This window comes from Actinomycetospora cinnamomea (assembly GCF_003096675.1).
Taxonomy (GTDB): Bacteria; Actinomycetota; Actinomycetes; order Mycobacteriales; family Pseudonocardiaceae; genus Actinomycetospora; species Actinomycetospora cinnamomea.
On sequence record NZ_QEKW01000007.1, the window covers coordinates 56,899 to 114,569 of the forward strand.

Annotated in this window: 49 protein-coding genes and 4 pseudogenes (2 of these 53 only partly in view); 9 read left to right on the top strand and 44 right to left on the bottom strand. The window is 75.3% G+C overall.

Translation table 11 applies throughout. The annotated features are described in order from the left end of the window. From C8D89_RS14800 to C8D89_RS14810, 4 genes and pseudogenes are all read right to left on the bottom strand, one after another. Nucleotides 1-1,104, bottom strand: partial view of an 8-amino-7-oxononanoate synthase gene (locus C8D89_RS14800; protein WP_207787250.1) — the 5' portion only. The gene continues 48 nt to the left of window position 1, outside the view; the window shows 1,104 of its 1,152 coding nt (coding positions 1-1,104); it begins with the start codon at nt 1,102-1,104; its stop codon lies off the left edge, out of view. Between the two features lie 47 nt (nt 1,105-1,151). Further along, nucleotides 1,152-2,216, bottom strand: coding sequence for a carbonic anhydrase (locus tag C8D89_RS30975; RefSeq protein ID WP_341477322.1), 1,065 nt, complete (start codon nt 2,214-2,216; stop codon nt 1,152-1,154). A 161-nt stretch (nt 2,217-2,377) separates the two neighbouring features. Further along, nucleotides 2,378-3,463: pseudogene (locus tag C8D89_RS30265) on the bottom strand (SulP family inorganic anion transporter); the annotation flags it as partial. A gap of 432 nt (nt 3,464-3,895) precedes the next feature. Beyond that, nucleotides 3,896-5,182 carry an adenosylmethionine--8-amino-7-oxononanoate transaminase gene (locus C8D89_RS14810; protein WP_116708902.1) on the bottom strand — a complete coding sequence of 429 codons (1,287 nt, stop codon included), beginning with the start codon at nt 5,180-5,182 and terminating at the stop codon, nt 3,896-3,898. 93 nt (nt 5,183-5,275) lie between these two features. On the opposite strand from C8D89_RS14810, the gene C8D89_RS14815 reads away from it, so the two are divergent. Next, nucleotides 5,276-6,124, top strand: a complete 849-nt coding sequence (locus C8D89_RS14815) for a PaaX family transcriptional regulator (RefSeq protein ID WP_116708903.1) — start codon at nt 5,276-5,278, stop codon at nt 6,122-6,124. 10 nt (nt 6,125-6,134) lie between these two features. Here C8D89_RS14815 and C8D89_RS14820 read toward each other — a convergent pair whose 3' ends face one another. From C8D89_RS14820 to C8D89_RS14995, 34 genes and pseudogenes are all read right to left on the bottom strand, one after another. Continuing rightward, nucleotides 6,135-7,550 (bottom strand): NAD-dependent succinate-semialdehyde dehydrogenase, encoded by a 1,416-nt coding sequence (locus C8D89_RS14820; protein WP_116708904.1) that lies wholly within the window; start codon nt 7,548-7,550, stop codon nt 6,135-6,137. Nucleotides 7,551-7,589: 39 nt separating this feature from the next. Beyond that, a complete protein-coding gene (locus C8D89_RS14825) occupies nt 7,590-8,444 on the bottom strand; it encodes an amidohydrolase family protein (protein WP_116708905.1) in 855 nt (284 codons plus the stop codon). Nucleotides 8,445-8,462: 18 nt separating this feature from the next. Further along, on the bottom strand, nt 8,463-9,323 hold the full coding sequence (locus C8D89_RS14830; protein WP_423717038.1) for a class II aldolase/adducin family protein: 861 nt from the start codon (nt 9,321-9,323) through the stop codon (nt 8,463-8,465). Nucleotides 9,324-9,396: 73 nt separating this feature from the next. After that, nucleotides 9,397-9,783 (bottom strand): VOC family protein, encoded by a 387-nt coding sequence (locus tag C8D89_RS14835; protein ID WP_116708906.1) that lies wholly within the window; start codon nt 9,781-9,783, stop codon nt 9,397-9,399. Between the two features lie 19 nt (nt 9,784-9,802). Then, nucleotides 9,803-13,333 carry a DNA polymerase III subunit alpha gene (dnaE, locus tag C8D89_RS14840; RefSeq protein ID WP_116708907.1) on the bottom strand — a complete coding sequence of 1,177 codons (3,531 nt, stop codon included), beginning with the start codon at nt 13,331-13,333 and terminating at the stop codon, nt 9,803-9,805. A 449-nt stretch (nt 13,334-13,782) separates the two neighbouring features. Continuing rightward, complete coding sequence (locus C8D89_RS14845; protein WP_133251917.1) at nt 13,783-14,502, bottom strand: hypothetical protein; 720 nt, start codon at nt 14,500-14,502, stop codon at nt 13,783-13,785. 58 nt (nt 14,503-14,560) lie between these two features. After that, complete coding sequence (gene dapA / locus C8D89_RS14850) at nt 14,561-15,403, bottom strand: 4-hydroxy-tetrahydrodipicolinate synthase (RefSeq protein WP_116708909.1); 843 nt, start codon at nt 15,401-15,403, stop codon at nt 14,561-14,563. Between the two features lie 33 nt (nt 15,404-15,436). Then, nucleotides 15,437-15,817: a cupin domain-containing protein gene (locus tag C8D89_RS14855; RefSeq protein ID WP_207787230.1), complete on the bottom strand. Its 381-nt coding sequence runs from the start codon at nt 15,815-15,817 to the stop codon at nt 15,437-15,439. A gap of 61 nt (nt 15,818-15,878) precedes the next feature. Beyond that, nucleotides 15,879-16,859 (bottom strand): malate dehydrogenase, encoded by a 981-nt coding sequence (locus tag C8D89_RS14860; protein ID WP_116708910.1) that lies wholly within the window; start codon nt 16,857-16,859, stop codon nt 15,879-15,881. A gap of 71 nt (nt 16,860-16,930) precedes the next feature. Continuing rightward, nucleotides 16,931-18,241, bottom strand: a complete 1,311-nt coding sequence (locus tag C8D89_RS14865; protein ID WP_116708911.1) for an NAD(P)/FAD-dependent oxidoreductase — start codon at nt 18,239-18,241, stop codon at nt 16,931-16,933. A gap of 166 nt (nt 18,242-18,407) precedes the next feature. Then, nucleotides 18,408-19,103: a hypothetical protein gene (locus tag C8D89_RS14870; protein ID WP_116708912.1), complete on the bottom strand. Its 696-nt coding sequence runs from the start codon at nt 19,101-19,103 to the stop codon at nt 18,408-18,410. A gap of 59 nt (nt 19,104-19,162) precedes the next feature. Next, nucleotides 19,163-20,098 carry an RluA family pseudouridine synthase gene (locus C8D89_RS14875; protein ID WP_243418114.1) on the bottom strand — a complete coding sequence of 312 codons (936 nt, stop codon included), beginning with the start codon at nt 20,096-20,098 and terminating at the stop codon, nt 19,163-19,165. Beyond that, on the bottom strand, nt 20,095-20,667 hold the full coding sequence (lspA, locus tag C8D89_RS14880) for a signal peptidase II (RefSeq protein WP_116708913.1): 573 nt from the start codon (nt 20,665-20,667) through the stop codon (nt 20,095-20,097). The genes C8D89_RS14875 and lspA overlap by 4 nt, the downstream gene beginning before the upstream one ends. Nucleotides 20,668-20,897: 230 nt before the next feature. Next, nucleotides 20,898-22,370 (bottom strand): annotated as a pseudogene (locus C8D89_RS14885) (potassium/proton antiporter); the annotation flags it as partial. Between the two features lie 97 nt (nt 22,371-22,467). Then, the gene (locus tag C8D89_RS30770; protein ID WP_165825714.1) at nt 22,468-23,823 is read right to left on the bottom strand and encodes a hypothetical protein; all 1,356 of its coding nucleotides are present in this window, start codon (nt 23,821-23,823) and stop codon (nt 22,468-22,470) included. 74 nt (nt 23,824-23,897) lie between these two features. Continuing rightward, nucleotides 23,898-24,848, bottom strand: coding sequence for a DivIVA-like cell division protein Wag31 (gene wag31 / locus C8D89_RS14900; RefSeq protein WP_116708916.1), 951 nt, complete (start codon nt 24,846-24,848; stop codon nt 23,898-23,900). A 456-nt stretch (nt 24,849-25,304) separates the two neighbouring features. Next, nucleotides 25,305-25,580 (bottom strand): annotated as a pseudogene (locus tag C8D89_RS31305) (cell division protein SepF); the annotation flags it as partial. A gap of 689 nt (nt 25,581-26,269) precedes the next feature. Next, nucleotides 26,270-26,995 (bottom strand): YggS family pyridoxal phosphate-dependent enzyme, encoded by a 726-nt coding sequence (locus C8D89_RS14915; RefSeq protein WP_207787231.1) that lies wholly within the window; start codon nt 26,993-26,995, stop codon nt 26,270-26,272. Further along, nucleotides 26,992-27,696, bottom strand: coding sequence for a peptidoglycan editing factor PgeF (gene pgeF / locus C8D89_RS14920; protein WP_116709100.1), 705 nt, complete (start codon nt 27,694-27,696; stop codon nt 26,992-26,994). Before pgeF ends, C8D89_RS14915 begins: the two co-directional genes overlap by 4 nt. A 122-nt stretch (nt 27,697-27,818) precedes the next feature. Beyond that, nucleotides 27,819-29,150, bottom strand: coding sequence for a cell division protein FtsZ (gene ftsZ, locus C8D89_RS14925; protein ID WP_116708918.1), 1,332 nt, complete (start codon nt 29,148-29,150; stop codon nt 27,819-27,821). A gap of 238 nt (nt 29,151-29,388) precedes the next feature. Beyond that, nucleotides 29,389-30,276: a cell division protein FtsQ/DivIB gene (locus C8D89_RS14930; protein WP_116708919.1), complete on the bottom strand. Its 888-nt coding sequence runs from the start codon at nt 30,274-30,276 to the stop codon at nt 29,389-29,391. 62 nt (nt 30,277-30,338) lie between these two features. Next, nucleotides 30,339-31,844 (bottom strand): annotated as a pseudogene (gene murC, locus C8D89_RS14935) (UDP-N-acetylmuramate--L-alanine ligase); the annotation flags it as partial. Further along, a complete protein-coding gene (gene murG, locus C8D89_RS14940; protein WP_116708921.1) occupies nt 31,841-32,989 on the bottom strand; it encodes an undecaprenyldiphospho-muramoylpentapeptide beta-N-acetylglucosaminyltransferase in 1,149 nt (382 codons plus the stop codon). The gene murG and the pseudogene murC, both read right to left, overlap by 4 nt. Before the next feature lie 19 nt (nt 32,990-33,008). Beyond that, complete coding sequence (gene ftsW / locus C8D89_RS14945; protein ID WP_116708922.1) at nt 33,009-34,316, bottom strand: putative lipid II flippase FtsW; 1,308 nt, start codon at nt 34,314-34,316, stop codon at nt 33,009-33,011. After that, on the bottom strand, nt 34,313-35,800 hold the full coding sequence (murD, locus tag C8D89_RS14950) for a UDP-N-acetylmuramoyl-L-alanine--D-glutamate ligase (protein WP_116708923.1): 1,488 nt from the start codon (nt 35,798-35,800) through the stop codon (nt 34,313-34,315). The genes ftsW and murD overlap by 4 nt, the downstream gene beginning before the upstream one ends. Beyond that, nucleotides 35,793-36,860: a phospho-N-acetylmuramoyl-pentapeptide-transferase gene (mraY, locus tag C8D89_RS14955; protein ID WP_116708924.1), complete on the bottom strand. Its 1,068-nt coding sequence runs from the start codon at nt 36,858-36,860 to the stop codon at nt 35,793-35,795. The genes murD and mraY overlap by 8 nt, the downstream gene beginning before the upstream one ends. Continuing rightward, nucleotides 36,857-38,332 (bottom strand): UDP-N-acetylmuramoyl-tripeptide--D-alanyl-D-alanine ligase, encoded by a 1,476-nt coding sequence (locus C8D89_RS14960; RefSeq protein ID WP_116708925.1) that lies wholly within the window; start codon nt 38,330-38,332, stop codon nt 36,857-36,859. The genes mraY and C8D89_RS14960 overlap by 4 nt, the downstream gene beginning before the upstream one ends. Then, nucleotides 38,329-39,852 carry a UDP-N-acetylmuramoyl-L-alanyl-D-glutamate--2,6-diaminopimelate ligase gene (locus tag C8D89_RS14965; RefSeq protein WP_116709101.1) on the bottom strand — a complete coding sequence of 508 codons (1,524 nt, stop codon included), beginning with the start codon at nt 39,850-39,852 and terminating at the stop codon, nt 38,329-38,331. The genes C8D89_RS14960 and C8D89_RS14965 overlap by 4 nt, the downstream gene beginning before the upstream one ends. Before the next feature lie 215 nt (nt 39,853-40,067). Beyond that, entirely contained in the window at nt 40,068-41,819 is a 1,752-nt protein-coding gene (locus tag C8D89_RS14970; protein ID WP_243418115.1) for a peptidoglycan D,D-transpeptidase FtsI family protein, read from the bottom strand. 161 nt (nt 41,820-41,980) lie between these two features. Next, nucleotides 41,981-42,748 (bottom strand): cell division protein FtsL, encoded by a 768-nt coding sequence (gene ftsL, locus C8D89_RS14975; protein WP_116708927.1) that lies wholly within the window; start codon nt 42,746-42,748, stop codon nt 41,981-41,983. Beyond that, complete coding sequence (gene rsmH / locus C8D89_RS14980; RefSeq protein WP_116708928.1) at nt 42,745-43,734, bottom strand: 16S rRNA (cytosine(1402)-N(4))-methyltransferase RsmH; 990 nt, start codon at nt 43,732-43,734, stop codon at nt 42,745-42,747. Before rsmH ends, ftsL begins: the two co-directional genes overlap by 4 nt. A 207-nt stretch (nt 43,735-43,941) precedes the next feature. Further along, on the bottom strand, nt 43,942-44,373 hold the full coding sequence (gene mraZ / locus C8D89_RS14985; RefSeq protein WP_116708929.1) for a division/cell wall cluster transcriptional repressor MraZ: 432 nt from the start codon (nt 44,371-44,373) through the stop codon (nt 43,942-43,944). A gap of 587 nt (nt 44,374-44,960) precedes the next feature. Then, the gene (locus C8D89_RS14990; RefSeq protein WP_116708930.1) at nt 44,961-45,356 is read right to left on the bottom strand and encodes a DUF3040 domain-containing protein; all 396 of its coding nucleotides are present in this window, start codon (nt 45,354-45,356) and stop codon (nt 44,961-44,963) included. 627 nt (nt 45,357-45,983) lie between these two features. Then, on the bottom strand, nt 45,984-46,736 hold the full coding sequence (locus tag C8D89_RS14995; RefSeq protein WP_243418116.1) for a class I SAM-dependent methyltransferase: 753 nt from the start codon (nt 46,734-46,736) through the stop codon (nt 45,984-45,986). A gap of 100 nt (nt 46,737-46,836) precedes the next feature. Between C8D89_RS14995 and C8D89_RS15000 the strand changes: the two genes are divergently transcribed. Continuing rightward, on the top strand, nt 46,837-47,676 hold the full coding sequence (locus C8D89_RS15000; protein ID WP_116708931.1) for a ParA family protein: 840 nt from the start codon (nt 46,837-46,839) through the stop codon (nt 47,674-47,676). Nucleotides 47,677-47,698: 22 nt separating this feature from the next. Here the strand turns inward: C8D89_RS15000 and C8D89_RS15005 are convergent, their stop codons facing one another. Together C8D89_RS15005 and C8D89_RS15010 are read right to left on the bottom strand one after the other, a co-directional pair. Then, entirely contained in the window at nt 47,699-48,250 is a 552-nt protein-coding gene (locus C8D89_RS15005; protein WP_243418117.1) for an SAV_6107 family HEPN domain-containing protein, read from the bottom strand. A 34-nt stretch (nt 48,251-48,284) separates the two neighbouring features. Continuing rightward, entirely contained in the window at nt 48,285-48,578 is a 294-nt protein-coding gene (locus tag C8D89_RS15010) for a hypothetical protein (RefSeq protein WP_243418118.1), read from the bottom strand. 282 nt (nt 48,579-48,860) lie between these two features. Here C8D89_RS15010 and C8D89_RS15015 point away from each other — a divergent pair, with 282 nt between their 5' ends. Next, nucleotides 48,861-49,496, top strand: coding sequence for a GNAT family N-acetyltransferase (locus C8D89_RS15015; RefSeq protein ID WP_207787232.1), 636 nt, complete (start codon nt 48,861-48,863; stop codon nt 49,494-49,496). Between the two features lie 46 nt (nt 49,497-49,542). Then, a complete protein-coding gene (locus C8D89_RS15020) occupies nt 49,543-50,280 on the top strand; it encodes an LppM family (lipo)protein (RefSeq protein ID WP_243418119.1) in 738 nt (245 codons plus the stop codon). 29 nt (nt 50,281-50,309) lie between these two features. Here the strand turns inward: C8D89_RS15020 and metF are convergent, their stop codons facing one another. After that, nucleotides 50,310-51,197: a methylenetetrahydrofolate reductase [NAD(P)H] gene (metF, locus tag C8D89_RS15025; RefSeq protein ID WP_116708933.1), complete on the bottom strand. Its 888-nt coding sequence runs from the start codon at nt 51,195-51,197 to the stop codon at nt 50,310-50,312. A gap of 132 nt (nt 51,198-51,329) precedes the next feature. Here metF and C8D89_RS15030 point away from each other — a divergent pair, with 132 nt between their 5' ends. From C8D89_RS15030 to C8D89_RS15045, 4 genes are read left to right on the top strand one after another with little or no spacing between them, the layout of a single operon-like run. After that, entirely contained in the window at nt 51,330-52,508 is a 1,179-nt protein-coding gene (locus C8D89_RS15030; RefSeq protein WP_116708934.1) for a polyprenyl synthetase family protein, read from the top strand. Nucleotides 52,509-52,533: 25 nt separating this feature from the next. Then, nucleotides 52,534-54,033, top strand: coding sequence for a phytoene desaturase family protein (gene crtI, locus C8D89_RS15035; RefSeq protein ID WP_116708935.1), 1,500 nt, complete (start codon nt 52,534-52,536; stop codon nt 54,031-54,033). A gap of 4 nt (nt 54,034-54,037) precedes the next feature. Then, the gene (locus C8D89_RS15040; RefSeq protein ID WP_116708936.1) at nt 54,038-54,994 is read left to right on the top strand and encodes a phytoene/squalene synthase family protein; all 957 of its coding nucleotides are present in this window, start codon (nt 54,038-54,040) and stop codon (nt 54,992-54,994) included. After that, on the top strand, nt 54,991-55,368 hold the full coding sequence (locus C8D89_RS15045; protein ID WP_133251919.1) for a hypothetical protein: 378 nt from the start codon (nt 54,991-54,993) through the stop codon (nt 55,366-55,368). The genes C8D89_RS15040 and C8D89_RS15045 overlap by 4 nt, the downstream gene beginning before the upstream one ends. On the opposite strand, the gene C8D89_RS15050 is transcribed toward C8D89_RS15045, so the two are convergent. From C8D89_RS15050 to C8D89_RS15055, 3 genes are read right to left on the bottom strand one after another with little or no spacing between them, the layout of a single operon-like run. Beyond that, the gene (locus C8D89_RS15050; RefSeq protein ID WP_116709106.1) at nt 55,337-55,696 is read right to left on the bottom strand and encodes an Rv2175c family DNA-binding protein; all 360 of its coding nucleotides are present in this window, start codon (nt 55,694-55,696) and stop codon (nt 55,337-55,339) included. The two genes, C8D89_RS15045 and C8D89_RS15050, sit on opposite strands and share 32 nt — an antisense overlap. Before the next feature lie 5 nt (nt 55,697-55,701). Continuing rightward, on the bottom strand, nt 55,702-55,890 hold the full coding sequence (locus C8D89_RS29765; protein WP_207787233.1) for an alpha/beta fold hydrolase: 189 nt from the start codon (nt 55,888-55,890) through the stop codon (nt 55,702-55,704). Next, the gene (locus C8D89_RS15055; RefSeq protein WP_207787234.1) at nt 55,887-56,399 is read right to left on the bottom strand and encodes an alpha/beta fold hydrolase; all 513 of its coding nucleotides are present in this window, start codon (nt 56,397-56,399) and stop codon (nt 55,887-55,889) included. The genes C8D89_RS29765 and C8D89_RS15055 overlap by 4 nt, the downstream gene beginning before the upstream one ends. Before the next feature lie 93 nt (nt 56,400-56,492). Between C8D89_RS15055 and C8D89_RS29770 the strand changes: the two genes are divergently transcribed. Continuing rightward, nucleotides 56,493-57,671, top strand: the 5' portion of a protein-coding gene (locus C8D89_RS29770; protein WP_207787235.1) for a protein kinase domain-containing protein. The gene runs 87 nt beyond the window's last position; the window shows 1,179 of its 1,266 coding nt (coding positions 1-1,179); its start codon is at nt 56,493-56,495; its stop codon lies off the right edge, out of view.

Here is a 57,671-nt window from a genome sequence, read left to right on the forward strand (position 1 = left end):
GACGAGGGCCAGCTCGTCGGCGCCGAGGTCGGCGCGGGCGGTGAGGCGCAGCCGCGAGGTCCCCGGCCGCACGGAGGGCGGCCGGAAGCAGCCCGCGCGCAGCCCGTACTCGGCGCAGGCCGCCGCGGCCGCGACGGCGACGTCGGGGTCGCCGAGCACCACCGGCACCATCGCGGCCGTCGGCGCGGGCACCTCGAGCCGGGGTGCCGCCGCGCGCGCCGAGGCGGCGACCGCGGCCGCCGCGGTGTGCAGGGCCGCGACGCGCTCGGGCTCGTCGCGGACGACGCCGAGGGCGGCGAGCGCCGCGCCGACCGCCGCGGGCGCCAGGCCGGTGTCGAAGATGAACGGGCGGGCGGCGTCCACGAGGTGCTCGACCACGGCACGCCCGGCGAGCACCACCCCGCCCTGGCTGCCCAGCGACTTCGACAGGGTCGCCGTCTGGACCAGATCCGGCGCGCCCGCGAGGCCCGCCTCCGCGACCGTGCCCCGCCCGCCGGGGCCGCGCACACCCAGCCCGTGCGCGTCGTCGACCACCAGCACGGCGTCGCGCGCCCGGCACACGGCGTGCAGCGCGGCGAGCGGCGCGATCCTCCCGTCGACGCTGTCGACGCCGTCGATCAGCACCAGCGCGCGGGCCTCGTCGCGGGCGGCGAGCACCCGGTCGACGGCGTCGGGGTCGCTGCAGCGAGCCACCTCGACACGCGCCCGCGAGAGCCGCGCGGCGTCCACCAGCGACGCGTGCGCCGCGACGTCGGAGACGACGAGCGCGCCGCGCCCGGAGAGCGCGGCGACGGCCCCGAGGTTGGCGGTGTAGCCGGAGGAGAACACGAGCGCGGCCGCGGTGCCGGTGAAGGCGGCGAGCTCGTCCTCGAGCTGGGCGTGCAGCCGCGTCGATCCGGTGACCAGCCGCGACCCGGTCGACCCGGCGCCCCAGGTCCGCAGCGCGTCCGCGCCGGCCTCCACGACGCGGGGGTCGCGGGCCAGGCCGAGGTAGTCGTTGGACGCGAGGTCGACCAGCGGGTCGGCCGCCTCGCGCGGTCGCAGCGCGCGCCGCAGCCCCGCCTCGCTGCGCGCCCGCGCCGTCTGCTCCAACCACGGCCCCAGCCAGCTCACCCGCGCCACCCTACGTGCGTGATCTTCTGAGCTATAGCTCAGAAGATCACGCACGTGGGAGGAGCGCCGGGCGCGCCGGCGCCGAGGCGGTCGCGCGACGCGGGGACGAAGCGCCCGTCCTCGAGCACCGACATCCGGGCCGTGCCGATGTCGAAGTACAGGCCGACCAGGCGCACCCGGCCCTCCGCGGCGGCGCGGGCGACGGCGGGGTGGCGCGCGAGCCGGTCGAGCTGGACCGCGACGTTGACCATCGCCAGCTGGTCGACGTCCGAGGCCCCGCGGGCGGCGGCCGACGTGCCCACCGGGTGGCCGGCCCGCCAGGCGTCGACGCTCTCCCCGGCCCCGGCGAGCCAGCGCCCGAGCACCCCGTCGCCGCACGTGCCGCGCAGCGCGGCGGTCATCGCGCCACACCCCGAGTGGCCGCACACCACCAGCGTCGGCACCTCGAGCGCGGACAGCGCGTACTCCACCGACGCGCCGACCGAGTCGTCGCCGTCCACCGGCGCGAGGTTGCCGACGTTGCGGACGGTGAACAGGTCGCCGGGACCGCTCGAGGTGAGCACGTTGGGCACGACCCGCGAGTCCGAGCAGGTGAGGAAGAGCGCGTACGGCGCCTGCCCGTCGGCGAGGTCGGAGAGGTACGGCGCGACCAGGCCGGCGGCACGGCGGTGGTACTCGCGCAGGCCCGTGAGGATGGGGTCGTCGGTGGAGACCTCGACGAGGTGCCCGTGTCCCTCCTGCCACACCGCCCAGGGACTGAGGAACGCGGCACCGGCCCGGGCCGCCGGTCTCCGGGACCGCCGTTCGACGCCGCGCGGCGGTCGAGCAGCCCCATCGTCCCGACCTCGTCCACGCGGACGCGCCCGCCTTCCCGCTCGTGGCGCTCGATCCACTCCGAGAGGTGGTCGTAGGCGGCGTGGTCGAGGTAGTCGGTGACGAGGTCGATCACCACGGGCGCCCCGGCGGGCACCTGCCCGAGGCGACGGGCCAACCGCGGCACCGACGGGAAGCACAGCGCGCCCTCGACGACGACGTGCCACGGGCGCTCGCCGCCCAGCCGGTCGTCCCCGTGCGCGGGCTCCTGGACCTCGATCGACGCCCACACCACGCGGCGCAGCACGAGCAGCACCGCGAGGCCCAGCCCGGTCAGCACGCCGGTGAGCAGGTCGGTGAGCACGACGCCGGCGATCGTCACGAGGTAGACCGGCAGCTCGCCGTGGCGGTGCAGCTCGCGCATGTGCGCGAGCTTCACCAGGCGCGCGCCGATGACCACGAGCAGCCCGGCGAGCACCGCCATCGGGATCTGCTCGACCAGCCCGAGCAGGGCCACCGAGAACACCACGATCCAGACGCCGTGCAGGATCGCCGACGCGCGGGTGCGCGCGCCGGTGGCGACGTTGGTCGAGCTGCGGACGATGACGCCCGTGATCGGCAGCCCGCCGAGCAGGCCGGAGACGGTGTTGCCGGCGCCCTGGCCGACGAGCTCGCGGTCGAGGTCGGACCGTGGCCGCGAGGGGTCGGCGGCCGGCATCCGGTCGACGGCCACGGCCGAGAGCAGGCTCTCGACGCTCGCGATGATCGCGACGGTCAGCACGCCGACGGCGAATGCGCTCCACTGTCCGGCGGGCAGGACCGGTGGGGTGATCGCGTCGAGGACCGAGCCGCCGATCTCGACCCGCTCGACGGGCAGCGCGGCGACGCCGGCGACGCCGGTGGTGGCGACGACGGCCGGCAGCGGCGCGGGGATCCCGCGCACCCAGGCCGGCACCCGACGCGGCAGCCGGGCCCAGAGCAGCAGGATCGCGATCACCGCGAGCCCCAGCACCGTCGCCGGGCCGTGCAGCCCGAGGAGCTGCGCGGGCAGGGCGAGCACGCCTGCGACCGCATCGTCCTGTTGCTCGCCGCCCAGAACGATGTGCAGCTGGCCCAGCACGATGGTCACGCCGATGCCGGCGAGCATCCCGTGCACGACGGCCGGGGAGATCGCGAGCGCGGCCCGGCCCGTGCGGGTCAGACCGAAGATCACCTGCAGGACGCCGGCGGCGACGGTGATCGCGCACGTCACGCCCCAGCCGAAGCGCCCGACGAGGTCGGCGACGACGACCGTGAGACCGGCCGCGGGTCCGCTGACCTGCAGCGGCGAGCCGCCGAGGGCCCCGGCGACGAGGCCGCCGACCGCGGCCGCGATGAGACCTGCGGTCAGCGGGGCGTCCGACGCCACCGCGATGCCCAGCGAGAGCGGCACGGCGACGAGGAAGACGACGAGCGAGGCGGGGACGTCGGCGCGCAGGCGCTCGCCCCACGAGGGGGCGTCCCGCTCGGCGGGGACGGTGATCGCTCCGGTGGTCATGGGTCCTCCGTCGGGGGCCGTGCACCGGCCCGGCGGGGGGTGATCGGCGACGATCACCGGGGGCTGGACGACGCGCTCGTCCGACGCCGAGGGACCTCGTCGCGACGATCACCCCGCGTCACCGGCAGGGCACCGATGCCCGGTTGCCGGGAGCGCTGTGATCACTCTGCACCACGGGGCGAGGAGGCTGCGAAGCCGCGCTGATGATCACGACGCAGCGTTCCGACCGCCGGTGATCATGAAGGAGACCGGTCCCTCGTCCGGGTGTGACGTGGCCCTGAGCAGGGCGTTCCGCGCCACGGTGCTCCACCGGCGCGTGCACCTCGAGGCCGGCTCTCCCCCGTCGGGGTGGACATCGGCGAACCCGGCGTTCCGGGCGGTCGACTCACACGGCCGGTCTCACCGTCGCCTCACACACTCGTCACCCAGCGTTCACGCGACGCGGGCGGCCGCGACCATCGCCTCCCCGATGCGGGCGACGTCCCCGGCCGGCGTGACGTAGGGCGGCATGGCGTAGACGAGGTCGCGGAACGGGCGCAGCCACACCCCGCACGCCTCGGCCGCGGCCTGGGCGGCGGGCACGTCGACGGGGTGGTCGAGCTGGACGACGCCGATCCCGCCGAGCGTGCGCACCTCGCGGACACCGGGGAGCTCGCGGGCGGGGGCGAGGGCCTCGCGCAGCCCGGCCCCGATCCCCGCGACCTCGCCGGCCCAGTCGCGGCGCAGGAGCTCGTCGACGCTGGCGGCGGCGACCGTGGCGGCCAGGGGGTTGGCCATGAACGTCGGCCCGTGCATGAGCCCGCCGGCCTCCCCGTCGCTGATGGCCCGGGCCACCGCCGGGGTGCACAGGGCGGCGGCCATCGTCAGGTAGCCGCCGGTCAGCGCCTTGCCCAGGCACATCACGTCCGGCGACACCCCGGCCTGCTCGGCCGCGAAGAGCGTGCCGGTGCGCCCGAAGCCGGTGGCGATCTCGTCGAAGACGAGGACGAGGTCGTGGGCGTCGGCGATCTCGCGCAGCGTGCCCAGGTGGCGGGGGTCGTGGAAGCGCATCCCGCCGGCGCCCTGGACGACGGGCTCGACGACGATGCCCGCGAGCTCGCCGGCGTGGGCCTCGGCGACCGCGCGCAGGTGCTCGTCGTAGGCGGGATCGAAGGCGGACGGCGGCCGGTCGGCGAACACCTGCTGCGGCAGGAACCCGGTCCAGGCCGAGTGCATCCCGCCCTCGGGGTCGCAGACGCTCATCGCGCCGAACGTGTCGCCGTGGTAGCCGCCGCGCCAGGTCATCATCCGCGTGCGGCCCGCCCGTCCCCGGGCGCGCTGGTACTGCAGGCACATCTTCAGCGCGACCTCGATCGACACCGAGCCCGAGTCGGCGAGGAAGACGTGCTGCAGGGGCTCCGGGGTGATCGCCACGAGCCGCTCGGCCAGCGCGACCGCCGGATCGTGGGTCAGCCCGCCGAACATCACGTGGCTCATCCGGCCCGTCGCCCGGGCCACGGCCTCGTCGAGTGCGGGGTGCCGGTAGCCGTGCACCGCCGCCCACCACGACGCCATCCCGTCCACCAGCTCGCGGCCGTCGTCGAGCGTCAGCCGCACGCCCTGCGCGGACCGCACGACGAGCGGGTCCGTGCGACCGGGCATCGGGCCGTACGGGTGCCAGACGTGGGCGCGGTCCTTCTCGCGGAGGGCGGCGGCGGGTGTCGTCGGGGCACCGGTCATCGGCGCACCGTAGTCCCGGACCGGCCGGACGGCGTGGAGACCGCCCGGTCGGCCGGGAGGGACGGGCGCCCGCGAGCCCTAGGATCAGCGGCGATGTCCACCGCCGACGAGAGCGCCCGCCCCGACCCGTTCTCGCGGCGGCGCGAGGTCGCGGCCACGAGCGCGCGCTCGCTGCTCGTCACCGTGCTCGGCGAGATCGTGCTGCCCAGCGAGGGCCCGGTGTGGACCCAGACCGTCGTCGACGTCCTCGGCCTCGTCGGGGTCGAGGAGAAGTCCGCCCGCCAGGCCCTGGCCCGCACGGCCGCCGACGGCATGCTGTCCTCGGAGCGGGTCGGCCGGCGGGTCCGCTGGGACCTCACCCCGTGGGGCCGTCGGCTGCTGACCGAGGGCGCGGCGCGGATCTACGCGCACGGGCGGACCCGACCGTCGTGGGACGGGCGCTGGCTGGTGCTCGTCGCCAGCGTCCCCGAGCAGCAGCGGGCGCACCGCCACCGGCTGCGCACCCGGCTGGCCTGGGCCGGCCTCGGCTCGCCGGCCGCGGGCGTGTGGGTCTCCCCCGACACGGGGCGGCTCGACGAGGTCCGCGAAGTGCTCACCGAGACCGGCCCCGCGGACGCGCACCTGGTCACCGGCGAGTACCACGGGGGGCTCACGGTCGGCGAGCTCGCCGAGCGCGCCTGGGACCTGGGCGACCTGGAGGCGCGCTACGCGGCGTTCGTCGAGCAGTTCGCCGACCTCGAGCCGGCCGACGACGCCGCGGTGCTCGCCGCGCAGATCCGGCTGGTGGACGCGTGGCGGCGCTTCCCGTTCCTCGACCCGGGTCTGCCCGACGCACTGCTGCCGTCACCGTGGGTCGGGCACCGCGCGGCCGAGGTGTTCCACGGTCGCCACACGGCCTGGGCCGCCGGGGCGCTGCGCGCCGCGACGGCCCTGGGCCTGTGAGACGAGCGCGTCACTCGGCCGTCGGCGTGCCCTCCGGCCGGACGCCGGCCTGGACCCAGATGGTCTTCGCGTTGACGAACGACTGCGGGCCGAAGCTCGCGAGCTCGCGCCCGTAGCCGGAGTTCTTCGCCCCGCCGAACGGCACCTCGGGCGTCGACTCGGTGATCTTGTTGATGTAGACCATGCCCGACTCGACCTCGTTCGCGAAGCGCCACATCTCGTCCTCGTCGTTCGTCCAGGCGCTGCCGCCCAGCCCGAAGTCCGAGTCGTTGGCGATGCGGATCGCGTCGTCGGCGTCCCTCGCGCGGAACACCAGCGCGACCGGCCCGAACAGCTCCTCGGAGTAGGCGCGGGACTCCCGCGGGATGTCGGTGAGGACCGTCGGCGGGTACCAGTTGCCGGGCCGGTCGAGGCGTTCGCCGCCGGTGAGCAGCCGCGCGCCCGCCTTGATCGAGTCTTGGACCTGCTCGTCGAGGTCGGTGACGCCGTTGCCCTGCGACATCGGCCCGAGGTCGGTGCCGGAGTCCATCGGGTCACCGATGGTCAGCGACTCCATCTTCTGCACGAGCTTCTGCGTGAACTCGTCGGCGATGTCCTGGTGGACGATGAACCGCTTGGCGTTGATGCAGGACTGTCCGTTGTTGAGCATCCGGCTCGACACCGCGGCGGTGACGGTGGAGTCCAGGTCGGCCGACGGCATGACGATGAACGGGTCGCTGCCACCCAGCTCGAGCACGCTGGTCTTGACGTTCTGCCCGGCTCGGGCGCCGACCTCCCGGCCCGCGGGCTCGCTGCCGGTGAGCGTCACGGCCCGCACGCGCGGGTCGTCGATGATCCCCTCGATGACCGAGGAGCCGACGAGCAGCGTCTGGAACGCGCCGTCCGGGAAGCCTGCGCGGGTCAGCACGTCCTCGATGGCCATGGCCACCTGCGGCACGTTCGACGCGTGCTTGAGCAGGCCCACGTTGCCGGCCATGAGCGCCGGCGCGGCGAAGCGCAGCACCTGCCAGAACGGGAAGTTCCACGGCATGATCGCCAGGACCGGCCCGAGCGGCTGATAGCGCGTGAGGATCCGCGCGTCCTCCGGCGCGTTCGCCGGCTTCGGCCACTCGACGTCGGCGAGGTCCTCGGCGGCGTGGTCGGCGTACCAGCGGCACCCCAGGGCGCATTTCGTCACCTCGGCCTTGGCCGCGGCGAAGGTCTTGCCCATCTCGAGGGTCGCGAGCTCGGCCAGCCGCTCGTTCTCCGCGTCGAAGATGTCGGCCGCGGCGCGCAGCCACCGGGAGCGCTGCTCGAAGGTGGTGTCGCGGTAGGTCTGGAACGTGTCCCAGGCCCGCTGGAGCTTCTCCTCCAGCTGCTCGGAGGTGAGGGAGTCGAACTCCTTGACCGTCTCCCCCGTCGCAGGATTGATCGTCGCGATGGCCATACCCCGGACTACCCGACGGGCCGCCCGCCGAACACGCGGTCAGACCCGTTGCGGCGGGATGTCCAGGCCCGGGTAGACGCGACGGGCGTGCTCGCCGAGCACGCCAGCGGTCAACTCGTCGTCGAGCCCGAGGGCGCGGACGGCGGCGATGTTGCGCGCGGGGTGGGCGGCCGGCGAGTCGGTGCCGAAGATCGCCTTGGGCGCCACGCGCTCGAACCCGAAGCGCTCGTAGTAGGAGGGCAGCTTGCGCGGCGGCAGGCCCGCGAGGTCGAGCCACAGGTCGTCGCGGGTCAGCGCCAGCGACGCGGCCGCCTCGTAGCTCCAGCCGCGCCCGCCGTGCGCGAGCACGACCGTCAGCCCCGGGAAGTCGCGCAGCACGTCGTCGAGCAGCACCGGGTCGCCGTACCGGGCGGTGGCGCCGGGGAAGTTCGACGGGCCGGTGTGCACGATGACCGGCACGCCCCGCTCGAGGCACCGGGCGTACGCCGGGTAGAGCTGGGCGTCGTTCGGCGCGATCCCGGCGTGCACCGGGTGCACCTTGAGCGCCACCGCCCCGAGGTCGAGCTGGCGGTCGACCTCCCGGGCCACCGGGTGGTGCACGTGCGGGTTGACGTTGGCGACGATGCGGAAGCGTTCGGCGTCGGCGTCGACCAGCGGCAGCATGTCCTCGACCGTCTGCCAGCCCGTGGCCTTCGGCGAGTACTCGCAGAACAGCAGCACGCGGTCGACGCCGGCCGCGGCGAAGAACCCCGACACCTTCTCGGGGATCGCCGCGCCGTCGCTGTCGTAGCAGGCCGCCCACTCGTCGACCGGCCCCGCCGGCCCGATCCACTGCTCCCACGGCACCTTGAGCCGGGCGAGGTGGGCGACGTGGACGTGGGCGTCGACGATCACCGCCCGGACGCTACCGGGTCAGTCGAACAGATCCGGGTCGGTGCGCACGACCTCGTCCCACAGCGGCTGGAACGAGAACCAGCCGGCGTAGGCGGTGCCCGTCTGCTCGGCGGTGAACTTCGCGTTGACGTGGTCGATCTGCGTCGGCGTGCCCGCGGCCTCGGCGAGCAGCTGGGCCTGGCAGTTGCGCTCGGTGTTGACGAACCACCACGCCGCCTCGGCGACCGTCTGCCCGACGGTGAAGATGCCGTGGTTCTGGTGGAACACCATCTTGCGCCCGGCCAGCCCGGCCGCGAGCGCGCGCCCGACCTCGGGGTCGAGCACCACCGCGCCGCGGCCGTCGCTGACCACGCCGTGCTGCTCGTAGAGGGTGCACGCGTCCTGCGTGATCGGGTCGAGCGGGCGCCCGAGCGACGACCACGCCTTGCCGTACACCGAGTGCGCGTGCGCGGCGGCGACGACGTCGGGGTGCGCGGCGTGGACCGCGGAGTGGATGACGAAGCCGGCCTGGTTCACCGGCCTGTCGCCGTGGACGACGTCGCCGTCGTGGTTCACCGCGATGAGGTCGGAGACCCGGATGTGCCGGAAGCTCATCCCGAACGGGTTGACCCAGAACAGGTGCGGGTCCTCGGGGTCACGCACGGTGATGTGTCCCGCGATGCCCTCGCCGAACCCGAACCGGCCGAAGATGCGGAACGCGCCCGCCAACTGCTGCTTGCGGTGCAGCCGCTCCTCGGCACTCGTCGAGTGAGTGGGCGGCTGCGGCATCCGGATGCCCTGCTGAGCGGGACGGAAGCCGGGCATGTCGTCGATCGGGTCGCCGTCGATCGCGTCACCGTCGATCGGGGCGTTGCGGGCGTCGTGCACGGGCGCGGCCATGCCTCGACCGTGCGCCGCGCCACATGTCCCGGTCAAGAGCCGCCGCGACGAGGCGGCGGAGCCGACCACGCCGTCACCCGCCCGCCGTCTCCCACAGCCCGACCACGTTGCCCTCGGTGTCACGGAAGTACGCGGCGAAGCCCATCTCGCCCACCGGCTGCTTGGCGCCCAGGACCTCGCCACCGAACTCGGCCACCCGCTCGAGCGTCTCGTCGATGCTCGCGACGTCGACGACGATGACCGGGCTGCGGGGCTCGGTGTCGCCGCGGCGGAACATGCCGCCGTTGATGTACCCGGCCTCGCTCGGCGCCCCGTCCGCGGACACGGGGCCGCTCAGCGCGATCGTGTAGTCCATCTCCGGCATCGCCTGCAGGGTCCACCGGAAGACCGACCCGTAGAACGCCTGCGCGCGCTCGCCGTCGTCGAACGGGACCTCGAAGTGCACCACCCGACCGCTCATCACCGCTCCTCCCGCGTGCTCAACCCAGACAGCGTGGCCCGAGCAGGGCCTTGAGGTCACCCATGAGCGCGCCCGAGTTGGTGACCTTGAGCCCGTCGTCGAGGCGCAGCACGTGGCTCGCCCCGTTGGCGGCGAGCAGCGTCAGGTGGACCTCGCTCGGGCCCGGGTGGGCGACGAGGACCTCCTTGAGCTTGCCGACCCGCTCGGGCGTGCACCGGGCGCTCTCGATGACGACCTTGACCGGCGCGCCGCCAACGCCCCCCGACAGGTCGGGCACCGCGAGGTCCTCGACGAACAGGCTCACGCGGTCGTCGCGCTTGTTGACCTTGCCCTTGACCAGCACGATCGCGTCCTCGGCGACGTCGATCGACACCGCGGCGTAGGTGCGCGGGAAGAACAGCACCTCGATGCCGCCGGCCAGGTCCTCGATCTGGGCCGACGCCCAGGGCTCGCCCTTCTTGTTCACCCGCCGGGTGACCGTGGCGAGGATGCCGCCGACCGTGACCGTGGCGCCCTCGGCCACGTCGCCCTCGAGGATCTTGGTGATCGGGGTGTCGGCGCGGCTGGCGAGGACCTGCTCGATGCCGTTGAGCGGGTGGCCCGAGACGTAGAGGCCGAGCATCTCCCGCTCGAGGGCGAGGCGGTGCTTCGGCTCCCACTCCCCCTCGGGCACCTTGACGTCGAACATCCCGGTCGTGTCCGCCTCGTCCGGCCCGTCGAAGCTCCCGAAGAGGTCGAACTGGCCGTCGGCCTCGGCCTTCTTCGTGGTCATCACGGCGTCGACGGCCTCGGCGTGCACCAGCGCGAGGCCCTTGCGGGGATGGCCCAACGAGTCGAAGGCGCCGGCTTTGATCAGCGACTCGACCGTCTTCTTGTTGCAGACCTGCTGCGGGACCTTGCGCAGGAAGTCGGAGAAGTCGGTGTAGGCGCCCTTCTCACGGCGCGCCTCGACGATGGCGTCGACGACGTTGGTGCCGACGTTGCGGATGGCGCCGAGGCCGAAGCGGATGTCGGCACCCACCGGGGCGAAGTCGCGCACCGAGTCGTTGACGTCGGGCGGCAGCACCGTGATGCCGATCTTGCGGCACTCGGCGAGGTAGACGGCCGCCTTGTCCTTGTCGTCGCGCACGCTGGTGAGCAGCGCGGCCATGTACTCGGCGGGGTAGTTCGCCTTGAGGTAGGCCGTCCAGTACGACACGAGGCCGTAGCCCGCGGTGTGCGCGCGGTTGAAGGCGTAGTCGGAGAAGGGGACGAGGATGTCCCACAGCGTCTGGATCGCCTGCTGCGAGTAGCCGTTGGCCTTCATGCCCTCGGAGAAGGGCACGAACTCCTTGTCGAGGATCTCCTTCTTCTTCTTGCCCATCGCGCGGCGCAGCAGGTCGGCGGCGCCGAGCGAGTAGCCCGCGAGCTGCTGGGCGATCGCCATGACCTGCTCCTGGTAGACGATCAGGCCGAACGTCTCGCCCAGGATCTCGGCCAGCGGCTCCGCCAGCTCCGGGTGGATGGGCTTGATCTCCTGCCGGCCGTTCTTGCGGTCGGCGTAGTCGTTGTGGGCGTTGGCGCCCATCGGACCGGGCCGGTAGAGCGCGAGGACCGCGGAGATGTCCTCGAACGTCGTCGGCACCATGCGGCGCAGGAGGTCGCGCATCGGGCCGCCGTCGAGCTGGAAGACGCCGAGCGTGTCGCCGCGGGCCAGCAGCTCGTAGGCCAGGGTGTCGTCGAGGCCCAGGTGGTCGAGGTCGAGCGGCGGCTTGCCGTTGAGCTCGATGTTGTGCAGCGCGTCGTCGATGACCGTGAGGTTGCGCAGGCCCAGGAAGTCCATCTTCAGCAGCCCGAGCGTCTCGCAGACGCCCATGTCGAACTGCGTGATGATCGCCCCGTCGGCCTCGCGGCGCTGGATCGGGATGACGTCGATCAGCGGGGTGCTCGACATGATCACGCCGGCGGCGTGGACGCCCCACTGGCGCTTGAGGCCCTCGAGGTCGCGGGCGGTGTCGACGATCTCCTTGACCTGCGGGTCGGCCTCGTAGAGGGCGCGGACCTCGGTGGCCTCGGAGTAGCGCTTGTGCCCCGGGTCGAAGATGCCCGAGAGCGGGATGTCCTTGCCCATGACCGCCGGCGGCATGGCCTTGGAGATGCGGTCGGCCACCGCGTAGCCGGGCTGGCCGTAGAGCACCCGCGCCGAGTCCTTGATCGCGGCCTTCGCCTTGATCGTCGAGTAGGTGATGATCTGGGCGATGCGGTCCTCGCCGTACTTCTCGGTGACGTACCGGATCATCTCGCCGCGCCGGCGCTCGTCGAAGTCGAGGTCGATGTCGGGCATCGACTTGCGCTCCGGGTTGAGGAACCGCTCGAAGATCAGGTTGTGCTTCACCGGGTCGAGGTCGGTGATGCCCAGCGCGTAGGCGATGAGGCAGCCGGCGGCGCTGCCACGGCCGGGTCCGACGCGGATGCCCACCGACTTGGCGTGCTGCACGAGGTCGGCCGTCACCAGGAAGTAGCCGGGGTAGCCCTTCTGGCAGATGACGTCGATCTCGTAGGCGGCCTGCTTGCGGTGGCCGTCGGGGACCTGCCCACCGAAGCGCTGGTTGAGCCCGCGCTCGACCTCCTTGACCAGCCAGCTCGCCTCGGTCTCGCCCTCGGGGACGGGCGCGCGCGGCATGAGGTCGCGGCCCTCGACGAACTCGACGTCGACCCGCTCGGCCACGGCCAGGGTGTTGTCGCACGCCTCGGGGAAGACGCCGTCCCACTGGGCGCGCATCTCCTGGGCGCTCTTGAGGTAGAAGTCCTGGGCGTCGAACCGGAAGCGGTTCGGGTCGTTCATCGTCTTGCCGGTCTGCACGCACAGCAGCACCTCGTGCGGCTTGGCGTCCTTGGCGTAGGTGTAGTGCAGGTCGTTGGTCGCCAGGCCCGGCAGGTCGAGCTTCTTCTTGAGGTCGTAGAGGTCGTCCCGGACCCGGCGCTCGATCTCGATGCCGTGGTCCATCAGCTCGCAGAAGAAGTTGTCCTCGCCGAAGATGTCGCGGTAGTCGCTCGCGGCCTGGCAGGCACCGTCGAAGTCGCCGCGCTGGAGCAGGCGCTGGACCTCGCCCGACGGGCACCCGGTGGTCGCGATGATGCCCTTGCCGTAGGTCTCGAGCAGCTCGCGGTCCATGCGCGGCTTGTAGTAGTAGCCCTCGAGGCTGGCGAGGCTCGAGAGCCGGAAGAGGTTGTGCATCCCCTCGGTGTTCTCGGCCAGCAGCGTCATGTGGGTGTACATCTCGCCCGGGTTGTCGTCCGAGACGACCTGCCCGCCGAGCGTGGCCCGCTTGCGCTCGTGGCGGCTGCCCGGCGCGAGGTAGCCCTCCATGCCGATGATCGGCTTGACCCCGTGGGCCTGCGACTTCTTCCAGAACTCGTAGGCGCCGAACGTGTTGCCGTGGTCGGTCATCGCCAGGGCCGGCATGCCCATGCGCGCGGCCTCGGCGAACAGGTCGTCCAACCGCGCGGCACCGTCGAGCATCGAGAACTCGGTGTGCGTGTGCAGGTGGACGAACGAGTCGCCGGTCACGTCGCGGGACCTCCTCGAAGCGCCGGGATCGGGTGCCGCCGAGCCGCCCCGGCAGGCGGGACGGGGGTCGGCGGGAGCGGGTCCAGCGTATCCGCGCCCCCCGACAGCGCCGCCCCTCCCCGCGACGCTCGATCGTCGTCGCTGGTCGTGTCCGGACCCTCGGCGTGTCGCCCGGATCCGGGCCCCGCCCCGCCCGCCCCAACCGTCACACGAGCCCCGGGGTCGGCGCACTCCGTGCGCGAGCAATGCGGCTTTGCTGGCGTCAGGCGCCAGGAACGCCGCGTTGATCACGGGCGGAGTCGGCGAGGGTGCCGCCGGTGTCCGCGGGCCCGTCGTCGGGCTCGCGAGGGGCACGTCCGGCAGGTCGCCGAGCCTGTGGATCATGCGCGACGTGCCCCTCGCGTCGGCGCGGCCCGCCGCGCCGGCCTCGTCCGTCACCGCCGACGCGGTCACCGCCCGTGGAGGACCTCGCACCGCACCGCGTCGTCGACGGGCGCGAGCGCCAGGACCGCGGCCAGCAGCCAGAGGCGGGCAACGAGCACGTCGTCCGGGGTCCGGAGGAAGTCCTCCCGGAGCACCTCGGCGCCCGACGACCAAAGCACGCGCGCGGCGTCCTCCACGACCGGACCGCTCTCGCCGAGCACCTCGCGGACCCACGCGACGGCCCGGCGCGCCAGGTCCTCGTCCGGATGCCTCCGCCGTGCCTTCCCCAGCCACGAGTCGACGACGAGATCGACCAGGACGCGGTCCTGTGAGGGCCCCGGGAAGAGGTCCGCGAGCGCCGGAGGGCGGCGCAGCCCGGTGACGAACGCGCGGGCGATCTCGCCGTCACGCTGGTCGACCGTCTCCCCCAGCACGACGCGCACCCAATCCCGGAGCAGCTCGAAGTCCTCGTCCGAGTCGTCCGAGTCGTCCGAGTCGTCCCAGTCGTCCTCGTCCGAGTCGTCCCACGCGTCGTCGGCCTCGTCCTCCCACGCGTCGTCGTCGAGACCCCCGACGATCCCGTCCAGGAGCGCACCCAGCCCCGGCGCGGCACCACCGCCGTCCCGGCGCCGCGCGACCGTCGACGCACGCCCGCGACGCGCCCCCCGCGGCGGCCGCGCCGCCACCCTGCGGCGCCTCCTGCGTGCCGCCGCCGTCCGCCGCTCGTCCCGCCTGCGCCTGCCCATCGCTCCTCCTCGGGGTCGTCCCGAGTCCGGAGGATGCGCCACACCCCCGACAGCGCCCCTACAGCAACCCGACGCCCGCCAGCGCCGCGCGGACGACCTCGCGCTCGTGCTCGTCGGCCTCGACGAGCGGCAGGCGCAGGCCCCCGACGCGGTGGCCGAGGAGCTCGAGCGCCGCCTTCACGGGGATGGGGTTGGTGGTCACGCCCAGGGCATCGAAGACCGGCTTGAGCGCGGCCTCGATCTCGGCGCGCTGGTCGGGCTCGTCGACCATCCGGCGCATCTCGGGGCCCACGACGTGACTGGCGACGAGGATGCCGCCGCAGCCGCCCATCGCGAGCACGGAGCCGAACAGGTCGTCGTTGCCCGCGTAGACGCCCAGCCCGTCGACCGGCGCCAGGTTCGCGTTGTTGGCCTGCTTGACGTAGTCGATCCGCTCGATCTGGGCGAGCTCGGCGAGCAGGTCGTTGGGCAGGTCGACCACCACCCGGGAAGGGATGTTGTAGAGCACCACGGGCTTGTCGGTGGCGCGCGCGACCTCGCGGTAGTGCGCGAGCACGCCCCGCCGGTTGGGCTTGTTGTAGTACGGCGTCACCGACAGGATCGCGTCGGCGCCGAGCTCCGTGGCCCGCTCGGTCATCTCGCAGGCGTGGCGGGTGTCGTTCGAGCCGGTGGAGGCGACGATCGTGGCGCCGGCCGGGCGGTGCTCGACGGCCAGCTCGACGAGGCGCAGGTGCTCCTCGGTGGACAGCGTCGAGGCCTCGCCCGTCGTCCCGCACACCACGAGCCCGTCGGAGCCGTTCGCGTACAGGTGGCCCATGAGGTCGACGAACGCGGCCTCGTCGACCGAGCCGTCGGCGGCGAACGGCGTGACGATGGCGGTGAGGACGGCACCGAGGGTCATGCCTGCAGGTTGCCCCACGGCACGGGTCCGGGTCTACGCCGGGTCGGGTCCGTCGACGTTGATCGTGGGCGGACCGGAGCCCGCGCGCCCGATGACCGCGGTCGAGCGCTCGCCCGTCGGGTTCGACTCGCGGTGGACGGTGTGCGGGGGGACGCGCAGGAAGTCGCCGGGCCCGGCCTCGACGGCGTCGCCGCCGCCGGGGCCGAACTCGAGGCGCATGGCGCCGCGCACGACGTAGAGGCTGGTCTCGTGCTCGCCGTGGTGGTGCCACCCCGATGAGGCGCCGGGCTCGGTGTGCACCAGGCCCGCCCACAGCGCCTGCGAGGAGAACGCCACCTGCCGCTGCATCCCGGGGGTTGGGTCGCCCTCGGCCAGCTCCGGTCCACGGAAGACCTCGACGGGTTCGCTGCTCACGGCGACGAGTGTGCGTGCTTTCCCGCGCCAGGGCACGGGAAAGCACGCACCAGAGCGAAGCTCAAACGAGCCCCAGCTTCTGCACCGCCTCGCGCTCCTCGGCGAGCTCGTTCACCGACGCGTCGATGCGCTCGCGGGAGAAGTCGCTGATCTCCAGGCCCTGGACGATCTCGAACTTCCCGTTCGACGCCGTCACCGGGAACGAGGACACGAGGCCCTCGGGCACACCGTAGGAGCCGTCGGACACGATGGCCGCCGAGGTCCAGTCGTTCTGCTTCGTGCCGTTGACCCAGGTGTACACGTGGTCGATCGCCGCGGCGGCCGCCGAGGCGGCGGACGACGCCCCGCGCACCTCGATGATCTCGGCACCGCGCTTGGCCACGCGCGGGATGAACTCCTCGGTCAGCCATGACTGGTCGACCTCGCTGCCGATCGGCTTCCCGTCGATCTCGGCGTAGGTGACGTCGGGGTACTGGGTGGCCGAGTGGTTGCCCCAGATCGTCATCTTCGAGACCGAGCCCACCCGCACCCCGTACTTCGCCGCGAGCTGGCCGACGGCGCGGTTGTGGTCGAGGCGGGTCATCGCGGTGAAACGGTCGGCGGGCACGTCGGAGTTCGACCGCGCGATCAACGCGTTGGTGTTGGCCGGGTTGCCCACCACGAGCACCTTGGCGTCGTCCGCCGCCCCGTTGAGGGCCTCGCCCTGCGGCTTGAAGATGCCGCCGTTGGCCTCGAGGAGGTCGGCGCGCTCCATGCCTTGTGTGCGCGGGCGCGCGCCGACCAGCAGCGCGACGTTGGTGCCGTCGAACGCCTGCTGGGCGTCGTCGTAGACGTCGATGCCGTCGAGCAGCTCGAACGCGCTGTCGTGCAGCTCGAGGGCGGTGCCCTCGGCGGCCTTCACCGCCTGCGGGATCTCGAGCAGGCGCAGCCGCACCGGGACGTCGTCGCCCAGGAGGTCGCCGGCGGCGATGCGGAAGAGCAGCGCGTAGCCGATCTGTCCGGCCGCGCCGGTGACGGTGACGTTGACGGGTGTGGTCGCCATCGGTGCTCTGCTTCCTCTCGGTCGGGTGGTGATCGCCGCGGCGGAGCCTTGCAGGTCACCGCGGCCCACGGTCAGGCGGGCCGTCGTGACGGCGCGCGGTCCTCCGGGTCGCCGACCACCATCACGCCCCGCCGCTGCGCGAGGTAGCGGAAGGTCAGGCCGAGCGACACGAGGATCCGGTTGCGGTTGCCCAGGAGCGCGAAGATGTGCACGAACATCCAGATCAGCCAGGCCAGGACCCCGGTGAGCTTGGGTCCGTGCGCGATGTCGGCGATCGCCGAGCCGCGGCCGATCGTGGCCATCGTGCCCTTGTCCTTGTAGCGGAAGCGCTCGGTGGGCTGCCCCGCCACGAGCCGGCGGATGGTGCGTCCGGCGTGCTGCCCGGTCTGCAGCGCCGGCTGCGCGAGCTGGGGCAGCGGGTCGTCCTCGATGACCCCGACGTCGCCGGCCACGAGGATCTCGGGGTGCTCGGGGACCCGCAGGTCGCCGCCGACGACGATGCGCCCGCCGCGCCCCTGGCGCAGGCCCCACTTGCCCACCTCGTCGTGCGCCGCGACGCCGGTGGCCCAGATGGTCATCTGCGCCTCGATCTCGCTGCCGTCGGCGAGGACGACCGAGCCGGGCTTGACCTCCTGGACCGCCGTCTCCAGGCGCAGCTCCACCCCGCGGGCGCGCAGCTGCTCCGAGGCGTACTCCCGCAGCTTCGGCGCGAACGGCGGGAGGATCTTGTCGGTCATCTCCACGAGCACGACGTTGACCTCGGACGGGTCGAGCTCGGGGTAGCGGTCGGGCAGCACCGAGTTGCGCAGCTCGGCCAGCGTGCCGGCCATCTCGACGCCGGTGGCGCCGCCGCCCACGACCACCACCGACGCGCCGCGGCGCTCGCCGGTGGCCGCGATCCGCTCGAGGTAGCCCGTCATCCGGTCGCGCACCGCCAGCGCCTCGGCGCGCGTGTAGATCGGGTAGGCGTTCTCCGCCGCGCCGGGCACCCCGAAGTAGTTGGTGGTGACGCCGTTGGCGATGACCAGGTAGTCGTAGTGCAGGTCGGGGCCGACGTCGAGGGTGATCGTCCGGGTCTCGGGGTCGACGGTCTCGACCTCGCCCTTGCGGAACGAGGCTCCCGTGTGGGCCGCGAAGCCCCGGGCGCCGTAGGTGATGTCGCCGGGGTTCAGCGCCCCGGTGGCCACCTGGTAGAGCAGGGGCTGGAACGTGCTGTAGCTGTGCCGGTCGACCAGCGTGGTGCGCACCGGCGCGCCCCGCAGGGCGCGGACGGCGGCGAGGCCGGCGAAGCCGGCACCGAGCACGACGACGTGGGGCCGCGGGTCGGCGTCCGTGATCGACGTCCCCGCGGGCTCGCCCCGGGGTGACGGATCGGCGCTCATGGGGCCGCACTCCTCTCACGTGGGGCCCGTCGGCGCCGGCCGGGACGTCGCGTCCCGGCCCCGGAGCCGACGAGCGGGTCATGGGGGACCTACCCCGCATCGTCCTCCCGCACGCCGCCCGGTGGGGCTCACGACGGTGCGTCACCTGTCGGCACCCTCACAGCCCTCACGGCGGGGGCACCGGGCCGTCGTCGGGGACGGGACCGACGGTCTCCGGCGGGTCGCGCCCGTCGTCGGTCTGCTCGGGGAGCAGCGGCGACACCGCGAGCGCACCGATGCGCGCCCCGGGCGGGGCCACCTCGACGGCACGCACGCCCGGCCGGGCCGTGAGCGCGGGTACCCCGGGCCGACCGGCCGGATCGATCTCGACGACGGCGGCCACGATGCACGCGCAGCCCGCCGCCAACCGCGCGGATTCGGTGGCGGCCACCGTCGCCGGCCGGCCCTGCCCCGTGCGGGCCAGCTCGCCCGCCCGGTTGGCCGCCTGGGTCTCGGCGAGGCGCAGCGCGGTCGCGAGGTCGACGGCGCCGGTGTCGTCCACCGAGACGCGACGCAACGCGGTCTGCACCCGCGGCAGCGGCACCCGGAAGACCGCCTCCCGGACACCGACTCCCGCGAGCGCCGCGGCGGCGCCGGCCGGGTCCTGCCCGGTCGTGAACGCCACCAGCGCCGGCCGCGGCCCGGGCGGGCCCGGCGGCACGGTGCGGGCGCGTCCCAGGTAGCCCGCGACGGTCTCGCCGGCCCCGGGACCCAACCGGGTCGCGTCGGTGCTGCCCGTCCCCTCCCCCGGCGCGCTCGAGGACCCGGCCACCCACGCGGTCGCCAGCGCCACCACGAGGACGACGGCCAGCACGACCGCCACGGTCGGCCATCGCAGCAGGGGCCCGTCGTCGTCCTCGTCGTCGGGCTCGTCGGGCGTGGTCAGCTCGCCGCCCGCAGGTTCTCCAGGGCCGTCGCCAGGTCGGCGGGAGGCTCGCTGGTGTACTCCACCCAGCGCCCGTCGGCGGGGTGGTGGAAGCCGAGGCGGTGGGCGTGCAGCCACTGGCGGGTCAGGCCCAGCTGCCGGGCGAGCACGGGATCGGCGCCATAGGTGAGGTCGCCGACGCAGGGGTGGCGCACCGCGGAGAAGTGCACGCGGATCTGGTGGGTCCGCCCGGTCTCCAGCTCCACCTCGAGCAGCGACGCGGCCCGGAACGCCTCCACCGTGCGGTAGTGCGTGACGCTGGGCCGCCCGTCGCGGACGACGGCGAACTTCCAGTCCTGCTTCGGGTGACGGTCGATGGGGGCATCGATCGTGCCCTCGCTCGGGTCCGGGTGGCCCTGGACGACCGCGAGGTAGACCTTCGCCACGGTCCGCTCGCGGAAGGCCGCCTTCAGCACCGAGTAGGCCCGCTCGGACTTGGCCACCACCATGACGCCGGTGGTGCCGGCGTCGAGGCGGTGCACGACGCCCTGGCGCTCGGCCGCCCCGCTCGTGGCGATCCGGATGCCCAGCGCCGCGAGCCCGGCGACGACCGTGGGGCCCGCCCAGCCCGGGCTCGGGTGCACGGCCACGCCGACGGGCTTGTCGACGACGACGATCTCGTCGTCCTCGTGCAGCACCACGAGGCCCTCGACGGCCTCCGCCGTGATGATGCCGCCCCCGCCCGCCTCCGCCGGCTCGGGCAGCTCGACCTCGAGCCAGGCGCCCGCCACGAGCCGGTCGGACTTGCCGGCCGCCACCCCGTCGACGCGCACCGCCCCGTCGGCGGCGAGCTCGGCCACGACCGTGCGGGACAGGCCGAGCATCCGCGAGAGCCCCGCGTCGAGGCGCATCCCGTCGAGGCCGTCGGGCACGGGCAGGGTGCGCAGGCTCACGGGCGCTCCTCCCCCGCCCGCGTCCCGTCGAGGTCGCGGCCCAGCAGCGCGAGCAGCACGAGGACGACCCCGCCGACGGTGATCGCCGAGTCGGCGACGTTGAACACCGGGAACCAGCCCACCGAGACGAAGTCGACGACGTGGCCCTGCAGCGGTCCGGGACCGCGGAAGAAGCGGTCGACGAGGTTGCCCAGGGCCCCGCCGAGCACCAGGCCCAGCGCCAGCGCCCAGCCCCGCGAGCGCAGCCGCCGGGCGAACCGCACGATGCCGACGACCACGGCCAGCGCCACCAGGGTCAGCACCCAGGTCAGGCCGGTGGCCAGCGAGAACGCGGCGCCGGGGTTGCGGACGAGCGTGAAGGAGACCAGGTCGCCGATCAGCGGCACGCGCTCGCCGTCGCGCAACCAGGACACCATGACGATCTTGGTGACGAGGTCGAGGACGATCACGACGGCCGCGATGGCGACGAGCAGGCCGAGCTGCTTCGGGGGCTGCTCGGCGGGAGGCGCCGTGTCACGGTCGGGCCCACTGTCCGATCCGCTCTCCGGCTCGGTGGGTGCGCTGCTCACCGTCCCATCGTCCCAGCTCCCGAGTCCTCGTCCGCCGCCCCGCCCGCCGGACGGGATGCGGTGTCGTCCACGCTCCCCTCGTCCGTGCCGTCGCCGGTCCGGCGAGGCGGGGGGCGGCGCTCGACGGCGGGCGGGGCGGGTGGCCGCGGCCCCGTGACGGTCGGGCCGTCGTCACGGACCGGCGCGGGGCGGGGCGTCGCCCGCGACGACCCCCGCAGCGCGGGCGTCCCGCCGGTGTCGCCGTGCCAGCGGGCCAGCCGCCCCGACCGGTCGACGGAGCGCAGTCGCTCCTCCGCCGCCTCCCGTGCGGTCTCCGTGGTGACGACGAGGAGCTGGTCGCCCTCCTGGATCCGGCTCTCGCCCTGCGGGGTGAAGCTCGTGCCGCCACGGACGACAAGGCTCAGCCCCGAGCCCTCGGGCAGCCGCAGCTCACGGACGTAGACGCCGTGGAGGCGCGAGCCCTCGGGCACGGTCATCTGCAGCAGGTCGGCGCGCAGGCTCTCCAGGGGCGCGGCGTCGACCTCGATCTGCTCGACCCGCGAGTCGCCCGCCAGCCCGAGGGTGCGCGCGACCAGCGGCAGCGTCGTGCCCTGCACGAGAACGAGCACCACGACGAGCACGAAGACCACGTCGACGAGCCGGCCCGCGCCCGGGACGCCCTCGGTCAGCGGGACGAGGGCGAGCACGATGGGTACGGCGCCGCGCAGCCCCGCCCAGGACAGGAACACCTGCTCGCGCCAGGGCACGCGGAAGCCGATCGCCGCCGCGACGACCGACAGCGGCCGCGCCGCGAACACCAGCACCGCGCCGGCGATGAGGCCGGGCACGAGCGCCTCGCCGAGACGTCCCGGGGAGACGTAGAGCCCGAGCAGCACGAAGAGCCCGATCTGGGCGAGCCAGCCCAGGCCCTCGGCGAACGAGCGGGTGCCCTCGCGGTGCGGGAGCGTGGAGTTGCCGAGCACGAGCGCGGCGACGTAGGTGGCGAGCAGGCCCGAGGCGTGCGCGAGCTGCGCGGAGGCGTACGCGACGATGCAGACCGCGAGCGTGGCGAGGGGGTAGAGCCCTGTCGCGGGGAGCGCCGCCCGCCGCAGCCCCGCCGCCCCGAGCCGCCCGAGCACGATGCCGATCAGCGCGCCGAGGACGAGCTCGTAGACCACGAGCAGGGGGTCGAGCCAGCTCAGTGCAGCGGTGGACGACAGCAGCACGACGGCGAGGAAGACCGGGGCGTCGTTGAGCCCCGACTCGAGCTCGAGCGAGCCGACCAGGCGCCCGCCGAGGCCCATGTTGCGCAGCACGCTGAACACCGCGGCCGCGTCGGTCGACGACAGCACCGCGCCCCAGAGGAACGCGATCCGCGCGTCGAGACCGAGCAGCGCCCAGAGCGCGAGCCCGGTGACGCCGATGCTCACCGCCACGGCCACGGTCGAGAGCGCGACACCCAGCCCGAGCGCCGGACGCACCGTCGACCAGCGGGTGGAGAGCCCGCCGTCGGCGAGGATCAGCACGAGCGCCGCGATCCCGAGCGCCTGCGTGAGCGCGGCGTCGTCGAACTCGATGCCCAGGCCCGACTCGCCGAGCGCGACGCCGATCGCGAGGTAGATCAGCAGCGACGGGAGCCCGACCCGCGTGGAGAGCCGGACCGCGAGCACGGCGACGAGCACGACCGCCGCGCCGGCCCCGAGCAGGAGGGGCAGCTGGTCCACGCCTCGCACCCCCTCCAGCCCACGGAGGGGACGACCCTAGCGACCGTCGGCGCCCGGGAACGCCCTGGATCTCCGGCCGGTGAGCCGGTTCACGGCGTCAGCGGCGGCTGTCGGCCCCGCGCGACGCGCTCAGCGCCGCCACCGGCGTGCACCAGGAGCAGCCGGTGAAGCCGAGCTCCAGCGCCTCCGACGCCGGCAGCGGGATGACCTCGCGGCCGTAGAGGTAGCTGCAGCGCCCGAGGTGGAACAGCGGTTCCTCGTCGATGACGAGCACCTCGTCGTCGAGTCCGGCGACGGCCTGCCGGGTGGTGTCGTCGACGGGCTCCTCCTCCGGCTGCGACGCCGGGGGCGGGGGCGGCGGAGCGGCGCCGGCCGGTCCGCCGGGCGCGGCGCCGGGGCCGCCGGGCGGCGGCCCGGCCGGCGGGCGGCCCGGGCCCTGGCCCTGGCCCGCGGGCGGGCCGCCGGGGCCCTGTCCCTGGGCGGTGGGACCCTGACCTGCGGGCGGCTGACCTGCCGGGCCCTGGGAGCGCGCACCGTCCCCGGCGGCCGGGACGGACGAGGCGCCCGCGGCTGCGTCACCGGGGACCTGGCGCATGCGCGCGAGGTCGCTCACGTCCAGCCGGGTGGTGGGCGCGTCGCCGCCGTCGGCGCCGGAGGTCCCGCGCGGCGGGGCGGAGGAGGCGCCGGCCGTGGAGGTCGCCGTGGTCGCCGCGGCGCTCGCGGCTCCGCCGAGACGGGCCTCGGCGGGCGTTCCCGGCAGCGGCAGCATCCCCAGCAGCCGGGCGCCCTGCGGCGCACCCGCGACGCGGGAGGACTCCGGGCCCGGCCGTGCGGCGGTGCTGGCCCAGCGGGAGCCGGCCGAGGTACCCGAGCTCCCCGTCCCGCCGCCGCTCGCGGCCGCCGCACCACCGGCGGCCCCGGCTGCGGCGCCGACGCCCGCCGCCGAGGAGCCCTCGCTCCCGGCGCGCCCGCGCCCGTGAGCGGCGCCCTGCCCGTCCTGCGGGGCGCCCGGACCGCGGCCCGGTCCACCCGCGCCGCCAGGAGCCCCCGGAGGCCGCCCCGGCGGCGGACCGCTCGGCGGCGACGTCGGGCCACCGCCCGCGGTCGCCCCGACGCTCGTCGTCGCCTCCGGGGAGCCCGGGCCCGAGGAGTAGGGACCCGGGGTGGACCCGGAGGCCGGCGACAGGGGCGGCGGGGTGGCCGCCGGCGACGGGCCCGAGGACGCCGAGGACTCCGGGGCCTCGGAGGACTCCGGGGCCTCGGAGGACGGGGTCGCGGGGCGACGTGCCTCGCGCTCACGCCGACGTCGGCGGACGACGTCGGCGATCAGCAGGGCCGCGGCGAGCACGCTGGCGACGACGGAGCCCCAGGCCCACGTCGCCACCGAGGTGACGACCGCGACCACGAGGAGCCCGAAGGCGACCAGCACGCAGAGCAGGACGAGGAGCAGCACGATCGGACCCTTGTGTCAGGGCCACGAGCCCGCACCGACCCCGGAGGACCGGCGCGGGCCGCGCGGCGCGTCCGTCAGCTGCCGGCTTCGGCGCGCGAGCCGTAGCCGCTGGTGGCGTAGCCGGCGCTGCCGTTGCGGGCGTTGTCCGACGGTGCGGCCGAGCCACGGCCCTCGAGGTCGCGCAGCTGCGACTCGAGGTAGGTCTTGAGACGGGTGCGGTACTCGCGCTCGAAGGTGCGCAGCTCGTCGATCTTCTTCTCGAGCCCGCCCTTCTGCTGCTCGATGAGGCTGATCGTCTCGTTGTGCTTGCGCTGCGCGTCGCGCTCGAGGGTCGAGGCCTTGTCGCGCGCCTGCCGCTCCAGCGTCTCGGCGCGGGTGCGCGCGTCGTTCAGCATCGTCTCGGCGCGGGTGCGCGCCTCGTTGACCATGCTGTCGGACTTGGTGCGCGCTTCGGAGAGCAGCTGCTCGGACTTGGTGCGCGCGTCCGTGAGCATCCCGTCCGCCTCGGACTTGGCCTCGGCGGTGAGCCGGTCGGCCATCTCCTGGGCGAGCCCGAGGACCTTGGCGGCCTGCACGTGGTGGTCGCCACCGGCGGCGGCGGCCGTCTGGTTCTGGTCCGGCATCCCGAACGGCGGCGGCACGACGGCCTGCTGCGTCTGGGTCGTCTGCGGCTGGGGCTGCTGCGCCGGCATCGGCTGCTGCACGGTGCGCGGGGCGTCCTCCATTGGGCGGCTCGGCGGCGGAGCCGTCACCTGGGTGGCGGGACCGGAGCCCTGACCCTGCGACGAGCTCTGCGACGAGGCGGCCTTGCTGCGCGCGTCGTCGAGGTCGGCGTGGGCGGTCGAGAGCTGCTGCTCGAGCTGCTCGACCTGCTCCCGGAGGTCGTTGTTCTCCTCCAGCAGGCGACCGAGCTCGGCTTCGACGAGGTCGAGGAACGCGTCGACCTCGTCCTCGTTATAGCCCCTCTTCCCGATCGGCGGCTTGCTGAACGCGACGTTGTGAACGTCGGCAGGGGTCAGCGGCATCGGATCTCCTCAAGCACTCCTCGGCTGCGGAACCCCAGGTACCTCGGGCTCTTCGAGCTCCGCCGCCCGCAGAGTACGACCTCTGCGAGCGCCAGAACCATAATGGACGGGTCCAGTGACGCGCTCCCCTCGACGCCCGAATGGTGACGCAGCGCCACGGGAGAGCCCCCCGAAACCCACAGACCTACCGATCGTCGAGCCGGTGAGCGATCCGCCGGTCGGGTCGTGACGGTCCGTGTCCCTCTACGTGCGGTGACAGGAAGGGATCCGGGGACGGCCGGGGCCGCGGGCCGGGGCGCGGCACGCTCGGCGCACGGGGAGGGCCACCCGGCGCGCCACGCCGTCGGTCGCCCGATCGGCCGCATTCCGCCCGCACGGACGCGCGGTCGGACACGCCGCGTCCCCCTCATCGTCTGCGCGCCCGCGAGCGTGACACGTGACGGCTCGGTGATCGTCTCAGGAGGTCGAGGCGTAGTTCTTCTCGGCCAGCTTGCGCCGGTCCGAGGCGGAGACCTCGACGTTCGGCGGTGAGAGCAAGAACACCCGGTTCGTGACCTTCTCGATCGAGCCGCGCAGGGCGAAGGCGAGGCCGGCGGCGAAGTCGACGAGGCGCTTGGCCGCCGCGTCGTCCATCTCGGTCAGGTTGATGATCACCGGGATGCCGTCGCGGTAACGCTCACCGATGACACGGGCCTCGTTGTAGCTCTTGGGCTGCAGCGAGGTGATCTCGGCCGGGGCACTGACCGGGTCGGGCTCGGCCTGGGCCGGGACGCTGCCGCCGGGGCCCAGCGCGGGCACCGAGGTCGAGCCGGACGACGAGGCGGCGGTGCCCGACGACCCCGACGACCCGGAGGACCCCGACGATCCGCTCGACGACCCGCTCGACGACACCGAGGACAGCGACGGTGGCGTGCGGGGCGTGGTGGGGCGCACCGAGGTGTGGCTCGGGCCGGTGTTGGCCGCCCAGCTGCGGCCGCGGCCCGCGCGGGGCACCGTCTCGGTGGCCGGCTCCTCGTCGCGACGGACCTCGGTGACCTCGGGGTCACGCGGACGCGGCGTGCGCCGGTCCCGGTCGTCGTACCGGTCGTAGCGGTCCGGCCGGTCCTCGTCGGCGTACCGCGAGCGGGGCCGCTCGTACGAGGACTCGTCGTAGCGGTCGTACCGGCTGTCGTAGCGGTCGTCGTAACGGTCGGCGCCGTAGCGGTGCCGGTCCGAGGAGTGGCGGTCGGCCGCGTGCCGGTCACGGGCGTCGTAGCGGTCGTCGTATCCGTCGTACGAGTCCAGTTCGTCGGCCGGGACCATGCCGAAGTACGCCTTCACCCGGTGCAGAGTGGTCATGGCCTTCTCCCTGTCCGACGGGACCCCTCGCACCATCCGGCCCGTGAGTCACATCCGTGTCGTTCACTCACACGGAACGCTAGCTACCGTCGGCCGAGCAACGCCGTACCGACACGCACGCACGTGGACCCGTGTGCCACGGCCGCCTCGAGATCCCCCGACATGCCCGCCGACAGCGTCGTCGCGTGCGGGTGGGCCACCCGTACCCGCTGCGCCACCTCCCACACCGTGGCGAACGCCTCCTCCGGCGCGACGTCCTGCGGGGCCACGGTCATCACCCCGCCGAGGTGCAGGTGGGCGCAGCCGGCGACCCGGTCGGCCAGCGCCGGCACCTCCGCGACCGGTGCTCCTCCGCGGCCGGGGTCGGCGTCGACGCTCACCTGGACCAGCACCTCGAGCGCATCGGTCCGCTCCCCCGCGTCCACGGCCTTCGCCGCCGCCGACTCCAGGGCGTCGACGAGGCGTGCGGAGTCGACCGAGTCCACCGCATGCGCCCAGCGCACGAGGCTGCGGGCCTTGTTGCGCTGCAGCCGGCCCACGACGTGCCAGCGCGCGACGGCGTCGGGGCGCAGCGCCGAGAGCTCGGCGGCCTTCGCCGCGCCCTCCTGCTCCTTGTTCTCCCCGAAGGCGTCGAGGCCGAGGTCGGTGAGCAGCGCGACGTCGGACGCGGGCCAGGTCTTGGTGACCGCGAGCAGCCGGACCTCGCCGGCGTCGCGGCCCGCGGCGCGGGCGGCCGCGGCGAGGCGCTCGCGTACCGCGGCAAGGGCCTCGGCCAGCTCGGCCCGCCGATCGTCCTGCGGTGCGGTCACGGCCGGGCGTACTCCCACCACGTCACGGCGGCGAGGCGTCCGGTCGGTTGCGCGCGACGGTGGCTGAACAGCTGGTCGTCCTCGAAGGTGCACCGCGCGTCGGTGTCGACACGCGTGACCCCGAGCGCGGCGAGCCGGCGGCGCAGGCCCGCCCGCAGGTCCAGCCCGGGCGTGCCGACGCGCGTGGTGGAGGCACTGCCGGGCAGGGCCGCCTCGACCTCGTCACGCATCTCCGCGGGGACCTCGTAGCACCCGCCGCACACCGCGGGCCCGAGCAGCACCTCGACGTCCGGGATCTCCGCGCCCAGCGCCGTCATCGCGGCGAGCGTCCGGTCCAGGACGCCGTCCGCGGCGCCGCGGCGCCCGGCGTGGGCGGCGGCCACCACCCCGGCGACCGGGTCGCCGAGCAGCAGGGGCACGCAGTCGGCGACGACGACCGCCAGCGCGAGTCGGGGCCGGTCGGTGACGAGCGCGTCCGCGGTCGGCGTGTCCTGCGCCGGGTCGGAGACGACGGCGACGTCGGTGCCGTGCACCTGGTGCATCCAGGCCACCCGCTCCGGGCCGAGGCCGATGCCCTCGCCGAGCCGGCGGCGGTTGGCCGCGACGGCGGCGGGGTCGTCGCCGACGTGGTCGCCGAGGTTGAACGCGTCGAACGGCGGGGCGGACCGCCCGCCGGCGCGCGTGGTCACGACACGGCGGATGCGGGCGGGCGGGCGGGCGGCGCGGGGGACGTCGGGCCCGGAGGCGCCGGGGGCAGCCGCGTGCCCGACGGTGCGGCTCTGCCCCTCGGTGTGCTCCCCTGATGCTGCGCGTCCCACGCCCCTCAGCGTCTCATGAAGGACGGGACGTCGACGTCGTCCTCGTCCCCGCTGCGGGCGGCGGGGGCCTCGCGGGGGGCCGAGGTCTCGGCCGCCGGACGCTCCGCGGAATCGCTCGCCGGCGTGCTGCCGGCCGGCGCGGGGGCCGGGGTGGACGGAGCCGCGGGGTCCGGCGCCGCGGCCGGGGCGGCCGGGCGCTCCACCGACGAGCGCTCCACCGCCGGGGCCTGCGGCACGGTCGGGGCCGCCGACACGGCCGGCGTGGGCCCGCCCGCGTCGGCGCGGCCCGCGCCGTTGCCCGAGCGTTGCACCTGCCCGGCCTGCGCCGACACCGTCGAGGACGCCGCCCCCGAGCCCAGCGCGTGCGGCTCGAGCTTCTTGTGGGTGGGCGATCCGGAGTCGAAGCCGGCGGCGATGACGGTGACGCGGACCTCGTCGCCCAGGGAGTCGTCGATGACCGTCCCGAAGATGATGTTGGCCTCGGGGTGCGCGGCCTCCTGGACCAGCGAGGCCGCCTCGTTGATCTCGAAGAGGCCGAGGTCGGATCCGCCGGCGATCGAGAGCAGCACGCCGTACGCGCCATCCATGCTCGCCTCGAGCAGGGGCGAGTTGATGGCCTTGCCCGCGGCCTCCACCGAGCGGTTCTCGCCCCGCGCGGCGCCGATGCCCATCAAGGCGCTGCCCGCCCCGGACATGACACTCTTGACGTCGGCGAAGTCGAGGTTGATCAGACCGGGCGTGGTGATGAGGTCGGTGATGCCCTGGACACCGGAGAGCAGCACCTCGTCCGCGCTGCGGAAGGCGTCCATGAGGCTCAGCCCCACGTCGCCGAGCTGCAGCAGCCGGTCGTTGGGGATGACGATGAGCGTGTCGCACTCGTTGCGCAGCTCGGTGATGCCGTTCTCGGCCTGCGTCGCGCGCCGCTTGCCCTCGAAGTTGAAGGGCCGCGTCACGACACCGATGGTCAGGGCGCCGAGCTTGCGGGCGATGCTCGCGACCACCGGAGCGCCGCCGGTGCCCGTGCCGCCGCCCTCGCCCGCGGTGACGAAGACCATGTCGGCGCCCTTGAGGACCTCCTCGATCTCCTCGCGGTGGTCCTCGGCGGCACGCCGGCCCACGTCCGGGGCCGCGCCGGCACCGAGGCCGCGGGTGAGCTCGCGGCCGACGTCGAGCTTGACGTCGGCGTCGGACATGAGCAGGGCCTGGGCGTCGGTGTTCACCGCGATGAACTCGACACCCTTGAGGCCGACCTCGATCATGCGGTTGACGGCGTTGACGCCGCCGCCACCGATGCCGACCACCTTGATCACGGCGAGGTAGTTGTGCGGGGGCGTCATGGATCCGCCTTTCGAGCTGGGGCTGGGCGACGGTCGTCGTCGGGGTCCGGCGTGTCGCAACCCTCGACCTCAGCTCGAGGTTTATCGTGAGGGGTGCCAGCGACGTGCGCACGGTAGGCAGGCGCGGCACGGCATTTCCACGAGGCGCGCCGGGCGTGTCGCACCTGGTCCTCAGCCACTCGGCGGGCGGTCGTCACGCAGGCGGGAACCCTCGACGAGCGCTCGAGGGTTTGCGGTGTCAGCGCACCACGGCCAGGTCCGGGGTGGACACGTCGTAGACCGAGCCCGGCCGGGTGAGCAGCGCGGAGAGCACCGCGGCCTTGCGCTCGTTGTCCGCGTCGGCGCCCCAGCGGACCTCGCGGTTCCCCCTGAGCACGAAGGAGACGTCGAAGCGGCCGTGGGCGCGCACCTCCAGGACGTCGGCACGCAGGGCCGGGGGCAGCGCGACGACCACGTCGGCCGCCGCCCGGGTGGCGGCCTCGTCCGGGGACGGGAGGACCCCCGGCGGCAGCATGAGCAGCGGGACGCCCGCGGGTCGCTCCGCGATCGTGCGGTAGCCGAAGCCGGTGCGGTCGACGAGCAGCACCCCGCCGGGGGCGTGCACGGCGAGCACCGGTTCGCGCTCGGCGACGGTGACGACGAGCGTGCCCGGCCAGTCGCGGGACACGTCCACCGACGCGGTCCGCGGGAGGGTCCGCACCCGCTCGGCCACGTCGTCGCCGTCGAGCCAGAGCAGCGAGGTCCCCGGGGCGACGGCGGTCGCGGTCCGCACGGCCTCGACCTGGTCGGGAGCCGCGCCGACGACCTGCACCTCCCGGACGTCGAGCAGCGGCGAGAAGACGGTGAGGTACACGAGGGCGGCGGCGACGAGGACGCCGACGACCAGCCCGACCCACAGACGTCGGCGCCGGCGGCCGGGACCCGGTCGCGCACCCCGGGCGACGCGGCGTGTCCGGCCCGGGGATCCCGCCGCGGCCCCGGCCGGCCGTGCGCCCGCGGCGCCGGAGGGGCGCCCGCGGCCCTCGCGGTCGGGACGGTCCGCCCGGTCGGCGTGCTCGCGGCGGCCCGCCCGTCCCGACCGGCCCGCCCGCTCGCGGCGTCCGGTGGGGCGGGCGGAGCCCGTCACCGCGGCGCGTTCCCGGCAGCCCCGGAGCCGCCCGGCACGCCCGGCCCCTCGGGGCCGGCCGGAGCGTCGGGCTCCGCCGCTCCCGGTGTCCCGGCGTGCGCGGCGTGGTCGGCGCGGCGCTCGAGCTCGGAGATCACCTCGGGACCGAGGACGGTGATGTCGCCCGCGCCCATCGTCACGACGAGGTCGCCGGGCCGCGCGAGGTCGGCCAGCAGCGCCGGCACCTGGCCCCACGACGGCTCGTAGTGCACGCGCTCGGGCGGCAGGGTCAGCTGGCGGGCGATGAGCTCGCCGTTGACGCCCGGCTCCGGCTGCTCGCGGGCGCCGTAGACGTCGAGCACGACGACCTCGTCGGCCAGCGACAGGGCGGCGCCGAACTCGGCGGCGAAGTCGCGGGTGCGCGAGTACAGGTGCGGCTGGAAGGCCACGATCAGCCGGCCCGATCCCCCGAGCACCGGGCGGGCGGCGCGCAGCTGGGCGGCGACCTTGGTGGGTGCGTGCGCGTAGTCGTCGTACACCCGCACCCCGTCGGCCGTCCCGCGGTACTCGAAGCGCCGCCGCACCCCGTCGAACCCGGCGAGGCCGCCGAGCAGCCCTTCGAGCGGCGCGCCGAGGTCGAGGCCGGCGAGCAGGGCGGCGCAGGCGTTGAGGGCCTGGTGCTCGCCGGGGACGCCGAGACGCAGCTCGACGTCCTGGCCGGCCACGTGCAGGCGCAGCACGCCGGTCGAGCCCTCGGCGCGGTAGTCGAGCACGCGCGCGTCCTCGGGCCCGCCCGCGGCGCGCCCGTAGCGCCGCACCCGCACCCCGGCGGCCTGCGCCCGGTCGCCGAGCGCGGCCGCACCCGGGTCGTCGGCGCACACGACCAGCGCCCCGCCGGCCTCGATCCGCGCGGCGAAGGCGTCGAACACCGCGACGTAGGCGTCGGCGGTGCCGTGGTGGTCGAGATGGTCGGGCTCGACGTTGGTCACGATGGCCACGGCCGGCGAGTAGGCCAGGAACGAGCCGTCGCTCTCGTCGGCCTCGGCGACGAACACGTCGCCCAGCCCGTGGTGCGCGCTCGACCCCGACGCCAGCAGATCGCCGCCGATCATGAACGACGGGTCCTCGCCGCAGGCCTGCAGCGCCACGACCAGCATCGACGTCGTCGACGTCTTCCCCGCGCTGCCCGAGACGCAGGCGGCGCGGTGGTCGGCCATGAGCTCGGCGAGCACCGCGGACCGGTGCAGCACGGGGATCCCGCGCGCCGCCGCCTCGACCAGCTCGGGGTTGTCGGGATCGGCCTGGTGCACGGCCTTGGTGGTGACGAGGCAGGTCGGTCCGCCGGGCAGCAGGTCGAGGTTGTGCGCGTCGTGGCCGACGGCCACCTCGGCACCCAGGGTGCGCAGCGCGAGCACCGCGCGGGAGTCCTTGGCGTCCGAGCCGGACACCATCGCCCCGCGGGCGAGCAGGATGCGGGCGATCCCGCTCATCGCCGCGCCGCCCGCCCCGATGAAGTGCACCCGGGACAGCAGCCGTGGCAGGGGCGGCACGCCGGCGTCCGTCCCTGCCTGTTCCGTCTGCTGCGTCATCCCGCGTTCCTCCCCGTCGCGCCGGCGGTGCGTCCGCCGCGGTGCGCCGCCACCTCGAGCACCGTCCGCGCCAGTGTCTCGTCCGCCCCCGCGTGGCCCGAACGCCGGGCCGCCGCCGCGGCGGCGGCCAGCCGGTCGGGGTCGCCGACGAGACCCGTGACCAGCTCCACGACCCGCTCACCGGTGAGGTCGGCGTCGCGCACCAGCATCCCGCCGCCGGCGTCGACCACCGGACGGGCGTTGAGCTCCTGCTCGCCGTTGCCGTGCGGCAGGGGCACGTAGATCGCGGGGAGCCCGACCGTGGAGACCTCGGCGACGGTCATGGCGCCGGCCCGGCACAGGGCGACGTCCGCGGCGGCGTACGCGAGGTCCATGCGCTCGAGGTAGGGCACGGGCACGTAGGGCGGGTGGGACCGGGGCAGCGCCTCCACGGTCGGCGCGTGCGTCGGTCCGTGGGCGTGCAGCACCGACACCCCGGCCTCGGCCAGCGCCGGGACCGCGGCGGACACGGCCTCGTTCAGCGAGCGCGCCCCCTGCGAGCCCCCGAAGACGAGCAGCACCGGGGCCTGCGGGTCGAGGCCGAAGTGCTCGCGGGCCTGCGCACGCAGCCCGGCGCGGTCGAGGTCGGTGATGGCCTCGCGCAGCGGAATGCCGATGACGCGCGCGCCGGCCAGGCCGCTGCCGGGCACCGCGGCGAGGACCTCGCGGGCGAGGCGGGCGCCGACCTTGTTCGCCACCCCCGCGCGCGCGTTGGCCTCGTGCACGACGATCGGCAGCCGCAGCGACGCCGCCGCCAGGTACGCCGGCAGCGCCACGTAGCCGCCGAACCCGACCACCACGTCGGCGCCGACGTCGCGCAGCACCCGCCGCGTGTGGCGCACCGAGCGCACGACCCGGTAGGGCAGCCGGGCCAGGTCCGCGTTCGGCTTGCGGGGCAGCGGCACCGGGGGGATCAGCTCGAGCGGGTAGCCGCGGGCCGGGATGAGGCGGGTGTCCAGCCCCCGCTCGGTGCCCAGCGCCGTCACGCGAGCATCGGGCCGCAGCCGCCGGACCGCGTCCGCGGTGGCCAGGGCCGGCTCGACGTGGCCGGCGCTGCCGCCGCCGGCCACCACCACCGAGAGCCCACCGGTTCCCCTGTCCGTCATGCCCCCATCCTCCGGGGGCTCACCGACCGCGGTCGCGGGGGGTCGGCCGGTCGGTCGCGGCCGCGCGGGGCAGCGACGGCTCGGGCAGGCCGAGGACCCGGGCGAGGCGACCCTGGCCGTGGGCGCGCAGGGCGGCGGCGGCCTCGGGCTCGTGGCGGGCGAAGTTGGCGAGTAGGCCGCCGGAGAGCAGCGCGAGCGCGAGCGACGTGCCGCCGGCGGACACCAGCGGCAGCGGGATGCCGGTCACGGGCAGCAGGCCGACGACGTAACCGATGTTGATGCAGGCCTGCGCGACCAGCCAGACCGTCAACGTCGCGGCCACGACGCGCATCCAGGGGTCGGCGCTGCGGGCGGCGATGCGCAGGCCCACGTAGGCCAGCGTCGCGAACAGCGCGATCACCGCGCCCGCCCCGACGAACCCGAGCTCCTCGCCGATGATCGCGAAGATGAAGTCGTTGTCGGCGTTGGGCAGGTAGTCCCACTTCGCGCGTCCCTGCCCGAGCCCGGCGCCGAACAGCCCGCCGTCGGCCAGCGAGTACAGCGATTGGCGCGCCTGGTAGGCGGGGCCGAGGGGGTCGGCCTCGTCCGGGTTGAGGAAGGCGGTGATGCGGCTCTGGCGGTAGGTCGCGACCGTGCCGAGCACCACCGAGGCCACGACGCCGGAGGAGACGATGAACGCCATCAATCCGAGCGGCGCGCAGGCGAACCACAGCAGGGCGAAGACGATGATCATCAGCGAGACGGTGGTGCCGAGGTCGGGCTGGGCGAGCACGAGGGCCAGCACCAGCAGGGACACCGGCAGCAGCGGCATGAGCGCGGCCCGCCAGGTCCGTGGGTGGGGCCGATGCCGCACGAGGACGTGCGCGCCCCACAGCGCCAGAGCGATCTTGGTGAGCTCCGAGGGCTGCAGCGACAGCCCGGCGACGCGGAACCAGCTGCGGGAGCCGTTGATCGTCGCGCCGAGCCCGGGTACGAGCACGAGCACGAGCAGGACCAGGCAGCCCGCGAGCAGCCACGGGCTGGCCGCGCGCAGCTTGCGTGGCGGGATCTTCAGGCCGAGCCAGAACAGGACGAGCCCGATGACCGCGAACGCGGCCTGGCGCGCGAACACCCCGTACGACGACCCGCCCGCGGCGTACGCCGACACCGCCGACGCCGAAAGCACCATGACCAGCCCCAGCGCCGTGAGCAGCCCGAACACCGCGAGCACGAGGTGCAGCGAGGTCAGCGGCCGCTCGAGCCACTGGTGCAGCGCACCCCGCAGCGCGGCCACCGGCCCGGGGCGCCGGGACGGGCGGGAGGCCCGGTCCCGCGCCGGCGCGCTCACGCCGAGCCGTTCGCGGTGCCCGTCGTGATGCGGGGATCGGGTGGTGTGACCGCGCCGTGCGGGCCCACCCCGCCCGCCACGGCGCGCGCGGCGGCGGCGAAGGCCTCGCCCCGGGCGGCGTAGTCGCGGAACATGTCCATCGACGCCGCGGCCGGCGCGAGGAGCACGGTGTCGCCGGGGTGCGCCAGGGAGGCGGCCGCCCGCGCCGCCCGCAGCATGCCGCCGTCGGCGGAGTCAGGGTCGCTCGCGGTGTCCACGGCGCCATCGTCGCCCCCGCCCACGTCGAGGACGGGGACCTCGGGGGCGTGTCGCGCGAGCGCGGCGGCCACGCGGTCACGGTCGCGGCCCAGGACGACGGCGCCGGCGAGGCGGGCGCGGTGCGCGACGACGAGGTCGGCGACGTCGGCGCCCTTGAGCAGCCCGCCGGCCACCCACACCACCCGCGGGTGCGCGGCCAGCGACGCGGCGGCGGCGTGCGGGTTGGTCGCCTTGGAGTCGTCGACCCAGCGCACCCCGCCGGCCTCGGCGACCACGGCCCCGCGGTGCGCGCCCGGCGCCACCGTGCGCAGCCCCGCGGCCACGGCCTCCGGCGCCACCCCGTGGGCCCGGGCCAGCGCCGCCGCGGCCAGGGCGTTCGCCTCCCCCGGCGGGCCCGGCGGGGCGACGTCGGTGACGGCGGCGAGCGCGACCGAGTCGCCGAACGCCCGGTCCACCAGCCACCCGTCGACGATCCCGAGCTCGCCCGGTCCCGGCTCGCCGCGGGTGAAGCCGACGTGCCGCGGGGCGGGCGCCGCGATGAGCAGGGCGGCGGCCTCGCGGTCGTCGAGGCCCGCGACCGCGATCTCGCCCCGCAGCACCCGCGCCTTCGCCGCGCCGTAGGCGGCCATGGAGCCATGCCAGTCCAGGTGGTCCTCGGCGAGGTTGAGCACCGCTCCCGCGAACGGGCGCACCGACGGCGACCACTCGAGCTGGAAGCTGGACAGCTCCACCGCGAGGACCCGGTGCCCGGCGCGCAGGGCGTCCACGACGGGCAGGCCGATGTTCCCGCAGGCGACGGTGTCCTCGCCCGCCGCGCGCAGGATCGCCTCGAGCATCGTGGTGGTGGTGGTCTTGCCGTTGGTGCCCGTGACCGCGAGCCAGCGGGGCGGCCCGTCCGGGCACACCGCGGGGTCGTCGCCCAGCCACCACGCGAGCTCGGGCTCGCCGACCATCGGCACGCCGGCCTCCCGCGCGGCGAGCGCCAGCGGGGAGTCGGTGCGGAACCCGGGGCTGGTCACGACGAGGTCGGGACGATCCGTGCCCTCGGGCAGCGCCGTCAGCTCCCGCGTGCGCGCCACCGGCCGGTCGCCCAGCGTCTCGAGCTGGGCTGGGTCGCCGTCGGCGACGGTCACCGTCGCGCCGAGGTGGAGCAGCACGTCGACGACCGAGACCCCGGTACGGCGCGCGCCGGCCACGAGGACGTGGCGGTCGTGCCAGCTAACCACCCGAGGCCGCCAACCATTCGCTGTAGAACAGGCCCAGCCCCAGCGCGCAGCAGATCGCCGCCAGCAGCCAGAACCGGATGATCACCGTGGTCTCGGCCCAGCCGGCGAGCTCGAAGTGGTGGTGGAACGGGGCCATGCGGAACGGTCGCCGTCGCGTCGTGCGGAACACGGCGACCTGCAGCACCACCGACAGCGCCTCGACCACGAACACGCCGCCCAGCACCACGAGCAGCAGCTCCGTGCGCGTCACCATCGACAGGCCCGCGAACAGGCCGCCCAGCGCGAGCGAGCCGGTGTCACCCATGAAGATCCTCGCGGGCGCGGCGTTCCACCAGAGGAACCCGATGCAGGCCCCCATCGCCGCCGCGGCCACGAGCGTGACGTCGAGCGGGTCGCGGACCTGGTAGCACCCCGCCTCGATCTGCATGCCGCAGGCGTTGCGGAACTGCCAGAACGACACGATCAGGTAGGTCGCCAGCACCATCGCCGACGTGCCGGCGGCGAGGCCGTCGAGCCCGTCGGTGAGGTTCACGGCGTTCGACCAGGCCGTCACCACGAGGTAGCAGAAGACGACGAACCCGACCGCGCCGAGGCTGACCACCGCGATGTCGCGGACGAACGAGAGGTTGGGGGACGCCGGGGTCAGCCCCTGTTCGTCCGGGAACTGCAGCGCGAGCACGCCGAACAGCACCGCGGTGACGAACTGGCCGACGAGTTTCGCGGTCTTGTTCAGCCCGAGGTTGCGCTGTCGGCGGATCTTGATGAAGTCGTCGAGGAAGCCCACGACCCCCAACGACGTCATGAGCATGAGGACCAGCAGGCCGGACACGGAGATCGCGACGTCGCCGACGAGGTGCGCGGTGAGGTACCCGGCCCACACCGCGGTGAGGATGGCGACGCCGCCCATGGTCGGCGTGCCCCGCTTGCCGCGGTGGCTCTGCGGCCCCTCCTCGCGGATCTCCTGGCCGAACCCCTGCTTGATGAACAGCCGGATCACGTACGGGGTCAGCAGGATCGACACGGCCAGCGCGACCCCCGCCGCGACCAGCACGCCCCTCATCGGGCTCCTCCCCCGTTGACCAGGGTCTCCGCGACCCGCTCCAGCCCCGCGGATCGCGACGCCTTCACCAGTACGACGTCGCCGGGCGCGACGCCCTCGGCCACCACCGCGGCGGCCGCCGCAGCGTCGCGCACCAGCTGCGCGTCGACCCCGGCCTCCGCCGCCGCCGCGTGCAGCCGGGTGGCCGCGTCGTCCGTGTCGTCCGTGTCGCCCGAGCCGACCACCACGAGGCGGTCGACCCCGGTGCGGGCGACCTCGCGCCCGATCTCGGTGTGCGCCTGCGGGGCGTCCTCGCCGAGCTCGGCCATGACGCCGAGGACGGCCGTGTGCCGCCCGCCCATCGAGCGCAGCGTCGCCAGCGCGGCGCGCATCGACTCCGGGTTGGCGTTGTAGGCGTCGTTGAGCACCCGGACCCCGTCGGGGCGCTCCGTGAGCTCCATGCGCCAGCGCGAGCGCGGGATCGCCGCGCCCAGGCGCTCGGCCACCGTGGCGACGTCCAGCCCCGCCTCGAGGGCCACCGCCGCGGCGGCGACGGCGTTGTCGACGTGGTGGGCGCCGTGCAGTGCCAGCGTCACTGGCGCCTCGCCGGCGGGAGCGACCAGGCGGAACGACGCGCGCCCGGTGTCGTCGAGGGTGACGTCGGCGGCGCGCACCTCGGCCTCCGGCGCCCGCCCGGCGTGCACGACGCGGGCGTCGGTGCGCTGTGCCATCGCGGCCACCACCGGGTCGTCGGCCCCGAGGACGGCGACACCGCCCGCCTCACCGGCCGGCAGCGCCTCCACCAGCTCGCCCTTGGCCTGCGCGATCGCCTCCCGCGAGCCGAACTCGCCGAGGTGCGCGGATCCGACGTTGAGCACCACCCCGATCCGCGGCGGGGCGACGCGGCAGAGCGCGGCGACGTGGCCGCGGTTGCGGGCGGAGAGCTCGAGCACGAGGTGGCGCGTGCTCCGCGTGGCGCGCAGGGCGGTCCACGGGTGGCCGAGCTCGTTGTTGAACGACCCGGGCGGGGCGACGGTCTCCCCCGCACCCTCGAGCAGGTGGGCGACGAGGTCCTTGGTCGAGGTCTTGCCCGATGACCCGGTGATCCCCACGACCAGCAGCCCGTCCGCCACGAGGGTGTCGACGACGTGGCGCGCGAGCTGGGCCAGCGCCGCGAGCACCCCGGCTCCGGCGCCCTCGCGGTCGGCGGCGAGGACGTAGGAGCCCGGCACCGACTCGACCGGCGGGACGATCACGGTGGGCGCCCCGCCCACCTCCCGCGCGGCGAGCACCCCCACGGCACCCGCGCCCACCGCGGCGCCGACGAAGTCGTGCCCGTCGACCCGCTCGCCGGGCAGGGCCACGAAGAGCCCGCCGGGGGTGACCGCGCGGCTGTCGAACTCGACCGTGCCGGTGACGCGCTCGTCCCCCGTCGCGCCGTGCAGCCACCCGCCGGTGAGGCGGGCGACGTCGGCGAGGGTCAGCTCGATCACGCGGGACCACCGGCTCGCAGGGCGCGCTCGAGCTCCTCGGAGTCCGAGAACGGCAGCTTCTCGTCGCCGACCTGCTGGCCGGTCTCGTGGCCCTTGCCGGCCACGACCACGACGTCGCCGGGACGCGCCTCGGCCACGGCGGCACCGATCGCCGCGCGGCGGTCGCCGATCTCGTCGACCACCGCGCCGGACACCTCGCGGGCGCCCTCCAGCACCTCCGCCCGGATCGCGGCCGGGTCCTCGCTGCGCGGGTTGTCGTCGGTGACCCACAGGTGGTCCGAGAGCTGGGCGGCCAGCCGGCCCATCACCGGGCGCTTGGCGCGGTCGCGGTCGCCGCCGCAGCCCAGCACCGTGAGCACCTGGCCCTCGGTCTGCGCCCGCAGCGTCTCGAGCAGTGCGGCGACGGCGGCGGGCTTGTGCGCGTAGTCGACGACGGCGAGGAAGGGCTGGCCGGCCTCGATCCGCTGCATCCGCCCCGGCACCCGGACCTCGGCCAGCCCGCGGACGAGCGCGGCCGGGTCGTGGCCCGCCGCCTGCCCGCAGGCCAGGGCGAGCAGCGCGTTGGTCACGTTGAAGGCGCCGGGCAGGCGCAGCATCGCGGGCAGGGTGAGCCCGTCGGGCCCGTGCACGGTGAAGCGCTGGGTGCCGTCGGGCAGCGCGACGACGTCCTCGGCGCGCCAGTCGGCGTCGGGGGCGCCGACGGTGATGGTCCTGTTCTCGCCGCCCACGCGCACCAGCCGGCGGCCCCAGGCGGAGTCGACGCACACGACCTCGCGTGCCGAGCGCCCGTCGAACAGCTGCGCCTTGGCCGCGAAGTAGTCCTCCATGTCGGCGTGGAAGTCGAGGTGCTCCGCCGAGAGGTTGGTGAACGCGCCGACCGCAAACCGGGTGCCGCCCACGCGGCCGAGCGCCAGGGCGTGGCTGGAGACCTCCATGGCCACGTGGGTCGCGCCCTCGTCGGTCATCGTCGCGAGCAGGGCCTGCAGGTCGGGCGCTTCCGGCGTGGTGAACGCGCTCGGCAGCCGGCGCCCGGCCAGGCGCGTCTCCACCGTGCCGATGAGCCCGGTGCGCGCGCCGGCGGCGGCCAGCGCCGCCTCGAGCAGGTAGACCGAGGTCGTCTTGCCGCTGGTGCCGGTGACGCCGAGGACGTCGAGGCGGGCGGAGGGATCGCCGTAGACGCGGGCGGCGGCGGGCCCGAGGGCCTGGCGCGGGTCGGCGTGCACGAGCACCGGGACACCGGTCCCCTGCAGCGTCGCGCGCCCCGCACCGGCCGCGTCGGTGAGCACGGCCGCCGCGCCGCGGGACAGCGCCTCGGCCGCGAAGTCGGCCCCGTGGGCCCGCGCGCCGGGCAGCGCGGCGAACAGATCGCCGGGCCGCACCTCGTGGGCCCGCAGGGTGGCCCCGGTGACCTGCGCGGTGTCGTCGCCGCGGAGCTCCACCGGGCCGTCGTCGGGCCGGGCCTCCTGCACGCGGGCGACCACCTCGGTGATCGTCACCGGCGCCGTCCGGGCGGGCCGCAGCGGGCCCTCGACGCGCTGGTCACGGCCGTTCGGGGAGCCGACGGCGACCGCGCCGCGGGTGACTCCGGCGGCGGTCCCGTCGGAGCTGTCCTCGGTCCTCGGCGGTGCGGCTGGCACGGTCGCGAAGGCTACTCACCGTCCCCTCGGCCTCCTCGCAGGGCCTGTGGCCTGCACGGGCCCGCTCGGGGCGCCGGCTCCGTCCCGCGGCGTGCAGCTCAGGGCAGCGTCAGCGGGACGACGCGCGGCGGCGCGGTCGACACCGGCACGGCACCGTGCTGGGCCAGGTAGGCGCCGATGTCGTGGAACAACGGGGCCGCCGAGTCGCCGCCCGGCGGGCGGTCGAGCATGAGCGCGACGACGTACCGCGGGTCCTGCGCGGGGAGCATCCCGGCGAACGTGATCCAGTAGTCCGACTGCGAGTAGCAGCCGCAGCCCGGGTCGACCTGCTGGGCCGTGCCCGTCTTGCCCGCTACCGGGTAGCCCGGGATCGCCGCGTCCGGTCCGGTACCGCGGTCGTCGCCGCGCCCGTCCTGGGTGACCGACTGCAGCATGTCCCGCAGCGTGCGCGCCGTCTCGGGGCTCATCGCCCGGACGCCTTCCGGCACCGGCGCGGGGCTGCGCACGCCGTCGGCGCCGACCTCGGCCTCCACCACCCGCGGCGGCACGCGCACGCCGTCGTTGGCGACCGCCTGGTACATGCTCGCCATCTGCAGCGTCGTCATCGACAGGCCCTGCCCGATCGGCAGGTTGCCGAACGTCGAGCCCGACCAGTCCTCCCGCGACGGCACCGACCCGGAGCTCTCGCCCGGCAGCTCGATCCCCGTGCGCGTGCCGACGCCGAGGGCCTCGAGCATCGAGGCGAAGCGTTCGGGCCCCACGCGCTGTGCGGTCATCAGCGTGCCGACGTTGGACGAACGCCCGAGCACGCCGTTCAGCGTCATCCGGATCGTCCCGTGCGACCAGGCGTCGCTGATCGTGCGGTCGGCGACGCGGATGCTGCCGGGCACCTCGAGCACGTCCTCGGGGCGGGCCAGCCCCGCCTCGAGCGCCGCGGCCATCGTCACGATCTTGTTCACCGAGCCCGGCTCGAACGGCGACGTCACCGAGGGGTTGCTCAGCTGGGCGCCCGGCGCACCCGGCGCGGCCGGGTTGAACGAGCCGGAGTTGGCCATCGAGAGCACCTGGCCCGTGTGGGCGTCGAGCACCACCGCACTGCCGCTGCGGGCGCCGACCCGCGCGGTGTAGTCGCGCAGGCGCTGCTCCACGGCGTACTGCAGATCCGCGTCGAGCGTGAGCACGACGTCGCGTCCCGCCTGGGCGGGCTGCTCGGCACGGGTGGTGCCGGGGATGACGGCGTCGCTGCCCTCGGCGGTGTCGACCACGCGGAAGCCGTCGGTGCCGGCGAGGGTGGAGTCGAGCGCGCTCTCCAGCCCGATCGAACCTCGGATCTTCTGGCGGTCCATGTTCCAGGACGCGGTGCCGACGACCGTCGCCGCGACGTCGCCCGCCGGGTACTGACGCGACTCGCGGTCCTCCTCGGCGATCTCGGGGAACTCCTCGCGCACCTGCCGCGCGGCCCCCGGGTCGACCAGCGGGGCCAGCACGACGTACGAGCGGTCCGAGGTGAGCGCTGCGAAGATCGGGCCGGGGTCGACCCCGAGGATCCGGCCCATGCCGAGGGCGATGGCCGACTTGCGCTGCTCCGGGGTCGGCGCGCCGGGCTGGGCGCGCACCGCCGGGTCGTTCCAGTCCTCGGTGATGCGCCGCGGGTTCGCGACCAGCGCCTTCGCCTCGACGCTGAACGCGAGCGGGGTGCCGTAGCGGTCGAGGATCGCGCCGCGCTCGGCGGGTACGACCAGCCTGGTGGTGCGCTGGCGAGCCGCGTCGTCGGACAGCTCGCCCGCGCGCAGGCCCTGGACCTCGACGAGCTTCACCGTGCACAGCAGCAGCACGACGATGAGCAGCACGCGGCCGACGCGCAGGCGACGCCGCGGGTCGGGCGGTCGGGGCGCGGGACGGCGTGCGGGTCCCCGGGGAGGCGGCGGGGGCGACGGCCGGCGCCCGCCGGGCCCCCGGACGCCGTGCGCCCGCGAGGGCGGGCGGCTCAGGGTCGCCGGGCCGCGGGGCATCAGTCGCCCGCCGTGGAGGCGGCAGCAGCGTCGTCGGCGGGGGGCGCGTCGGCGGCACCGTCGGCGGCATCGTCGGCGGCACCGTCGGCCGCATCGCCGGTGGCGGGGGCCTCGGCGGCGGACGCGGCGTCGGGCGTGGTCGCCGCCGCGGCGGCGTCGGGCGTGGTGTCGGGGACGGCGACGAGCTGGTCCTCGGCCGCCGCGGCTCCCGCAGGTGCCGGGGCGGGCCGGCCGTCGGTGGCCGCCTGGGCACCGTTGTTCGTGGCCACCGGCGGCACCGGGGCGGCGGGCGCCGGGGGCGGTGCGATCGCCTCGGCCGGGCGGGGGTCGCCGATGACCTGCGTCGTCCCGTCCGGCGCCACCAGCAGCACCGCCGGCTCCCCCGCGGGCACCATTCCCTGCGCCCGCGCCGCCGCCGCGAGCGCCGGTGCCGACTGCGCCGCCTCGACGTCGCGGTGCAGGCGCTCGCTCTGCTCGGACAGGTCGCGGGCGACCTGCCGTGCCTCGTCGAGGCGGTAGGAGTCGGCGGCCGCGGCCGTCGAGAGCCACAGGGTCGCCACCAGGCCGCCCGTGAGCAGCACCATGATCAGCAGGACGAAGGGCGCGGTCCCCCGGGTGTCGCCGGTGGTCGCGGGCCTCGTCGCCGTCGTGGGTCCGGCCGCGGGCCGGGCGGTCGTCGACGGGCGGCGCGACGGCGCGGTGTCCCGGCGCGCGGGCGCGGTCACGGTCCGGGTGCCGGTCCGGGGCTCGCTCAGGGTCGCGGTCACGCCGCCTCCCGCACTCGTTCCGCGGCCCGCAGCCGCACCGACGCCGCCCTCGGGTTGGCGGCGATCTCGTCGTCGTCGGCCTTCTCCGCGCCCCGGGTGAGCAGGCGCAGCTCGGGCTCGTCCTCGGGGCGCACGACCGGCATGTCCGGTGGCGCCTTCGAACGGCTGTGCTCGGCGAGTGCACGCTTGACGATGCGGTCCTCGAGGGACTGGTACGACAGGACGACCACCCGGCCGCCGACCGCCAGCGCGCGCACCGCGGCCGGCACGGCGGCGGCCACCGCGTCGAGCTCGCGGTTGACCTCCACCCGCAGCGCCTGGAAGGTGCGCTTCGCCGGGTGCCCGCCGGTGCGTCGGGCGGCGGCCGGGATGGCGTCCTCGAGGAGGGCGACGAGCTCCGCGCTGGTGCGCAACGGAGCCCGCCGCCGGGCCCGCACGACGGCCTCGACGATGCGTCGGGCCGCGCGCTCCTCGCCGTAGTCGTGGAGCACCCGGATCAGCTCGCCCGGGGCGTAGGTGTTGAGCACGTCGGCCGCCGTCGGGCCCGTGCTCGGGTCCATCCGCATGTCCAGCGGGGCGTCGCGGGCGTAGGAGAAGCCGCGGTCGTCCTCGTCGAGCTGCATCGACGAGACACCGAGGTCGAAGAGGACCCCGTGGACCGTGGCATAGCCGAGATCGTCGAGGACCTCGGGGAGCGCGTCGAAGACGGCGTGCACGAGATGGGTGCGGTCGGCGTGGGGCGCGAGGCGCTGCTCGGCGAGGCGCAACGCCGAGACGTCACGGTCAACACCCACAAGAGTGAGTCTCGAGTGCCGAGAAAGCAGCGCGGCGGAGTGGCCGCCCGCCCCCAGGGTGGCGTCGACGAGGACGGCGTCGCGGTCGGCGAGCGCGGGCTCGAACAGGGCGAGGACGCGGTTGAGCAGGACGGGGACGTGGCGCCGGCCGTCGTCGGGGGTGGCGGAGTCGTCCGCGTGCTGCTCGTCCACCCCACCCCTCCACCGACTCGTCGCGTCGCGCCGCCGTGCGGCCCGTCCGTCCTGCGCCCGATGCCGTCACGTCCCGGCCCGCAGATCGACGGACCTGGCGCCGGGGAAGGTGCGCCAGGGCCGTCGCCCTGCGGACCGGGGCCTCACGGCACCCGGCCGGGCGTCCTCGCGGGACGCCCCGTGTTCGTGTTGTCGGTGCGGTCGGCGTCAGAAGACGCCGGGCAGCACTTCCTGCTGGGCCTGCGCGTAGCCGGCCTCGTGCTCGTCCTGGTACCGCGCCCAGGCCTCGCTGTCCCAGATCTCGAGGCGGTTGACCGCCCCGATGACCGTGCACTCCTTGCCGAGCCCGGCGTAGCGCCGCAGCTCGGCCGCGATCGGGATGCGGCCCTGGGAATCGGGGCGCTGCTCGTCCGTGCCGGCGAACAGGTAGCGCTGGTACGCGCGCACCCGCTCGTCGGTGAACGGCGCCTCGGCCACCTTGCGGGCCATCTGCTCGAACTCGTCCCGGGGGAACACGTAGAGGCAGTGGTCCTGGCCCTTCGTGATCATCAACCCCCCTGCGAGCTCGTCCCGGTACTTGGCGGGCAGGGTCAACCTGCCCTTGTCGTCCAACCGCGGGGTGTGGGTGCCGAGGAACACGGCCCGCACCTCCCCGGTGAGGCCCCGTCCGCCCCACTGCTCACCACCATACCCCACACTCCCCCACAGCCAAACCGTCCTGCGGGCGAGGAGACCCCCGATCGGGGCAGTTCTCCCAGGTCAGGACCGGTGGGGAGAAGTGGGGAAGCTCGAGCCCGAGCGTGACGCGGACGACCGTGGCGATCACGTCGACACGCCGGTCCCCGGCTCCCCCACCGTCCTCACGCCGGTCGAGCAGGGCCCTGGCCTGCGACGGAGCAGCCCCCGCGCCCGGACGTGGGCCTGGAGTGGGGCGGGGTGGGGGCGCTCGTGGGGCGGGGTGGGGGCGCTCGTGGGGCGGGGTGGGGGCGCCGGTGGGGCGGGGTGGGGGCGCCGGTGGTCAGGGAGGCCCCGGCGGTCGCCCAGGAGATCGACACCGACCGCATGCGTTCCTCGATGCCGACCCGGGGATCACCAGGCCCGTGCCGCGCGCCCGGAGATCGACATCCACCGCACGGGCCTGGTGCTCACCGCGGGCAGCCCCCATAACGACGACGCGCCGCCGACCCGGCGGGTCGACGGCGCGTCGCGAGACGAGTGGCGGGGGGCTACTCCTGCTCGAAGCGGCGGCGGAAGCGCTCCTCCATGCGGGAGGTGAAGCGGCTGCGCTCCTTCTCGGTCGCCGCACCCTGGGCGGCTCCCTCGGCTGCGGCGGCTTCCTTCTTGCGCGCGCCGAACGACGTGATCGCGAGGACGGCACCGCCGAACATCGCGAGGAAGCCCACCACGCTGACCACGATGCCCACCGTGGACGAACTGAAGACGACGCCCAGCACCAGCATCACGACGCCGATCACGAAGAGCGCGATGCCCTGGATACGGCGCCGACGCGACGGACGTCGGAGCTTGCCTCCCCGAACCGTGGACGCGAACTTCGGGTCCTCGTCGTAGAGAGCGCGCTCGATCTGCTCGAGCAGTCGCTGCTCGTGCTCGGAGAGCGGCATGGTTCTCCTCCGGCACCGGAATGGAAGTACGCCCGACCAGGGGAGGTCCGGCGGGCATCGTCGTGATGTCCCACGACCATCGTACGAGTCCGTCGTCGGTCCCACTACCCGGACCGGCGTGTTGCGGTCGCGATCATCCGTTCGGCTCCGGTCGCGAAGCTGCACGAGGAGCACCCCGCTGCGCTCGGTGATCGCGACGCGCCGGATCGGCGGCCTCGGCGGGGGACCCTGCGCGGGCCGCATCGCGATCACCCAGCAGGGTCGCCGGAGGGAGCTCCTGCGACGCCGGAGCGGTGTCACGCCTGGTCAGCGGCATGTCAGCGGCATGCTCGGCGTGGGACCACCCGTGATCGGGCTCGCCGGGGAGGATCTGTTCGGGCGCGCGGCCGGCCGACCCGAGGTCCTCGACCCGCACACCGACCAGCCGCACCGGCGGGTCTCCCACCGAGCGCGTCGTGGAGATCGGCCGCGGTGGCGTGCGGGTCCCGGGCGAGGTCGGCGAGCGCGGCAGGGTGCGCGTGCGTGTGATCGTGGTGAAGTTCGGCGGACCTGATCTCGAGCGCCACTGCTCGCGCATCCCGTGGTGGCACGGCATCCGCGGTGCGGCCGTCGAGGCGCGAAGGCGGCTCAGACCGGCCGACGGGCGAGCACGTGCAGGCTGGAGGCCATGTCGCGCAGCGGTGGCGTGCCGGCGGCGATGTCCTCGAGCTCGGCGAGAGCGTCGGGCGGGCCGCCGCCGGGCTCGACCACCCCGTCGGGCACGAGATCGGCCAGTACCCGGTGCCCCTGCACCCGCTCGACGGCGAGCCGGCCGTCGACCTCGACCAGCGTGCGGATCTCCTCGACGTCCATCCGCCGGCGCAGCGGGTCGTCGGGACCCCAGCGCCCGGCGGGGTCGACGAGCAGGCGCCGCGCCTCGGTCAGCCGCCCCGCCACGACGCGCGAGAGCACGGCGGCGAAGCGGCCCGCGACCAGCAGCGACACCGCCGCGCCGGGTGCGGCCGCGGCAGCGAGGGCGCGGCACGCCTCGGCCGGGTCGTCAACGTACTCGAGCAGCCCGTGCCCCAGCACGAGGTCGGCCTGTGCGTCGGCGACCGCGTCGGCCAGCGCGTCGACGTCGCCCTGCACGGCCCGCACCCCGCCGGCGACGCCGGCGTCGCGGGCGCGGCTGCGCAGCACCGCGAGCGCGTTCGCGCTGGAGTCCACGACGGTGACCTCGCAGCCGTCGGCGGCCAGGGGCACCGCCCACGTGCCACTGCCGCCGCCGACGTCGAGCACGCGCGGGGCCGCGCCGCCGCGCCGGGCGCGGGCGGCGGTGAGCTCGACCCGCAACGTGCGCGCGACGACGTCGACCGGGGCGAACGACGGAGCACGGCTCACCGCGACACCGTAGAACGTCCGAGGGGTGCGCGGTGCGCGGGCGCACCGACTCACTGGTCCGGCTCCGGCGGGCTGCGCGTCCGGCCGGTAGGTTCCCCCCGTGCACGTCACGGGGGTCCTCAGCCTCAAGGGCGGGGTCGGCAAGACGACCGTCGTGCTGGGCCTGGCCGGGTCCGCCCTGCGGGTCGGCCTGCGCACGCTCGTGGTGGATCTCGACCCGCAGGGCAACGCGACCACCGCGCTGGAGCCGGGGCCCACCGAGACGACGATCGCCCAGGCGATGGAGCGGCCCTCGGCGGCGCTCCTGGCCTCGTCGATCGCCCAGAGCGCCTGGGGCGAGGAGGTCGACGTCCTCGTCGGCTCCGAGGACGTCGAGCGCCACAACCACCCGGACCCCAACTCCCAGCGCCTGGGTCGGCTCGCGCGCCTGCTGGCCGCCCTCCCCCGCGACGACGAGGCCGCGACGGCGACGGGCCTGGCGAAGTACGACCTCGTGCTGATCGACTGCCCGCCCTCGCTCGGCCAGCTGACCCGCTCGGCGCTGGTGGCCGTCGACCGGGCCGTGCTGGTGACCGAACCGACGATCTTCGCCGTGTCCGGCGTGCAGCGGGCCTTCGAGGCGGTGCAGGCCGAGCGCGAGCACAACCCCGACCTGCAGCCCCTCGGTGTGCTCATCAACCGCTACCGCACGCGCTCCGCCGAGCACGAGTTCCGGGTCGGCGAGCTGCGGGAGCTCTTCGGCCCCCTCGTGCTCTCCGGCGTCCTGCCCGACCGCAGCGCGATCCAGCAGGCCCAGGGCGCCGGCGTGCCCATCCAGCGGTGGGACACCCCGGGCGCCCGGGAGATCTCCGGCCAGTTCGACTCCCTGCTCGGGCGGATCGTGCGCTCGCGCGCCGCCCGCTCGCACCGCGCCCGGGCCCGCCAGGTGCCCGACGCCTGACCCACGTGACGCGCCCGACGGCTCAGCGCCCCCGCCCCGCCACCGTCCGGGTGACCAGGGCGAGGAACAGGTCGGCCTGACGGACCATGTCGTCGGCGTCGCGCTGGGACACCCTGCCCCGCACTCCGGCCTCGACTGCGGACCGTGTCGCCGAGTGCGCCGCGAAGAACGCCGCCCACTCGCCGTACTCGGGCGCCACGGACGCGAGCAGGGTCCACGCGTCGGTGGGGCGGGGCGAGCGCTTGGAGCGGGCGCGCAGCGCGAGCACGGCCGCCGCCGCCCGCAGCGCCCCGAGGTGCGCGGAGCGGAAACGCTCGGCCGGGTCGCCCTCGGCCTGCGCGGCCCGCAGCTCGTCGCGGGCGGCACCGAGCAGCTGCACCACCGTGCGCGAGGGCGGCGGGGCGGGCGGGGCCGGGGGTCCGGCTGCACGCGCGGTGGCCCCGCGCGTGGCCGACCGCGTCCGGGCGGCGGGCACCGCGGGCCGCGCGGCGGAGGACCCGCGGCCGGGGTCGGCGTCGGACGGGTCGGTCGGCGTGGTGTCGAACAGGCCGGGCATGGCGAGGGCGCTGGTCACGGGAGATCTCCTCGGGTTCGCGTGTCGGGCGGGGTCAGGCGCCGGCCCAGCGCAGGTCCCACACGCCGGGCCCCGAGCGCATGCGCAGGACGAACTCGCCCGGCGGCAGGTGTGGCTCGTCGGACCGGCGCGCGAGGACACGCCAGCAGCGGCAGCGGTCGCCCCCCACCGGCATGGCCGACAGGAACGGCCACCGGGACTCCTCGATCCAGCGCTCGCGCACCTCGGTGACCAGGTAGTGACTGTCACGCCGGTTGGGCCGGCGATGGAACTCGACGGGGTCCCCGTCCGCGCAGCGGACCTGGACCGGCGAGGGACTGCGCACCACGATGCGTCCTCCACGGGCGGGCTCGTGCTCCTCGACCCGTGGCCCGGGCCGAGCGGATGCCTGCCACCGTGGGGAGCCGGCGGCGTGCCCGGGCGGCGGGACGCTTCCCCCGTCCCGCCGCCCGGGCCATCGAACAGGTGTTCGATGCGGACCAGTGAACCCGCTCGCCGCGGGGCCGTCAAGTCGGTCCGGGACGGACACGCGAGGAACCCACCGGAGGACCACACCGGCGGGCGGGCGGAGCCGGGTGGACCGCTCGGCGCGACGTGGTGTGATGAGCGTGTGACCGCCGCGCCCGCCCGCGCCTCCGTCGTCGACCTGACGCCCGAGGACCTCGCGGTGCGGCTCGACGAGGCGCTGACCGTCTACGTCCGCGCGATGGGCTACCCGGCGGGCACGGTGCGGCAGCGCCGCCCGATGTGGGTGGAGCACTCGCGGCGCGCGGGCTGGCACGCGGTCGGCGCGTTCGGCCCCGACCGGTCGCTGTGGGGCATCGCCTACGGCTACCCGGGCGCGCGCGGCCAGTGGTGGTTCGAGGAGGTGCGCCGTGGTCTGCTCGCGGCCGGCGACCACGGCCGCGAGCTGGCGGGGACCGTGCTCGAGGACTACTTCGAGCTCACCGAGCTGCACGTGCGCCCGGACGTCCAGGGCGACGGCATCGGCGAGGCCCTCGCGCGGCGGCTGCTGACCCGCCCCACTGACCGCCACGTCCTGCTCTCGACCCCGGAGGCCGAGCACCCGACACGCGCCTGGTCGCTGTATCGGCGCCTGGGCTTCCGCGACCTCCTGCGCCACCACCGTTTCACCAGCGACCCGCGGCCCTTCGCCGTCCTCGGCCGCGAGCTCCCGCTCGACCCGCCGCACACCCCGGTCCCGGCCCCGGCCCGCGGGGGCGCCGTGCCGTGGGGCCGCACCTGACCGGCGCCCGGCCACCGCCGTCGGGGGCGCCTGGCACCATGCGCGGGTGCCCGCGATCCCCCGTCCCGCCCCGATCGAGGCCGCCGACACCCCGCGAGGACCGGGGCGACCGGAGCGGCCGGGACGCCGTCGGCACCTCGTGCTCCTGGCCGTGATGCTGGCCCTGGTGGGCCTGCTGGGCACGGGCTGCGTCCGGGTGCGCGCCGGCATGGCCGTCTCCCCGGACGACCGGGTCTCCGGCGTGGTCGACATCGCGACCCCGGACGGCGCGCCGGCCGGGCAGGGCCCGCCGCTGCAGGTGCCCGACGACCTCAGCGGCGACGTCAGCGTCGAGCGGTACGAGCAGGACGGCTACATCGGCTCGCGGGTGAGCTTCGAGGACCTGTCGTTCGACGAGGTCACGCGCGTGCTGCCGTCCATCAGCCCCACGAGCACGCAGGCGATCCGAGTGCAGATGCGCCGCGCGGGCGACCGCGTGGTCGTCAGCGGCCAGGTCGACCTGACGCGCGTCGCCCCCGAGAGCTCCGACGTGCAGCTCAAGATGGCGTTCCCGGGCACGATCCGGCAGACCGACGGCACCGCGGCCCAGGGCGTCATCACCTGGACGTTCCAGCCCGGCACCGTCACCGACGTCAACGCCGTCGTCGAGTACCCCGACCCCAACGCCCCGTCGTGGATCGCCTGGTCGCTGCTCCTGCTGCTCGTCGTCGGCGTGGCGGCCGCGATCGTCTTCCTCCTGGCCGCGGCGTCCCGCACGGAGCCCCGCACGCGCGCCCGCCGCTGACGCGCACGGTCAGCGGCGGGGCACGCGGCTCAGCTCCCGGGGCGCGCCGCGATGCCGAGGCGCTGGACGACGTCCACGACGGCGGGCGAGCGGTTCATGCTGATGTAGTGGATGTTCTCGACGCCCTCGTCGAACATCCGCTGCGACAGCTCGACGCAGAGGTCGATGCCGGCCTCGCGGTAGCCCGTCGCGTCCTCGGCCAGCGGCTCGAGCCTCTCGAGCATCGCCGCCGGCAGCGGCGCGCCCGAGAAGTCGGCGCCGCGCTCGGCCGACCTCGGGGTGGTGACGGGCATGAGCCCCGGCATGATCGGGATCTCGCAGCCCGCCGCGGCGATGCGGTCGCGCATCCGCAGGAACTGGTCGGCGTCGTAGAACATCTGGGTGATCGCGAACTCGGCGCCCGCCTTCACCTTTTGGATGAAGTAGCGGGTGTCGGTGTCCTCGTCGACCGACCGCGGGTGCAGGTACGGGAAGGCGGCCACGCCGACGCAGAAGTCACCGAGCCGGCGCACCATGTGCACGAGCTCCTCGGTGTAGCTCAGGCCCGCGGGGTGCGGCACCCAGTCCGCGTCCTTGTCGCCGGGGGGGTCACCCCGGATCGCGAGGACGTTGCTGATGCCCGCCGCCAGGTAGGACCCGATCACCTGGCGGAGGTCCTCCAGCGAGGCGTCCACCGCCGTGAGGTGGGCCATCGCCGTGAGGGTGGTGTCGGTGGCGATGCGCCCGGTCGTCCGGATCGTGCGGTCCCGGCTCGAGCCGCCGGCGCCGTAGGTGACCGAGACGAAGGCCGGGTCGAGTGGCTCGAGGTCGCGGATGGTCCGCCACAGGGTGGCCTCGCCCTCGTCGTTCTTGGGAGGGAAGAACTCCACAGAGAACGTGGGCACCCCGCGCTGGATGCGCTCCGTCACAGTAGCCATCCGGCGACCCTACGGTGACGGGGCGTCCGTCCGGAGGTCCGATGTGACCGGGACCGCCCGATCAGCCGGGTACGCCGAGCGGCCCTACGCTCTCCTTCCGGGCACGGCACCCGTCCGGAGGGATGAACGCGCATGACGGTCGGCGGAGCCTCGACGACGGCGGACGCCGGTCCCCGCGACCCGTTCGGCGACGCCGAGCAGGACGTCCTGACCAGCGAGGACGGCACCTTCGAGACCGTCGCCGCCCTGGAGCACGACCTGCCGGCGGCCGTCCACGCGGATCTCGCCGACTACCTCGCCGGGCGCCGGCGCGGTTGCCTCGACGTGGCCGAGGAGTTCGCCGGCGCCGTCGACGACCTCACACGCTTCGTCCTCGCGGGCGGCAAGCGCCTGCGCCCGACGTTCGCGTGGTGGGGCTGGCGGGCCGCCGGAGGGTTCGAGGCCCCCGCGTCGGTGCTCCGGGCGGTGAGCGCGCTGGAGCTGATCCAGGGCTGCGCGCTCGTCCACGACGACCTCATCGACGACTCGGCCACCCGTCGCGGTGAGCCGACCGTGCACGCGCGGTGGGCGTCCCGGCACACCGACGCCTCCTGGGCCGGCGACCCGACGCGCTTCGGTGCCGCGGTGGCGATCCTGCTGGGCGACGTGGCGCTGGCCTGGGCGGACGACATGCTCCACGAGTCCGGCCTCGACGCCGCCGCGCTGGCCCGCGCCCGTCCCGTGTGGCGCGCGATGCGCACGGAGGTCCTCGGGGGCCAGTTCCTCGACGTCCAGGGCCACGCGTCGTCGGACTCCCGCCCCGAGACGGCGCTGCGGATCAGCCGCTACAAGACGGCGGCGTACACCGTCGAGCGTCCCCTGCACCTCGGGGCCGCGCTCGCCGACGCCGACGACGCCACGATCAGCGCGCTGCGCCGTTACGGCACCGACCTCGGCATCGCCTTCCAGCTGCGCGACGACGTGCTCGGCGTGTTCGGCGACCCGGCCGTCACCGGCAAGCCCGCGGGCGACGATCTGCGCGAGGGTAAGCTGACCCTCCTCGTCGCCCTGTCCCGCGCCCACCCCGACCACCGCACCGCCGCCGTCGTCGAGCGCGCGGTCGGCGACCCCGACCTCGACGCGGCCGGGGTCGACGCGGCCCGGGAGGCGCTGGTCGCCCTCGGGGTCGTCGACGACGTCGAGCGCCGGATCGCCGAGCTGACCGCGTCCGCGCTCGACGCGGTGCGCGGCCCCGACGCCCCCGCTCTGACCGCGCCCGCCCCCGAGCGGCTCGCCGACCTGGCCGTCGCGGCCACCCGGCGAGCCCGCTGACCCCCGCGAGAGGCCACCGACCGACGTGACCCGCACCGTCCAGTCCCCCAGCGACCACGTCGTCGTCGTCGGCGCCGGCCTCGCCGGGCTCGCCACGGCGCTGCACCTGCTCGGCGCCGGGCGCCGGGTCACGGTCGTCGAGCGCGACCCCACTCCGGGCGGCCGCGCGGGACGCCTCGACCTGGACGGCGCGGGCGGTACCTTCCGCCTCGACACCGGCCCGACGGTCATCACGATGCCCGAGCTGGTCGAGGAGGCCCTCGCCGCGGTCGGCGAGAAGCTCGGCGACCGGCTCGAGCTGATCGATCTCCACCCCGCCTACCACGCGCGCTTCGCCGACGGCAGCGCCATCGACGTGCACACCGACCCGGGCGCGATGGAGCAGGAGATCCGGGAGAAGGTCTCGGCCGCCGACGCGGAGGGCTACCGGCGCCTGCGGGCCTGGCTCACCGAGCTCTACCGGGTGCAGATGGCGACGTTCATCGACGCCAACTTCGACTCCCCGCTCGACGTCCTCTCCCCCGACCTCGCCCGGTTGGCCACCCTCGGCGGGTTCGGGCGGCTCGGCCCGCGGATCGGGAGGTTTCTCGCCGACGAGCGCCTGCGCCGCATCTTCTCGTTCCAGGCGCTGTACGCGGGCGTGCCGCCGGCCCGGGCGCTCGCCGCGTACGCCGTCATCGCCTACATGGACACGATCGCGGGCGTGACGTTCCCCGTGGGCGGGGTGCGGGCGCTGCCCCAGGCGCTCGCCGACGCCGCCGCCGACGCGGGCGCCGAGTTCCGCTACGGCACCACGGTCACCGGGCTCGAGCGTTCGGCCGGGCGGGTCCGCGCGGTGCGCACCGTGCCCACCGCCGACCCGGGCGCCGACGGCGACCGCCTGGCCGCCGACGCCGTCGTCCTGTCCGTCGACCTCCCCGCCGCCCACGCGCTGCTCGGGCGCACGCCGCGGCGGGCGGTGCCGCTGCGCTGGTCGCCCTCGGCGTTCGTCTGGCACGCGGGCGTGCCCGCGGGGACGGGGTTGGGCCACCATACGATCTCGTTCGGCGACGCGTGGGCGAGCACGTTCGACGAGATCATCACCGAGGGGAGGCTGATGTCCGACCCGTCGCTGCTCGTCACGCACCCGACCGCGACCGACCCGTCGCTGGCCCCGGAGGGCCACGAGCTGCTGAGCGTGCTCGCGCCCTGCCCGAACACCGAGGTCGGGCCCTTCGACTGGGACCGCATCGGCCCCCGCTACCGCGAGGAGTTGGGCGGGGTTCTCGCCGGGCGGGGCATCGAGCTCGGGGATCCGGTCGTCGAGCACACCATCTCCCCCGCCGACTGGTCCGACCTCGGGCTGGCGGCGGGCACCCCGTTCTCCGCCGCGCACACGTTCGCCCAGACCGGTCCGTTCCGGTCGGGCAACCTCGTGCGCGGCGAGGGCAACGTCGTGCTCGCCGGGTGCGGGACGACCCCGGGCGTCGGCGTCCCCACCGTCCTCGTCTCGGGCAAGCTGGCCGCCGCGCGGATCACGGGGTGAGCCGGTGAGCGAGCTCGACGCCGCGGGCATCACCGACCCGGCCCTGCGCGAGGCCTACACGACGTGCCGCGCGCTCAACGCCGCCCACGGCCGCACCTACTTCCTGGCCACGCGCCTGCTCGCGCCCGCCCAGCGGCCCGCGATCCACGCCCTCTACGGGTTCGCGCGCATGGCCGACGACGTCGTCGACGACCCGGACGCCGACGCCTCGCCGACCGCGGTCGCCGCGCGGCTCGAGGAGGTCCGCGCCCGCATGCGCCGCGGACTCGACGGCACCGACCCGCGGACGCTGGTGGCCGAGGGCGAACCGGTGGTCGCGGCGCTGGCGGACACCGTGGCGCGCCACGGCATCGAGCACCGCCACCTCGAGGACTTCATGGACTCGATGGCCATGGACCTCACCGTCACCGACTACCCGACCTTCGACGACCTCGCCCGCTACGTGCACGGCTCGGCGGCGGTCATCGGGCTGCAGGTGCTCCCGGTGCTCGGGACGGTCGGTCCGCGCGAGGAGGCCGAGCCCTACGCCGCCGACCTCGGGGTCGCGTTCCAGGTGACCAACTTCCTGCGCGACGTCGGCGAGGACCTCGACCGCGGCCGCGTCTACCTCCCGCACGCCGAGCTCGCCGCGTTCGGCGTCGACCGCGACCTGCTCACGTGGTGCCGCGCCCGCGGGCACACCGACGCGCGCGTGCGCCGGGCGTTGGCCCACCTCGTGGCCCGCACCCGGGCGGTCTACCGGCGCGCCGATCAGGGGATCGCCCTGCTCCACCCCGTCTCGCGGCCCTGCGTGCGCACCGCCCGCGTGCTCTACGGCGGCATCCTCGACGAGATCGTCGCCGCCGACTACGACGTGCTGCGCCGCCGGGTCGCGGTCGGCAACGGCCGGCGCGCCGCCGTGGCGCTGCCCCACCTCGCACGGGCCGTCGGCACCCGGTGGCGCCGGCGCGTCGTGGCGTGACGCTCGTCCTCGGCGTCGACGCCGCCTGCGGACGCTGCCGGGCCGTGGGCGCGACGGTCGCGCAGGCGGTCGGGTCGGTGGGCCCGGAACTCGAGGTGCTGCCGCTGGCCGACTACCGGGTGCGCGACTGGTGCGCCGAGGCCGGCGTCGCCGGGGACGTGCCGACGCTGCTGGAGATCGTGCCCACCGACGGCGCCGACCGCATCCGCGCCTGGACCGGCCCGGCGCTGGCCGCGGCGCTCGTGCGCCGGCTCGGCGTGCGGCGTGCCGCCCGGCTGGCGGGGGCCCTCCGGGCCCACGGCGTGCTGGGGGCCGCGGCGAAGGGCGTGCTACCGGGACCGCTCAGAAGGCCATCGCCTGGGCCCGGCGCTTGACCTCGCGCCCGCGGTCGGAGCGCAGCGCGTCGATCGGGGTGCCGGGCAGCGAGTCGTCGTCGGCGAAGAGCCAGCGCAGGATCTCCGCGTCGGCGTAGCCCCCGTCGCGCAGCACCTGGATGGTGCCGGGCAGGCCCTTGACCACACCCTCGGCGACGAGGAAGGCGGCGGGCACGAGCCAGCGGTCGCCCTCCCGGACCCCCAGCAGCTGCCCCTGTTTGATCATCTGGCTGACGCGCGTGCGGGGCACGCCGAGGCGCTCGGCGACCTGGGCGAGCGTGACGACCTCGACGTCGTGGCCCACGACGGCGGCGATGGACTCGGTCACGCGCGTCACTGTGCCAGAGGGGGCGTCCCTCCGGGTGCGTCCAGCCCCTCCCGCACCAGCACGTCGGGCCGGGCGAGGGCGATGAGGTGCCCGCCGGGCAGCACGACGGGCTCGACGCCGGCGCGCCCGCGGGCCAGGCGGACCTGGAAGTCGGCGGGGAAGAAGCGGTCGTCGCGGCCGACCACCACGGTCACGGGCACCTCCGGCCACGCCGGCAGCGACCAGCCGTCGGTGAAGGGCCGGTCGGACTGGTCGCGCTGGTGCGCCGCGCCCGCGGCCACGACCTCCGGCGGGACGTCGTGGAGGAACTCGTGGCCGGGTCGAAGCCGGCCTCCTCCCGGCCCGCCGCGCGGACGGCGGCCTCCTTGGCCTCCCGGTGCCCTGAGCGCGTCCACCACTGTCCCGGCGTCTCGCCGACGGCCGGGATCATGGCGTTGACCAGGACCACCCGCTCCACGGGCCTCCGCCGGGCCACCTCCACCGCGGTGAACCCGCCCAGCGACTGGCCGACCACCACGGGGTCGGACCGGTCGCCCAGCGCGGCGAGGGCGACCTCGGCGTAGCGCTCGATGCCCGCGGTCGGGTCCTCCGCGGGCAGGTCGACGGCGATCGCCTCGTCGCCGCGCGCGGCGAGGATCTCGATCACCCGGTGCCAGTACCAGCCCGCCCCACCGGCTCCGGGCAGCAGCAGCCACGTCGTCACGGGCGCCACCGTAGAGCTCCTCACCCGTCCGGGGTGCCGCGCGTCGGGCGCGAGGATCCGCCCAGGTCACCGCGGTCCTCGTAGCATCGGGCCATGGCCGCACCCACCGTCCACCCCGCGGGGACGGTGCTCGAGGGCCGCTACCGCGTGGACGGGCTGCTGGCGCGCGGCGGGATGTCGGTGGTGCACCGGGGTTCCGACCTGCGCCTCGACCGGCCCGTCGCGATCAAGATCCTCGACCGCACGCTCGCCGCCGACCCGGCCTTCGTGCGGCGCTTCGAGCGCGAGGCGCGGGCGGCGGCCCGCCTGGCCCACCCCGGGGTCGTCGCCGTCCACGACCAGGGGCGCGACCCCGACGGCACCGTCTTCCTCGTCCTCGAGCTGGTCGAGGGCGGGACCCTGCGCGACGTGCTGCGCGACGAGGGGCGGCTGCACCCGGCGACGGCGTTGACGGTGGCCGAGCAGGTGGTCACCGCGCTGCAGGTCGCGCACGACCGCGGCCTGGTCCACCGCGACGTCAAGCCCGAGAACGTGCTCGTCGGCCTGGACGGAACGGTCAAGGTCGCCGACTTCGGTCTGGTCGCCGCGGCGTGGGAGACCGACGGTGCCGACGACCCCGAGGGAAACGGGGAGATGGTGCTCGGCACCGTGGCGTACCTGGCGCCCGAGCAGGTCGCCGAGGGCCGGGCCGACGCGCGCAGCGACCTCTACGCCGCGGGCGTCGTCCTGTTCGAGCTGCTCACCGGCGCCCCGCCCCACGGCGGGGAGGACGCCGTCACCGTCGCGCGCCGCCACGTGCACTCCGACGTGCCGCCGCCCTCGGCCCTGGTCGGCGGCATCCCGCGCGCGCTCGACCGGCTGGTGCTGGCCGCGACCAGCCGTGACCCCGAGGCGCGACTCGCAGACGCCGGCGCCTTCCTCGCCGCCGCGCGGGGCGTGCGCATCGACGCCGACCTGCCCTTCCACCCCGTCCCGCCGCCGCGGCGACGCGCCGGGAGCGCGGGATCCCGGCCGCTGCGCGGAACGCGCCTGCTCGACCTCGACGAGGGGCCGGGCGACCCGCCGCGCCGCGGGCCGTGGGACGACCTCGACGAGGACCTCGAGGAAGAGGCGGACCTCGACGACCTCGCGGAGGACGAGCCCGAGGACGAGCCCGAGGACGACGGGCCCGCCCGGACGGGCCGCCGCGGCCGCCGCAGCCCCGACGCGCCGGTGGACGACGTCGACGTGGCCATCGAGACCATCGAACGCCGGCGCGCCCGCGCCCGGTCC

Bases quoted from the DNA above. Each gene is read 5' to 3' on its own strand.
- C8D89_RS14810 (WP_116708902.1), bottom strand. From the start codon at position 5,182: ATGACCGGTGCCCCGACGACACCCGCCGCCGCCCTCCGCGAGAAGGAC.
- C8D89_RS14815 (WP_116708903.1), top strand. From the start codon at position 5,276: ATGTCCACCGCCGACGAGAGCGCCCGCCCCGACCCGTTCTCGCGGCGG.
- C8D89_RS14820 (WP_116708904.1), bottom strand. From the start codon at position 7,550: ATGGCCATCGCGACGATCAATCCTGCGACGGGGGAGACGGTCAAGGAG.
- C8D89_RS14830 (WP_423717038.1), bottom strand. From the start codon at position 9,323: ATGGCCGCGCCCGTGCACGACGCCCGCAACGCCCCGATCGACGGTGAC.
- C8D89_RS14835 (WP_116708906.1), bottom strand. From the start codon at position 9,783: ATGAGCGGTCGGGTGGTGCACTTCGAGGTCCCGTTCGACGACGGCGAG.
- C8D89_RS14845 (WP_133251917.1), bottom strand. From the start codon at position 14,502: ATGGGCAGGCGCAGGCGGGACGAGCGGCGGACGGCGGCGGCACGCAGG.
- dapA (WP_116708909.1), bottom strand. From the start codon at position 15,403: ATGACCCTCGGTGCCGTCCTCACCGCCATCGTCACGCCGTTCGCCGCC.
- C8D89_RS14860 (WP_116708910.1), bottom strand. From the start codon at position 16,859: ATGGCGACCACACCCGTCAACGTCACCGTCACCGGCGCGGCCGGACAG.
- C8D89_RS14865 (WP_116708911.1), bottom strand. From the start codon at position 18,241: ATGAGCGCCGATCCGTCACCCCGGGGCGAGCCCGCGGGGACGTCGATC.
- wag31 (WP_116708916.1), bottom strand. From the start codon at position 24,848: ATGCCGCTGACCCCTGCCGACGTTCACAACGTCGCGTTCAGCAAGCCG.
- ftsZ (WP_116708918.1), bottom strand. From the start codon at position 29,150: ATGACGCCCCCGCACAACTACCTCGCCGTGATCAAGGTGGTCGGCATC.
- murG (WP_116708921.1), bottom strand. From the start codon at position 32,989: ATGACGGACAGGGGAACCGGTGGGCTCTCGGTGGTGGTGGCCGGCGGC.
- mraY (WP_116708924.1), bottom strand. From the start codon at position 36,860: ATGAGGGGCGTGCTGGTCGCGGCGGGGGTCGCGCTGGCCGTGTCGATC.
- C8D89_RS14990 (WP_116708930.1), bottom strand. From the start codon at position 45,356: ATGCCGCTCTCCGAGCACGAGCAGCGACTGCTCGAGCAGATCGAGCGC.
- metF (WP_116708933.1), bottom strand. From the start codon at position 51,197: ATGGCTACTGTGACGGAGCGCATCCAGCGCGGGGTGCCCACGTTCTCT.
- C8D89_RS15030 (WP_116708934.1), top strand. From the start codon at position 51,330: ATGACGGTCGGCGGAGCCTCGACGACGGCGGACGCCGGTCCCCGCGAC.